This is a genomic window from Streptomyces sp. SID13031, from assembly GCF_010548305.1.
Taxonomy (GTDB): domain Bacteria; phylum Actinomycetota; class Actinomycetes; order Propionibacteriales; family Kribbellaceae; genus Kribbella.
The window spans coordinates 172,012-219,598 of record NZ_JAAGLV010000016.1; the positions used below are offsets into that span (position 1 = coordinate 172,012).

At 68.0% G+C, this 47,587-nt stretch carries 43 protein-coding genes (1 of these 43 cut by a window edge); 26 read left to right on the forward strand and 17 right to left on the reverse strand.

Annotated features, from left to right (window positions below; translation table 11 throughout):
* The 4 genes in view from G3I17_RS28975 to G3I17_RS28990 are tightly spaced (at most 38 nt apart) and all read right to left on the reverse strand, a layout consistent with a single transcriptional unit that may run on beyond the window.
* On the reverse strand, nt 1-1,607 hold the 5' portion of the coding sequence (locus G3I17_RS28975; protein ID WP_164600774.1) for a glycosyltransferase. The gene continues 715 nt to the left of window position 1, outside the view; only the first 1,607 of its 2,322 coding nucleotides appear in the window; it begins with the start codon at nt 1,605-1,607; its stop codon lies off the left edge, out of view.
* A 38-nt stretch (nt 1,608-1,645) separates the two neighbouring features.
* Nucleotides 1,646-2,410, reverse strand: a complete 765-nt coding sequence (locus tag G3I17_RS28980) for an N-acetyltransferase (protein ID WP_164600775.1) — start codon at nt 2,408-2,410, stop codon at nt 1,646-1,648.
* Entirely contained in the window at nt 2,407-3,561 is a 1,155-nt protein-coding gene (rffA, locus tag G3I17_RS28985) for a dTDP-4-amino-4,6-dideoxygalactose transaminase (RefSeq protein WP_164600776.1), read from the reverse strand. Before rffA ends, G3I17_RS28980 begins: the two co-directional genes overlap by 4 nt.
* A gap of 11 nt (nt 3,562-3,572) precedes the next feature.
* On the reverse strand, nt 3,573-4,568 hold the full coding sequence (locus tag G3I17_RS28990; protein ID WP_164600777.1) for a glycosyltransferase family 2 protein: 996 nt from the start codon (nt 4,566-4,568) through the stop codon (nt 3,573-3,575).
* 54 nt (nt 4,569-4,622) lie between these two features.
* On the opposite strand from G3I17_RS28990, the gene G3I17_RS28995 reads away from it, so the two are divergent.
* Nucleotides 4,623-7,079, forward strand: coding sequence for a hypothetical protein (locus G3I17_RS28995; protein ID WP_164600778.1), 2,457 nt, complete (start codon nt 4,623-4,625; stop codon nt 7,077-7,079).
* Nucleotides 7,080-7,128: 49 nt separating this feature from the next.
* Nucleotides 7,129-9,333, forward strand: coding sequence for a hypothetical protein (locus G3I17_RS29000; protein ID WP_203590903.1), 2,205 nt, complete (start codon nt 7,129-7,131; stop codon nt 9,331-9,333).
* Here the strand turns inward: G3I17_RS29000 and G3I17_RS29005 are convergent.
* Entirely contained in the window at nt 9,318-10,352 is a 1,035-nt protein-coding gene (locus G3I17_RS29005) for a hypothetical protein (protein WP_203590904.1), read from the reverse strand. The two genes, G3I17_RS29000 and G3I17_RS29005, sit on opposite strands and share 16 nt — an antisense overlap.
* Before the next feature lie 65 nt (nt 10,353-10,417).
* On the opposite strand from G3I17_RS29005, the gene G3I17_RS29010 reads away from it, so the two are divergent.
* The 10 genes from G3I17_RS29010 to G3I17_RS29055 all read left to right on the forward strand — a co-directional run bounded on the left by G3I17_RS29010 (nt 10,418) and on the right by G3I17_RS29055 (nt 19,088).
* A complete protein-coding gene (locus G3I17_RS29010; protein WP_164600779.1) occupies nt 10,418-10,645 on the forward strand; it encodes an AbrB/MazE/SpoVT family DNA-binding domain-containing protein in 228 nt (75 codons plus the stop codon).
* Nucleotides 10,635-11,075, forward strand: a complete 441-nt coding sequence (locus tag G3I17_RS29015; protein ID WP_203590905.1) for a type II toxin-antitoxin system VapC family toxin — start codon at nt 10,635-10,637, stop codon at nt 11,073-11,075. Before G3I17_RS29010 ends, G3I17_RS29015 begins: the two co-directional genes overlap by 11 nt.
* A 73-nt stretch (nt 11,076-11,148) precedes the next feature.
* Nucleotides 11,149-12,132, forward strand: coding sequence for a UDP-N-acetylglucosamine 4,6-dehydratase (inverting) (gene pseB, locus G3I17_RS29020; RefSeq protein WP_164600780.1), 984 nt, complete (start codon nt 11,149-11,151; stop codon nt 12,130-12,132).
* A 5-nt stretch (nt 12,133-12,137) separates the two neighbouring features.
* The gene (locus G3I17_RS29025) at nt 12,138-13,262 is read left to right on the forward strand and encodes a DegT/DnrJ/EryC1/StrS family aminotransferase (RefSeq protein WP_239063019.1); all 1,125 of its coding nucleotides are present in this window, start codon (nt 12,138-12,140) and stop codon (nt 13,260-13,262) included.
* The gene (locus tag G3I17_RS29030; protein WP_203590906.1) at nt 13,259-14,644 is read left to right on the forward strand and encodes a hypothetical protein; all 1,386 of its coding nucleotides are present in this window, start codon (nt 13,259-13,261) and stop codon (nt 14,642-14,644) included. Before G3I17_RS29025 ends, G3I17_RS29030 begins: the two co-directional genes overlap by 4 nt.
* Nucleotides 14,644-15,474 carry a hypothetical protein gene (locus tag G3I17_RS29035; RefSeq protein ID WP_164600782.1) on the forward strand — a complete coding sequence of 277 codons (831 nt, stop codon included), beginning with the start codon at nt 14,644-14,646 and terminating at the stop codon, nt 15,472-15,474. Before G3I17_RS29030 ends, G3I17_RS29035 begins: the two co-directional genes overlap by 1 nt.
* Nucleotides 15,471-16,214 (forward strand): glycosyltransferase family protein, encoded by a 744-nt coding sequence (locus G3I17_RS29040; protein ID WP_203590907.1) that lies wholly within the window; start codon nt 15,471-15,473, stop codon nt 16,212-16,214. The genes G3I17_RS29035 and G3I17_RS29040 overlap by 4 nt, the downstream gene beginning before the upstream one ends.
* A 38-nt stretch (nt 16,215-16,252) precedes the next feature.
* Nucleotides 16,253-17,026, forward strand: coding sequence for a class I SAM-dependent methyltransferase (locus G3I17_RS29045; protein WP_164600784.1), 774 nt, complete (start codon nt 16,253-16,255; stop codon nt 17,024-17,026).
* Nucleotides 17,027-17,109: 83 nt separating this feature from the next.
* Complete coding sequence (locus G3I17_RS29050; protein WP_164600785.1) at nt 17,110-17,451, forward strand: DUF485 domain-containing protein; 342 nt, start codon at nt 17,110-17,112, stop codon at nt 17,449-17,451.
* On the forward strand, nt 17,448-19,088 hold the full coding sequence (locus tag G3I17_RS29055) for a cation acetate symporter (protein ID WP_164600786.1): 1,641 nt from the start codon (nt 17,448-17,450) through the stop codon (nt 19,086-19,088). Before G3I17_RS29050 ends, G3I17_RS29055 begins: the two co-directional genes overlap by 4 nt.
* A 342-nt stretch (nt 19,089-19,430) precedes the next feature.
* On the opposite strand, the gene G3I17_RS29060 is transcribed toward G3I17_RS29055, so the two are convergent.
* Nucleotides 19,431-20,072 (reverse strand): helix-turn-helix domain-containing protein, encoded by a 642-nt coding sequence (locus G3I17_RS29060; RefSeq protein WP_164600787.1) that lies wholly within the window; start codon nt 20,070-20,072, stop codon nt 19,431-19,433.
* A gap of 55 nt (nt 20,073-20,127) precedes the next feature.
* On the opposite strand from G3I17_RS29060, the gene G3I17_RS29065 reads away from it, so the two are divergent.
* Nucleotides 20,128-20,568 carry a pyridoxamine 5'-phosphate oxidase family protein gene (locus G3I17_RS29065; protein ID WP_164600788.1) on the forward strand — a complete coding sequence of 147 codons (441 nt, stop codon included), beginning with the start codon at nt 20,128-20,130 and terminating at the stop codon, nt 20,566-20,568.
* Nucleotides 20,569-20,736: 168 nt separating this feature from the next.
* Nucleotides 20,737-24,342: a discoidin domain-containing protein gene (locus tag G3I17_RS29070; protein WP_164600789.1), complete on the forward strand. Its 3,606-nt coding sequence runs from the start codon at nt 20,737-20,739 to the stop codon at nt 24,340-24,342.
* A gap of 1,101 nt (nt 24,343-25,443) precedes the next feature.
* On the opposite strand, the gene G3I17_RS29075 is transcribed toward G3I17_RS29070, so the two are convergent.
* Complete coding sequence (locus G3I17_RS29075; protein ID WP_164600790.1) at nt 25,444-26,454, reverse strand: winged helix-turn-helix domain-containing protein; 1,011 nt, start codon at nt 26,452-26,454, stop codon at nt 25,444-25,446.
* A 97-nt stretch (nt 26,455-26,551) separates the two neighbouring features.
* On the opposite strand from G3I17_RS29075, the gene G3I17_RS29080 reads away from it, so the two are divergent.
* Complete coding sequence (locus G3I17_RS29080) at nt 26,552-27,493, forward strand: superoxide dismutase (RefSeq protein ID WP_164600791.1); 942 nt, start codon at nt 26,552-26,554, stop codon at nt 27,491-27,493.
* Here G3I17_RS29080 and G3I17_RS29085 read toward each other — a convergent pair whose 3' ends face one another.
* Nucleotides 27,494-27,946: a MarR family transcriptional regulator gene (locus tag G3I17_RS29085; RefSeq protein WP_164600792.1), complete on the reverse strand. Its 453-nt coding sequence runs from the start codon at nt 27,944-27,946 to the stop codon at nt 27,494-27,496.
* 102 nt (nt 27,947-28,048) lie between these two features.
* Between G3I17_RS29085 and G3I17_RS29090 the strand changes: the two genes are divergently transcribed.
* The 5 genes from G3I17_RS29090 to G3I17_RS29110 all read left to right on the forward strand — a co-directional run bounded on the left by G3I17_RS29090 (nt 28,049) and on the right by G3I17_RS29110 (nt 34,550).
* Complete coding sequence (locus G3I17_RS29090; RefSeq protein ID WP_343238448.1) at nt 28,049-28,498, forward strand: MarR family transcriptional regulator; 450 nt, start codon at nt 28,049-28,051, stop codon at nt 28,496-28,498.
* A 215-nt stretch (nt 28,499-28,713) separates the two neighbouring features.
* Nucleotides 28,714-30,648 carry an acetate--CoA ligase gene (gene acs, locus G3I17_RS29095; RefSeq protein ID WP_164600834.1) on the forward strand — a complete coding sequence of 645 codons (1,935 nt, stop codon included), beginning with the start codon at nt 28,714-28,716 and terminating at the stop codon, nt 30,646-30,648.
* A 226-nt stretch (nt 30,649-30,874) separates the two neighbouring features.
* On the forward strand, nt 30,875-31,093 hold the full coding sequence (locus tag G3I17_RS29100) for a hypothetical protein (RefSeq protein WP_164600793.1): 219 nt from the start codon (nt 30,875-30,877) through the stop codon (nt 31,091-31,093).
* Between the two features lie 214 nt (nt 31,094-31,307).
* Nucleotides 31,308-32,006 (forward strand): hypothetical protein, encoded by a 699-nt coding sequence (locus G3I17_RS29105; protein WP_164600794.1) that lies wholly within the window; start codon nt 31,308-31,310, stop codon nt 32,004-32,006.
* A gap of 399 nt (nt 32,007-32,405) precedes the next feature.
* Nucleotides 32,406-34,550, forward strand: a complete 2,145-nt coding sequence (locus G3I17_RS29110; protein ID WP_164600795.1) for a DUF222 domain-containing protein — start codon at nt 32,406-32,408, stop codon at nt 34,548-34,550.
* Nucleotides 34,551-34,758: 208 nt separating this feature from the next.
* On the opposite strand, the gene G3I17_RS29115 is transcribed toward G3I17_RS29110, so the two are convergent.
* Nucleotides 34,759-35,007 (reverse strand): hypothetical protein, encoded by a 249-nt coding sequence (locus G3I17_RS29115; RefSeq protein WP_164600796.1) that lies wholly within the window; start codon nt 35,005-35,007, stop codon nt 34,759-34,761.
* 9 nt (nt 35,008-35,016) lie between these two features.
* On the opposite strand from G3I17_RS29115, the gene G3I17_RS29120 reads away from it, so the two are divergent.
* Nucleotides 35,017-35,457, forward strand: a complete 441-nt coding sequence (locus G3I17_RS29120) for a hypothetical protein (RefSeq protein ID WP_164600797.1) — start codon at nt 35,017-35,019, stop codon at nt 35,455-35,457.
* Nucleotides 35,458-35,510: 53 nt separating this feature from the next.
* Nucleotides 35,511-36,185, forward strand: a complete 675-nt coding sequence (locus G3I17_RS29125; protein WP_164600798.1) for an SIS domain-containing protein — start codon at nt 35,511-35,513, stop codon at nt 36,183-36,185.
* A 21-nt stretch (nt 36,186-36,206) separates the two neighbouring features.
* Here G3I17_RS29125 and G3I17_RS29130 read toward each other — a convergent pair whose 3' ends face one another.
* Nucleotides 36,207-36,965, reverse strand: a complete 759-nt coding sequence (locus tag G3I17_RS29130) for a GntR family transcriptional regulator (protein WP_164600799.1) — start codon at nt 36,963-36,965, stop codon at nt 36,207-36,209.
* A gap of 345 nt (nt 36,966-37,310) precedes the next feature.
* Here G3I17_RS29130 and nhaA point away from each other — a divergent pair, with 345 nt between their 5' ends.
* The 3 genes from nhaA to G3I17_RS29145 all read left to right on the forward strand — a co-directional run bounded on the left by nhaA (nt 37,311) and on the right by G3I17_RS29145 (nt 39,943).
* Nucleotides 37,311-38,516, forward strand: a complete 1,206-nt coding sequence (nhaA, locus tag G3I17_RS29135) for a Na+/H+ antiporter NhaA (RefSeq protein ID WP_164600800.1) — start codon at nt 37,311-37,313, stop codon at nt 38,514-38,516.
* A gap of 72 nt (nt 38,517-38,588) precedes the next feature.
* The gene (locus tag G3I17_RS29140) at nt 38,589-38,987 is read left to right on the forward strand and encodes a phage holin family protein (RefSeq protein ID WP_203590908.1); all 399 of its coding nucleotides are present in this window, start codon (nt 38,589-38,591) and stop codon (nt 38,985-38,987) included.
* Between the two features lie 113 nt (nt 38,988-39,100).
* On the forward strand, nt 39,101-39,943 hold the full coding sequence (locus G3I17_RS29145) for an alpha/beta hydrolase (RefSeq protein WP_343238449.1): 843 nt from the start codon (nt 39,101-39,103) through the stop codon (nt 39,941-39,943).
* On the opposite strand, the gene G3I17_RS29150 is transcribed toward G3I17_RS29145, so the two are convergent.
* The 7 genes from G3I17_RS29150 to G3I17_RS29180 form a co-directional block, all read right to left on the reverse strand.
* Nucleotides 39,884-40,633, reverse strand: a complete 750-nt coding sequence (locus G3I17_RS29150) for a hypothetical protein (protein ID WP_164600802.1) — start codon at nt 40,631-40,633, stop codon at nt 39,884-39,886. The genes G3I17_RS29145 and G3I17_RS29150 overlap by 60 nt on opposite strands.
* Nucleotide 40,634: 1 nt before the next feature.
* Nucleotides 40,635-41,150, reverse strand: coding sequence for a SigE family RNA polymerase sigma factor (locus G3I17_RS29155; protein WP_164600803.1), 516 nt, complete (start codon nt 41,148-41,150; stop codon nt 40,635-40,637).
* A gap of 52 nt (nt 41,151-41,202) precedes the next feature.
* On the reverse strand, nt 41,203-42,375 hold the full coding sequence (locus G3I17_RS29160) for a MarP family serine protease (RefSeq protein ID WP_164600804.1): 1,173 nt from the start codon (nt 42,373-42,375) through the stop codon (nt 41,203-41,205).
* Nucleotides 42,372-43,145: a CoA pyrophosphatase gene (locus G3I17_RS29165; protein ID WP_164600805.1), complete on the reverse strand. Its 774-nt coding sequence runs from the start codon at nt 43,143-43,145 to the stop codon at nt 42,372-42,374. Before G3I17_RS29165 ends, G3I17_RS29160 begins: the two co-directional genes overlap by 4 nt.
* The gene (locus G3I17_RS41170; protein WP_203590909.1) at nt 43,142-43,756 is read right to left on the reverse strand and encodes a TlpA disulfide reductase family protein; all 615 of its coding nucleotides are present in this window, start codon (nt 43,754-43,756) and stop codon (nt 43,142-43,144) included. The genes G3I17_RS29165 and G3I17_RS41170 overlap by 4 nt, the downstream gene beginning before the upstream one ends.
* Nucleotides 43,753-44,424 carry an endonuclease III gene (gene nth / locus G3I17_RS29175; RefSeq protein WP_343238450.1) on the reverse strand — a complete coding sequence of 224 codons (672 nt, stop codon included), beginning with the start codon at nt 44,422-44,424 and terminating at the stop codon, nt 43,753-43,755. The genes G3I17_RS41170 and nth overlap by 4 nt, the downstream gene beginning before the upstream one ends.
* A gap of 142 nt (nt 44,425-44,566) precedes the next feature.
* A complete protein-coding gene (locus G3I17_RS29180; protein WP_164600807.1) occupies nt 44,567-46,576 on the reverse strand; it encodes a hypothetical protein in 2,010 nt (669 codons plus the stop codon).
* Between the two features lie 182 nt (nt 46,577-46,758).
* Between G3I17_RS29180 and G3I17_RS29185 the strand changes: the two genes are divergently transcribed.
* Complete coding sequence (locus tag G3I17_RS29185; protein ID WP_164600808.1) at nt 46,759-47,436, forward strand: Crp/Fnr family transcriptional regulator; 678 nt, start codon at nt 46,759-46,761, stop codon at nt 47,434-47,436.
* The last annotated feature ends 151 nt before the right edge of the window (nt 47,437-47,587 follow it).

A 47,587-nucleotide genomic window follows, 5' to 3' on the forward strand; every position in this document is an offset into this window, starting at 1 on the left:
GGCACACGACCCCGCAGTACGAGCGCGTCCTCGTATTGCTCGACCGACGTCAACCGGCAAGGGTCGACCATCCGCCGCAGTACGAACGCTCCATCGGCACCGGGCCCGGGCTGCACCCAGCTGCTCGGGCAGATCCAGTTGCCAGGCGGCCAACCGGGGCTGCCCGCCTTCTGCCCACGCAGCTTGCCTTCCCGCCGGGCCTTTCCAGACTTCATCCGTACTGCGAAATGCGCCGGCGCTCCCGTCGCGGCCAGCTTCGCCATCAGCGGCTTGTCGAGGTTCACCTCGAACCCCACGTGAGCCGGGTCGCCATGGGAGTCGGTCGCGTCGTACCGGCGTACGGCGAGCGGTGTCTCGGCGCCATCGACGACCAGCGCGATCCGCAGCGCCGACGAAGCGTCCGTCGCGAGGTGGCGGATCTCGGCGGTGCCCTTGATCGACAACCCACCGTCTCGCCAGGCGACGTCCTGGACGGTGGTCGCGAGCGTCAACTCCCGCGTCGGCAACTGATAGAGCGACCGCGGGATCGCCGTATTCGCCTCAGCGACGCCCGGATAGTTGTGCTCGAACTGCCTGCGCCGACCCGGCTTCGACAGAGCCCGAGCGCCACCCCGAAGGCCGCCGTTGTTCCGGAAGTGCGACAGCCGCCGGAGCAGCTCGACATCGCCGGCTCGCAGCGCAGCGTGCTGCAGCCGGTCGTAGCCGTGCGCACGGGCGAGCACCGAGCGGTCCAGCCGCTTCAGGAATCCCGAGGCGAGCAGCACCAACTCCTGCTCCTCCGACTCCGGAACGGCGCCGAAAGCCATCATCAACGTCAACATGTCGATCTGGGTGAAGTGCGAGTGCACCCGCCGCCGGATCTCGCCCAGACCCGGCTCGCCGGAGTCGATCAGGTCCAGCACCAGCTCAGCCGACGTGACCCGGTCGGCCAGGTTGCCGAACTGGAACTTCTGCTGGGTGATCGACTCACCCGACTCGCGCTCGCGCCAGTAATAGACCGGTGCGGCGAGGGCGTCGACGGTGACCGCGTCCAGATGCGCCTGCAGGGTGACCGGGTAGTCCTCGTAGCGGATCGCCGGGAACTCGTAGCCGTGCTCGTCCCAGAAGGAGCGCCGGTAGACCTTGTTCCAGACCATCCGGTCGAGGATCAGGTCTGGCGTCTCGATCACGTGCGTCGCGATCCGGTCCTTGGCGAACGGCAGCCGGTGGATCCAGGACGGCCGGACGCCGGCGCTGTTGTTGAACCGCCGCGCGTTGCCGCCGGCCAGGCAGGAGCCGGTCTCGTCGAGCGTCCGGACCAGCCGCTCGAACCCGTGCCGGCTGACCAGGTCGTCACTGTCGACGAAGGTCAGGTAGTCGCCCTGGGCTTCCCGTACGCCGGTGTTGCGGGCCGGCCCGAGCCCCTGGTTGTGCTGGTCGACGATCCGGAACCGGGAGTCGCGGCCGCAGAAGTCCTTCGCGATCGCCGCGCTGCCGTCCGGCGACCCGTCGTCGACGAGGATCGCCTCGAAATCGGCGTAGGTCTGCCGGGCGATCGACTCGAGGCAGTCCCCGATGTACTCCCCGACGTTGTAGAACGGCACAACCACGCTCAGCCGCGGCGTCACAACTGCTTCTATCTCCTCGGCTCAGTCAATCCGGTTCGTCATGCTAGCAGTAACCGGTCGGCTACTAAGTGCACTGTCAGCAGGGTGTGGACAGGCTCGAATCCATATCTGGCCCAGGCTCGCTGGACACCGGTGTTATGCCCCTGCGTGGAGATCACCAACCGCCGGGTCGTGCTCGAATCCTCGACCGCGGCCAGCAGATGCCCGTACCGCCCACGCCCCTGCTCAGCCGGTACTACGCCAGCAAGCTGGACCTCCGTCCACGAGCGTTCCTGGTCGATGGTCGCCAGCGCGAGCACCCGGCGATCGGGCCCGCGTAGTACGACGGCCCCGGTGTCGGCCACACTGCGTCGCGCCCACTCCTGGTATCCCGCCAGCGCCTCCGAGCGCTTGAACAGTGGGTTGGCGCAGTAGTGGTTCCCGTAGTCGCCGAAGATGTCGCCGACCAGGTCGTCCACGAGGTCGTCGTCGAGCGTCTTCTCCAGGCTCGCGTGAAACCCGGCCAGTGGCGCAGGGCGGCGGCCCTTGCCGACTGGGAGCGACCAGTAGACGAGGCTGTCGGCCAGTAGCGCCGTCCGCGAGCCAGTGGCGAGTGACGCGAACCAGGTCACCTCTCGCGCGGGGTAGCGCAGTACGACGACGTCGGCGGATGACTTGCCGACGGCGGCGAGCACCTCCTCCAGCGGCGTACCGGCTGAGGCCGACACCGAGATGCGGTCGACCGAGACACCGAAGCGCTTCGCGTCGTACTCCCCTGGCCTACTGGTCAGCTCGCCGGCCTCCAGGGCGTCGTACCAGCTCATGCTGCAACCAGGGAGTAGGACTGCACGCCTTCGATCACGCGAGCTTGTTCAGCCGAAGTGAGCTCGCTGAACAGCGGCAGCCGGACGAGTCTGCCGCTGACCTGCTCGGTGACCTCGCACCCACCGGGTCCGACGCGGCCGTAGCGTTCACCGGCCGGCGACGAGTGCAGCGGAAGGTAGTGGAACGGTGCACTGATGTTGAGCTCGCGCAGGTGCTCGATCAGGCCCTGCTGGTCCTCATACGAGGGCATCACCAGGTAGTACAGGTGCGCTGGGTGCACACACTCCGCCGGCACGGTCGGTACGCCGACCCCGCGCGATGCGGCCCACACCGCGAGCTCCTCGTGGTACCGCTGCCAGATCGCGTGCCGTGGCGCCTGGATCCGGTCGAACTGCTCCAACTGGGCCGTCAGGAAGGCGGCGAGCGGGTCGGCCGGGAGATAGCTGGACCCGACGTCGACCCAGCGGTACTTGTCCACCTGACCGCGGAAGAACTGACTCCGGTTGGTGCCCTTCTCCCGGATCACCTCGGCCCGCGCGACCAGGTCGGCGTCGTTGAGCACCAGCGCGCCACCCTCGCCACAGTGCACGTTCTTGGTCCCGTGGAACGACTGCGTCGCCATCAGCCCGAAGGAGCCGAGCGGGCGACCCCGGTACGTCCCACCGAGCCCGTGCGCGTTGTCCTCGATCACTGCCAGCCCGTACTTCGCCGCGACGGCCAGCACCTCGTCCATCGCAGCCGCGACCCCGGCGTAGTGCACGACCACGATCGCCTTGGTCCGCTCGGTGACAGCGGCTTCCAATTGGGTCTCGTCCAGGTTCAGCGTGTCCGGCCGGATGTCCACGAAGACGGGCACCGCGCCGCGCAGTACAAAGGCGTTGGCCGTCGAGACGAAGGTGAACGACGGCATGATCACCTCGTCGCCCGGCGCGAGGTCGAGCAGCAACGCGGTCATCTCCAGCGCATGCGTGCACGAGGTGGTCAGCAGGGACGCAATCCCGCCGGTGAGCTTGGTGACCAGCTCGGTCGCCCGGGCGGTGAAAGGGCCGTCGCCGGTGACCTCGGCGGAGGTGAACGACCGGCTCACATAGACCAGCTCATCACCCGCCAGGTGTGCCTTGACGAACGGGATCGGCGACAGCTCCGGCATGGACGAGGAGCTTACCGCTGGTCTGTTTCCTGGGCTTCGATCGCCTCGGCGTAACTGTGGTGGCCGGGGTCTTCGAGGCTGTCGTAGCCGACGAGGAACTGCGGCCGGCGCTGGCTCGACTGGAACAAGCGAGCGACGTACTCCCCAAGCAGACCGAGGCAGAGCAGCTGGATCGCGCCGATCACACCCACCGCGAGCACCGTCGACGTCCAGCCCGGAATGCTCCGGCCTGCGAGCTTGATGATCAGCGCGGCGACCACCACCCCCGACGACAGCAGTCCACCGAGCAACCCGAGCCAGGTGGCCAGCCTGAGCGGTGCCGCCGAGAACGCGGTCACGCTGTCGAAGGCCAGCCGGAACATCTTCGACCAGTTGTACTTCGTCACGCCGGCCGCCCGCTCCGCTCGCACATAGGCGACCTCGGCACTCGGGAAGCCCAGCCACGGGATCACCAGGCGGAACACCCGGCCGTCCTCGGGCAACCCGTTCACCGCGTCGACCACCCGCCGCGAGACGAGCCGGAAGTCGCCGGCGTCGAACGGGATCTCCTTGCCGACCAGGCGGCACATCAGCCGGTAGTACATCCGAGCTGTCGTCCGCTTCGGCCATGAGTCGCTCGAGCGGTCGGACCGTACGCCGTAGACGACGTCGACATCCTTGTCGCGAGCAGTGGCCAGCAGGTCAGCGATGACCTCGGGTGGATCCTGCAGGTCGGCGTCGATGGTGACGAGATACTCCCCGCGCCCCCTACGGAAGCCGGCCGACAAGGCGGCCTGGTGCCCGGAGTTGCGGAGCAACCGGACCAGCCGGAGCTGCGGCCAGTCGGCCGTCGCGTCGGTGACCAGCGCGGCCGTCTTGTCCCGGCTGCCGTCATCGACGACGAGGACCTCGTAGGCGATCCCCAGTCCGTCCAGTAGCGGATGCATCCGCTCGAAGAAGATCGGCAGCACCTCTTCCTCGTCGTACATCGGCACGACGACGGACAACACAGGCTGGCTGGTTGGCATGCGGACCTCCTTGCGGGGAGATTACTCGGCGCGCGACGCGGCTAGGCTGCGCTGGTGTCAATCGTGACGGGCGATGCGCCTGGCAGCCTCGCGGATCGTCGGCGCGAGGCAGCCCAGCGGCGCGAGACCGCCCGTCAGCTCGAACGAGCGCGCGAGATCGAGGAGAGCCGGCTCCGGGAAGCCGTCCGGCTGCGGGCCTCGCGGAAGCTGCGGTCCGTCATCCGGCCGCCGCAAGCACCGGCGCGACAGGCTCCGGAAACGCTGACCGCACGCCTGGTGAAGGCCGGTGCCGGCGTCGCGCTGGCCGGGCTGGCGATCTGGTTGATGGCCGGGCACGCGTCCGGGGACAGCATCGTGGCGCTGCTCCGCTTCTGGGTCTTCGGGCTCACGCTGCCGGGCTTCGTGCTGTGGCGGCTGGCCAGCCCGTTCCGGCACAACCTGATCGAGGACGTCGCGGCCGGATCTCTGGTCGGCGTCTCCCTTTTACTCTTGGTCTACCTGGCCGTCTCACCGCTAGGCCTACAGCAATGGGCCTGGCTCTGGGCAGCGCCTGTACTGCTGGTCGCTGTGTCCGTACCGGCCTGGCGTCGGCGGGTGACGAGCAAGGTCGAGCGTCCCGTGCATCCGCTGACCGCCTGGCTCATCGTCCTGGCTTGTGCGCTCCCGCTGTACGGCACTGGGCGCTACCGGAACCTCCTGCCTGCGCCGTACACGGATGCCCGTTCCAACTCGCCCGACATGGCGTTCCACCAGGCACTGTCGGCCAGTGCGAAGTACGACTTCCCCCTGCAGGCGCCGTACGTCAACGGCGAGCAGATGGACTACCACTACTTCTGGCACCAGTTCACTGCCGCCACGTCCTGGGCGACCGGGGTGGACCTCACCGACCTCGTCTACACGATCGGCTGGGTACCACTGCTGATCGCGGGGACCGTCCTCATCTTCGTGCTCACCGACCGGCTGGCTCCGAGCTCGCGCTGGGCCGGCCCGCTCGCGATAGCGGTCGCATCCATCGGCGGCACGGTCAGCGCTTATCCACAGGCTTCACTGCTGTCCGAGGGCCTGCTGAACTACGTCTGGGGCAGCCCGACGCAGAACCTCGGCGGCGCGCTGATCGTGCTGCTGGCGATCATGGGGATCGATCTCCTGCGTGACCGCAGCGCGCCCTCCTCGTGGTTGCTGTTCGTCGTGATCGCCGCGGCCGGGTCCGGCTCCAAGGCGACCGTGCTGCCGCTGGTGATCTGCGGGCTCGCGCTGGTCGTCTTCGTCCGGCTCTGCTACGGCCGGCTGTCCGGGGTGGCGCTGCTCATCTCGGCTGTGCTGGGCGGCATCTTCGCGGCCTCGATCGTGGTGGTCTTCGGCATGCACTCGTCCGGGCTCGCGGTGAAGCCCTGGGTGACGTTCGCCAAGATCGGCATCTACCCGTTCATCGCCGACCCGCTGCCGTCGGGGCAGTTCGACCACAGCGCGATGTGGATCAGCGGTATCACCGCTTGTCTCGGCCTGGTCCTCGGCTCGGCCGGGCTCATCATCCTCAGCGGTACCGCGGCCCGCTGGTTCCACGACCCGGGAATGATCTTCCTGGTCGGCATCTCGATCGCGGGCTTCTGCGCGATGATCCTGACCGACCAGCCGGGGACCAGCCAGCTGTACTTCCACCGCACCGCGGTACCGGTGATCGCGGCGCTGTCGGCGGCCGGCGTCTGGATGCTGGTCTTCTGGTTCGCCGACAAACGCTCCGAGCTGATCGTGCTCGCCTCCGTCCTCGGTGGGATCGGCGCGACCGCGGCCGCCCGGGCGATCGTGAGGTCAGGTGCTCAACCGTTCCGGCGGCCCGACGGCTCGCTGCACGGGCTGATCGGTCCGTGGGTGTGGACGATCGGGTTGTTGCTCCTGGTCGCGGCGGTGGTCACGGTCCTATGGAAACTCGGCGGCCACCGGCGCGGGCGGCCGACCCGGATCACGCTCGCCTCTTTCGTACTCGCCGGGATGGGTGCCGGGTTGTTCCTGCCGATGCAGGCCATGGCGGAGTACAAGCCGGCCGTACTCGCGCCGCAGACGGACAAGCAGCTGCTCGGGCCGACGAAGAGCCAGGCCGACGCGGCGATCTGGCTGCGCGACCACGCGGCGCCAGGTGAGCTGATCGCGACCAACGCGCACTGCGCGATGAAGAACACGATGGGCTGCGACGCCCGGCATTTCTGGATCTCGGCGCTGTCCGAGCGGCACGTGCTGATCGAGGGCTGGGCCTACACGAACACCTTGAACGACCTCGTCGCCGGCACCGGGATGGGCCCGAACTCACTGCCGTTCTGGGACCAGCCGAGGCTGGCCGAGAACGACATCGTCTTCCTCGCGCCGACCCGGGACAACCTGCGGGTGCTGCGGGAGAAGTACGGCGTCCGCTGGCTCTACGCCGACCCGACTCAGACGATCGTCTCAAGCACTCTGAACAGTCTTGCCACGCTGCGCTTCCGGGCTCCCGACGCCCTTGTCTACGAACTCCCCTGAGTGACGTTCCGCCTACGCATTGGAACCGTTGCGGCATTAGGGTGACCGCATGCACTCCAGGGCTCGGCGGCGCGGGCCGAAGGAAACCGGCTCCGGCACTCTGGCCGGGCGGATGGCGGCGCTGCCGGTGCTGATGCTGGTCCTGGTCCTGCTGATCTCCCGGGCACCGGTGTTCGACGTGGCGAAGTTCGGCCTGTTCCTGCTGGCCGGCGTGACTTTGCCGGGGCTGGTGCTGTGGCGGCTGATCGGCGCGTACCGGCGCAACCTGGTGGAGGATTTCGCGGCCGGCTTCGCGGTCGGGACGGCCGCCCAGCTGATCGTGTACCTCGCCAGTGCCTCCGTCGGGCTGCAGCGCTGGTCGTGGGGCTGGGCGCCGATCGTGCTCATCCTCGGCATGCTGGATCACGACGTGCGCAACCGGGTCTGGCGCCGGGTCGAGGCTCCGCTCGCGCCATGGACCGCCTGGCTGCTGTCGCTGTCGACTTCGCTCGTACTCTTCGCGATCTACCGCAAGGGCCCGGAGCGGTACGCACCGGCGTACACGGATCCCCTGGTCAGCGATCCGGGGATGGCGTTCCACCAGGCGCTCGCGGCCAGCGCGAAGGCCGACGTACCGATCGTGCCGCTGTGGCTCGGTGGCGAGCCGATGAGGTTCCACACGTTTTTCCACCAGGTCACCGCGGCGACGTCGTGGGCGACGGGGGTAGACCTCACCCAGCTGACCTACACGCTGGTGTGGCTGCCGTTCGCGCTCGCGGGGTGTGCGCTGGTCTTCGCGGTGACGCAACGCTTCGTGGAGCCAAGCGCTTTTTGGGTGGGGCCGCTCGCCGTGTTGGTGGCGGGGCTCGGTGGCGCGTTGGAGCCGCTGCACGATCTGTCTGTCGGCGGGGTCTCGATGGCGGCCGGGGCCTATCTGAGCCCGACGCAGAACATGGGCCTGATGTTCGCGCTCGTACTGACCGCGGTGGCGATCGACGTACTACGGAAGCAGTCGCCGCGAAGCCGTTGGTTGCTGCTGCTCCTGGTGGCGCTGGCCGCGGCCGGCGCCAAGGCGACCGTGCTGCCGATGGCCGTTTGCGGCTTCCTGCTGGTCTTCCTGTTTCGCCGGTCGACGCGGAACGCCTTCTTCGGCGTACTGATCGCACTGGGGTTGTTCGTCGGGTCGGCGATCGTCGTCTTCGGTGGCGAGTCGTCGGGGCTGCAGGTGAAGTTCGGCGACCTGTTCACGGAACTGCCGCCGTACCAGTCCATCCGGGCGGCGGTTGGGACGGATCAGCGGGCCGAGCTGATCAGCGCGGTGGCGATCCTCGTGGCCTGGGGGCTCGCCGTCGCGGGGGTGCTGTTCCTGCGGCGGTTCTGGCGGGATCCGGGTGGGATCTTCGTGGCCGGGGTCGCGATCGGCGGGTTCGCGGCTGCGCTACTGACCAACCAGCCGTTGTCGTTCTACCGGATGGCGTTCCCGTTCCTGGCGGTGCTGTCGTGTGTGGGGTTGGCTCGGCTGGCCGAGCGGCTGGACGACCGCCGGAGCGCAGTACTCGTCGCTGTGGCCGCTGGGCTCGGGTTGGTCGGCTGTGGCTTGGCGCGTTGGGGTGCCGCGGATCTGCAGGGTGTGAAGGAGCCGTTGATCTGGACCGTCGCGGCGATGCTCGCCGTGGGGCTGCTGGTCGCAGTGGGCTGGAAGGTCGGCCGCGGTGGCCGGATGCCGACGGCGTTCTTCGCCGCTCTCGTTGCTGCCTGCATGGTCGGTGCGGCCACGCTGCCGTTGATCGGATTGGTGTCCGGGCAGGCGAGCGATGTCGTGTACGGGCGGCCTGGCCGAGATGGGCCGACCGAGGCTGAGGCGGATGCAGCTCGGTGGTTGAAGGAGAACGCCCCCGGCGACGACTTGATCGCTACCAACGCACATTGCATCGCCATGCAGGGCGACACGTGCGACAGCCGGCACTTCTGGATCGCTGCACTGTCCGAGCGGCAGGTGCTGATCGAGGGGTGGGTACGGACGAACAGGTCCAGCCGGATCTCGGCCACCACCGGCACCGACCCGAGCACGGTCCCGTACTGGAACAAGGATCAGCTCGCCGCGAACGACGCCACCTTCACCTCGCCGTCGGAGGCCGTGATCGACCGGCTGCGCAAGCTGGGAGTGCGGTGGCTGTACGCCGACAACCGCGCGGGCGAGGTGTCGCCGCAGCTCAAGCAGTTCGTCCGACTGAGGCACGCGACCCTCGACGCCACGATCTACGAGATCAGATGAATGAGTGCATCCGCGACACGTGCTCTTCCCTGACCGTCTACTAACTTCCATCCGGCTTGGGCGAGCTGCGCCCGCTCCTGCGCGTCGGTGAGCAGCTTCCGTAGCACTGCGACCGCAGCCGTCGGATCCGACTTCAACTCGGCGAGTGTGCCGACCCCTGCCGCTGCACCGGTGGCCACTGCACGCTCATAGCCCATCTCCTGGTTGTCGACCACGCACACCAGGCCAGCCGTGGCCCCCAGGCAGAGCAGCTCCCAGGTCGACGTACCGGAAGCGCTAACGACCAGGTCCGACTCCACTACCGCCTTGGCCAGCTCTGACGTCGGCCCGATCACGTGCACCCGCTGCTGTGCTTCAAGCGGTACAGCGGCGATCGCTGCAGCCAACTCCTCGCCAGGCGCAACCACTGTCGCCTCGAACGGCACACCGGTCGCGGCCAGCGCCTGTACGACGTACGGGCCGGCTCCGTAGGCGTCAGTGCCGCCGAAGAACGCGAAGACCGTCGGCACCCCGGCTGGACGCAGTACCGGCGGCTCCGAAGGCCGCAGCGCGAGCACCTCTTCCCGCAGCAACACGTAGTCGAGCCCAGCCAGTCTCACAGCCCCCTCGGGCAGTACCGGCCGGTCGAACTCGGCCCCAAGATTCTGATCCACCAGCAGATCGGCATCGCCCCCGCGCAGATCGCCGTCCACGATCGCCAACGTAGGCACCCCGGACCGCCGTACCGCGCTGAACACCTCGCCCGGCAGGTCATACGAATCGAACACCACCGCATCAAGACGCAGCCGCTCCACCAGCTCCACATGCTCAGCCGGCGTCCACACAGCCGCCTCGACCGCAATCCCCCTGGACCGGATCTGCTCATCAGCCCACGGCACACTCGGGCTGTCGCAGACGAACACCACCTCCACTCCCCGCCCCCGCAACTCCTCCGCGAACGCCAAACTCCGCATCACGTGCCCGATCCCACGGCGCACGCCGACATCACACCTGACCCCGACCCGCCACACCCGATCCACGCCAAGACGGTATCCGGTCCGGAGTACGATGTAATACGTAGGGCACGTAATACGGAGGAGGAAACATGCGAATGAACAGCAAAGGCCAGGTCACCATCCCCGCCGCGCTGCGCGCCAAGCATCACCTCCACGAGGGCGACGAGCTCGAGGTGATCGAGGACGGCACCGCACTGCGGATCGTTCGGGCCCACGGCAGCGAGACGCACGGCCAGCGGCTGGTCCGCGAGATGCGCGGCAGAGCGACGTCCGGCAAAAGCACCGAGGAACTGATGGAGTTGCTGCGTGGCGAATGACCGCCTGCTGCAATCCGTCCGACAGGTGTCGACCATGGTCGACACCTGTGTGCTGCTGGACATCCTCACCGACGACGCGGAGTGGGCCGACTGGTCCGCCACCGCGGTCGCGGGGGCCAGAGACGTCGGCGATCTGGTGATCAACCCGATCATCTACGCGGAGGTCTGCGCCGGCTTCGACCGGATCGAGGACGTCGACACGGCGCTGCCGGCGGCCGACTTCCGCCGCGAGGCGCTGCCTTATCCAGCGGGCTTCCTGGCCGCCCGGGCATTCGTCACCTATCGCAGCCGAGGCGGCGCGAAGAGCTCACCACTGCCCGACTTCTACATCGGCGCCCACGCGGCCGTGAACCGGCACCGGCTGATCACCCGCGACACAGCCCGCTTCCAGACCTATTTCCCGACCATCGAACTGGTGACGCCCGGCTAGGTGGGGGAAGCTAAGGTACGGAGTTGCGCGGTGTGATCGCGCGGTTCGGAAATGTGGCTCAGAAGGGTCTGACGTGTCCATCCTCACCGGCTCCGACATTCTCGTCACCGGAGGTACCGGGTCCTTCGGCCGGGCGTTCATCCGGCACGCGCTCGAGCAGCTCGATCCGCGCCGGGTGATCGTGTTCAGCCGCGACGAGCTGAAGCAGTGGGAGGTCCGGGCCGCGTTCGGCGACGACCCCCGGCTGCGGTTCTTCCTCGGCGACGTGCGGGACCGGGCCCGGCTGATGCGGGCCATGCACCGGGTCGACTACGTCGTGCACGCGGCCGCGCTGAAGCAGGTCGACAGCGGTGAGTACAACCCGTGGGAGTTCGTCCAGACGAACGTGATCGGCTCGCAGAACGTGATCGAGGCGGCGATCGACTCGGGCGTGAAGCGCGTCGTCGCGCTGTCCACCGACAAGGCGTCCAGCCCGATCAACCTGTACGGCGCGACCAAGCTGACGGCGGACAAGCTGTTCATCAACGGCAACCACTACGCGGCGGCGTACGAGACCCGGTTCAGCGTGGTCCGGTACGGCAACGTGATGGGCAGCCGCGGCTCGATCATCCCGAAGTTCCGCGCGTTGCACGAGGCCGGCCAGTCGCTGCCGATCACCGACCTGCGCTGCACCCGGTTCCTGATCACGCTGCCGGAGGCGGTCCAGTTCGTCGTCGACTCGTTCGAGCTGATGACCGGCGGCGAGCTGTACGTACCGCGGATCCCGTCGATGAAGGTGACCGACCTGGCCGAGGCGATCGCCCCCGGCGCGACCATGCACGACGTCGGCCTGCGCCCGGGCGAGAAGCTGCACGAGGAGATGATCAGCCCGGAGGAAGGCCGCCGCGCGCTGACGCTCGGCAACCGCTTCGTCCTGCAGCCCGACCTGGCCAGCTGGGGCTATCTCGCGCCGGCCGCCGGGATCCCGGTCACCGACGGCTTCCACTACGCCTCGAACACCAACGACCAGTGGTACTCCATCGACGAGATCCGCAAGATCCTGCTCGAGGAAGCTTGAGTGTGATGCTCCCGTACGGCCGCCAGTCGATCTCAGCTGAGGACATCGAAGCCGTCACCGCCGTACTACGCGGTGACTGGCTCACCACCGGCCCGGCCGTGACCGCCTTCGAGACCGCGATCTCCGAGCTCACCGGCGGCCACCGCGCGATCAGCTGTACCTCCGGCACCGCCGCCCTGCACATGGCGTACGCCGGTCTCGGCGTCGGCCCCGGCGACGAGGTGGTGACGACGCCGATGACGTTCGTCGCGACCGCGTCGTCCGCCGCGATCCTCGGCGCCAAGATCGTCTTCGCCGACGTCGAGGAGGACACCGCGCTGATCGACCCGGCCGCCGTCGACGCGCTCACCACGGATCGCACCAAGGTGATCGCCGCGGTCGACTACGCCGGCCACCCAGCGGACTACGACGCTCTCCAGCCCATCGCGGATCGAGTCGGGGCGAAGACCCTCGACGACGCGGCCCACTCGGTCGGTGGATTCGCTCAGGGCCGGCCGGTCGGCGATCTGGCCGACGTGACCACGCTGTCGTTCTTCCCGACCAAGAACCTGACCACCGGCGAAGGCGGCGCCGTCGTCGCCAAGGATCCGGCGGTCGCCCAGCGGGTGCACGAGTTCCACTTCATCGGCCTGGTCCGCGATCCGGCGCGGTTCACCATCACCGACGAGGGCCCTTGGCACCAGGAGGTGCACGAGTTCGGCGTCAACTACCGCCTGACCGACCTGGCCTGCGCGCTCGGCCTGTCCCAGTTGCGCCGGCTCGCGGCCTTCAAGCAGCGCCGGGCCGACCTCACCGCGAAGTACAACGAAGCCCTCGGTGCAGTTGACGGTCTCCGTACGCCGGTGCAGCGCGCCGGTGTCGATCCCGCCTGGCACCTCTACCCCGTCCGGGTGCTCGGCGATCGCCGCCGCGAGGTGTTCGAGGGGATGCGCGCTGCCGGGATCGGCGTCCAGGTGAACTACATTCCTGTCTACTGGCACCCCGTCTTCGCCGAACAGGGGTACCAGCGTGGCCTGTGCCCCAACGCGGAGCAGTTCTACCGCGAGGAGCTCTCGCTGCCGATGTTCCCCGACCTGACCGACGCCGACGTCGACCGGGTGATCGAGACGCTGACGAAACTGGTGCGGTGACTACTAGCCTGCTGATGGTTGGGGCAGAGATGCTCAACTGGTCCGACCTGCGTCCCAGTGATGGACGCCCGGCGACCGGCGGCCCGGCGACGGCGGCGCTGCTGGACGCCACGCTGCGGCCGACCGACAAGGTGCTCGTCGCGGGCCCGCACTCCCTGCAACTACTCGACCTGATCGCCACCAAGGTCACCACGGTCGACGTACTGGTCCGCTCTGCACCCGACGCCGAGCAGATCGCCCGCGTCGTCAGCGGCCGCGTCTACTGCGGCGCCCTCGACCGCTTCACCGGCACCGACCTGTACGACGTGGTCGTGGCGCTCGACGGATTGCCGCGACTGGTCGGCCCCGACACCCCCTCGATGAGCTGGACCGATGCTCTCGCATTGCTCAAGGCGCGGATGGCTCCCCGGGGGCGACTGCTGCTCGCCGCCGAGAACGCCTTCGGTATCGAGCGGCTGATCCAGCCCGACGTCACCGCCGCGGTCCCCCGCAACGCGGATTGGCCGAGTGTTGTCGACGGCGCCCTCGCGGCACCGATCGGTTTGGCCGCCATCCGAACCGCGCTCGGCGCTCTGGCCGCCGGTACCACCCTCTACTGCGCCTATCCCGACCTGGTCTCCGCCGATCTCGCTCTGCTCGACCCGACCGGCCCGCTGACCGCCGCCGCGATCGCCAGGTCTGTTGCCGCGCGCTACAGCGGACCGACCTTGATGGACCCCTATCGCCTGATCCAGGACGCCGTCGCCGCCGGACTCGGTCGCGAGCTGGCGCCGGTCTGGTACTTCGTTGTCGGCGACAAGACCCCTGAAACCCTCCCAGGCAAGGCGATTCCGACCGGCAACGGCGTGCTGCTGGAAGAACAGTTGCTGGCGGCACTGAAGCTCGACGACCAGGCAGCACTCCGGCGTGCGGTTCCTGCGTATGTCACCTGGGTGCATTCTCTGGATCCGGAGTCGGCAGCGATCGCCTCGCCGGACAACGTGATCGCGGATGGTACAAAATACCGGCTGTTCGGTAGTGGCGTGGTGGTTTCCGGTGGCGCCGTGGAGCACCTGGCACGCTTCGTCCGGCGGGCGCAGGAAGCGGGCTCTCGGCAACCATGGTCGGGTGACACTCAAGCCTTGACCGCACGGCTCGCCTCGATGGCGGGCCTCGAAGTCGAGGGCGAGCTGACCGTTGCCCTCGACAACCTCAGGCCACAGGGTCAGGCCGAACAGCTCGCCACCATCGCGCGGCTGTCCCAAGAGCTCGCCGACGCAGGAGAGCAGGCGACCTGGTTCGAGAGCCAGCTGGACGGGATCCGGCGGTCCCGGCCGTACCGGATCGGTCATGCGGTGCTCAACCCGGCTCGCGTCATCGTGAAGCGGCTCCGGCGGCTCTGATGCACCACGCCAACCACTTCTACGGCCACGCGCACGTGATGGCCGCGTACGCCGGGCTGCGCGGCTCGCCCCGGATCTGGGGCTATCTCCAGCACGGCTGGAACATCCTCGACGGGTTCGCGTACAACACCGCCTTCGTCGCCGGGATGCCCAAGTTCGTCTGGTCGGACAGCGTCCGGCGGCGCGGCTTCTCGATGGGGCTTCGCAACCAGTCGGTGATCGGCGCGCCCTGGCTCTACCTGTTGCGCGTGCACCCCGAGCTGGCGACGCCCGCCGAAGATGCTCAGGGCACCATCTTCTACCCGTTCCACGGCTGGGAAGGCCAGCACGTCCTGGGCGACCACGGCCGGATCGTTGCCTCGATCAACGAGCACGAGCAGGGCCCGGTGACGGTCTGCCTGTACTGGAACGAGTACGAGAACCCGGCCATCCGGCAGGTCTACGAGCAGGCCGGCTTCCGCGTCATCACGCACGGCTACCGCGGCCTGCACTGGCGCAAGACCGACAAGGACTTCCTGCTCAAGCAGCTCAAGGAGATCCGCAGACACCGCCGGGTCGCCTCCAACCGGCTCAGCTCCGCGGTTCTGTACGGCGCGTCGCTCGGCCTGCAGCCCGGCGTCTACGGAGACCCTATGCTGCTGGAGGACGAGCACCCTTCGTTCGGCGGTCAGGCGCGGATCAAGCGACTGTGGCCCGAGCTGGACCAGCCGTACGTACCGCTCGAGCTGGCCCGCGAGTTCACCGACACCGAGCTCGGGGTCGAGAACCTCGCCCACCCGGCGGAGATCCGGGAAATGTTCCAATGGACGACCAAGAAGGCATTTCAGTGACCTACACGGGGAAAATCGGCATCATCACGCAGGCTCGCGCGACGAGCACCCGGCTACCGGCCAAGGTGCTGCTCACCGCCGCCGGCCGGAGCTACCTCGAGCACCACGTCGAGCGGCTGGCGGCGACCGGGCTGCCGGTGATCGTCGCGACCACCACCAACGTGGACGACGACCCGATCGTGATCCTCACCGAGAAGCTCGGCCTGCCGGTCTTCCGGGGCAGCGAGGAGGACGTCCTGTCCCGATTCGCCGGCGCCGCCACGCAGTACGGGCTGGACGGGGTCGTCCGGGTCACCTCGGACTGCCCGCTGATCGACGCGGAGGTCGTTGCCACCGGCGTCGACCGCTGGCGCGCGGAGGGCGACGAGAGCCTGTACCTGTCGAACTGCCTGGAGCGGACCTATCCCCGCGGGATGGACTACGAGGTGTTCTCGACCGCGCGGCTGCTGGAGGCCGACGCGAAAGCGACTCTCCAGGCCGATCGCGAGCACGTCACGTCGTACCTGCACCAGAACCGGCCCGGGGATATCCGGCTGCAGAACGTGGCCTGGAGCGGCGGCAACGGCTCGCAGTACCGGCTGTGCCTGGACACCGAGGACGACCGGCAGCTGCTCACCGCGCTGTACGAGGAGCACGACGCGGGCACCCTCCACTGCGCGGATCTGGTCCGCATTCTGACCGAACATCCCGAACTTACCGCGCTCAACGCGCACATCGAGCAGAAGAAGCTCGGCGAGTAACACCCCGCAAGGCGGTCGCTACGGCATGATTTGCGGTGATGACCACCGATGACTCAGAACGCGCGTACGCCTTCGGCGCCGTCGCGGCCGCGTACGACGCGGGCCGTCCGACGTTCCCTGCCGCCGCGCTGACCTGGATCCTCGGTCCCGGGCGGCTGCAGATCCTCGATCTGGGGGCCGGTACCGGCAAGCTCGCCCAGGTCGCCGCCGCGCTCGGGCACGACGTCGTCGCGGTCGATCCGTCCGAGGAGATGCTGACCGTCTGCCGCAAACTGGCCGGCGTGGACACGATGGTCGGCGCCGCCGAGTCGATCCCGCTGGCACACGCCTCGGTCGACGCGGTGATCGTCGGGCAGGCCTTCCACTGGTTCGACCACGCCCGCGCCCTGCCCGAGATCGCCCGGGTGCTGCGCCCGCACGGCGTGCTCGGGCTGCTCTGGAACAACTACGACACGGTGGTGCCGTGGGTCCGCCGGCTGCACCGGGCGATGATCGGCGAGGACTTCCTGGCCGGCAACGACGAGTTCGACCCGATGCCGACGCTGCTCCAGTCCGACCTGTTCTCGATGGTCGAGACGGCGCGGTTCCGGCACTGGCACGACCTCGACCGGACCGGCCTCAAGCAGCTCGCCCAGTCGCACTCGCGGGTCGCCGTACTGACCGAGTCGCGGCGGGAGTCGGTGCTGGAGCAGGTCGACGCCATCTACGACGGCACGGCCCGGCCGCCGGAGCCGCTGCGGATGCCGTATTTCACCAACTGCTACCGGACCCGCCCCAGCGATCTGGCCAACTACCGCCGCACGATGGCCTGAAAAACGATTTTGTTGCTTTCGGTCACAAAAGCCCAACCAACCGCTAACGTGCCCTTGTTCGCGTTCCGGACTGAGGGGTGCAGATGACTGAGGAAACTGGGCACGAGCGGGAAGCTCGTGCGTATGAGGCCGTGTACGAGGCGAAGGACTTCCAGCGGCTGAAACGGCGGTACAAGAACTTCGTCGTGCCGTGGACGGTCGCGTTCATGGTTTGGTACCTGGCCTATGTCGCCTGTAACAACTGGGCGCGTGACTTCATGAGTCACAAGGTGATCGGGCACATCAACGTGGCGCTGATCTTCGGCCTGCTCCAGTTCGTCTCGACCTTCGCCATCGCCGCGATCTACGGCCGGTTCGCGAACCGCAAGCTGGACCCGCTGGCCAGCGGGCTGAACGCCAAGTACAAGAGGGAGCGCCGCCGGTGAACACTCTGCTCATCCCGCTCGCCGACGCCGAGCCCGGCAACCAGGGGCTCACCATCTCGCTGTTCACCGCGGTCGTTGCCGTGACGCTCTACATCACCTGGTGGGCGTCCCGGCAGAACAAGACGACCGCCGACTACTACGCCGGCGGCCGCTCCTTCAGCGGCGCGCAGAACGGCCTCGCCGTCGCCGGTGACTACATGTCCGCCGCGTCCTTCCTCGGTATCTCGGGGCAGATCGCGTTGTACGGGTACGACGGCTTCCTGTACTCGATCGGCTTCCTGGTCGCCTGGCTGGTCGCGCTGCTGCTCGTCGCAGAACTGCTCCGCAACTCGGGCCGGTTCACGATGGCCGACCAGCTCGCCTTCCGGATGAAGCAGCGCCCGGTCCGTACCGCGGCCGCGTCCTCCACCATCGTGGTGTCGATCTTCTACCTGCTCGCCCAGATGGTCGGCGCGGGCTCGCTCGTCGGGCTGCTGCTCGGCGTGAAGAGCGAGGGTCTGAAGGCCGGCGTGATCGTTCTCGTCGGCGCGCTGATGATCATCTACGTGACCATCGGCGGCATGCGCGGCACCACCTGGGTGCAGATCGTCAAGGCGGTGCTGCTGATGACCGGCACGCTGCTGATCACCTTCCTGGTACTGCTGAAGTTCGACTTCAACCCGTCGAAGCTGCTCGGCGCGGCCGCGGCCAACTCGGGCAAGGGCGAGGCGTTCCTGCAGCCCGGACTGCTCTACGGCAAGGACCTGACCGGGCAGATCGACTTCCTGTCCCTCGGGCTCGCGCTGGTCCTCGGTACTGCGGGCCTGCCGCACATCCTGATCCGCTTCTACACCGTGCCGGACTCCCGCTCGGCGCGGAAGTCGGTGCAGTGGGCGATCGGCCTGATCGGCGCCTTCTACCTGATGACGCTGGCGCTCGGCTTCGGCGCGGCAGCACTGCTCGATACCGGCAAGGACAGCGCGGTCGCGGCCTCGAAGGGCAACACCGCGTCGGTACTGCTCGCAGAGGTGGTCGGCGGTGGTGCCGATTCGCTCGGCGGCGCGATCCTGCTGGCGTTGATCGCGGCGGTGGCCTTCGCGACGATCCTCGCGGTAGTGGCCGGCCTGACGCTGACCTCGGCCTCGTCGTTCGCGCACGACCTGTACGTGAACGTCATCGCCAAGGGCAAGGTGACCGAGAAGAACGAGATCCGGGTCGCCCGCTTCGCCGCCGTCGGCATCGGCGCGGTCGCGATCGGTCTGGCGATCCCGGCCCAGAAGCTGAACATCGCCTTCCTGGTGGCCCTGGCCTTCGCAGTCGCTGCCTCGGCCAACCTCCCGGCGCTGCTCTTCAACCTCTTCTGGCGCCGCTTCAACACCTCAGGCGCAGTTTGGAGCATCTACGGCGGCCTGATCTCCGCCGTGGTCCTGGTGATCTTCTCCCCAGTCGTCTCCGGCAAGCCCACCTCGATGATCACCGGCTCCGACTTCCACTGGTTCCCACTGTCGAACCCCGGCATCGTCTCCATCCCCCTGGGCTTCCTCCTGGGCGTCATCGGCACCTTCATCGGCCGCGACAAGACCAGCGCCGACCGCTACAACGAACTCTCAGTCCGAGCCCTCACCGGCGCGGGCGCAGAGGGACCGGGCAAGCACTAGCGTCCCGCAGTACTACGCGCGCCCGCGGCACCCTGGTGCTGCGGGCGCGCTGGCGTGTATGCCCCACCCTTACTCGCATCGGGTGGCGGTGCGTTGCTCCCGCCCGAACCGCTGCGGGGAGCGCAAACGGATGTCGACTCCTGTGGCGGCGAGCCGTCCATCCGGCGACTTTGTGCACCCAATGAGCGTCGGGGCCAGTCGGGTTTGCCCAGCCGGTGCACAAAGTTGGCGGCCCGCCTGCCTTCCGACGCAGCACGAGTCGGCATGCATCGGCGCTCCACTCCTAGTGGTTCGGGTCGGGTCGGGTCAACGCTCCAGCACGCGACGCGAGTACGGGTGGGGCTAGGCGGGCGGGCCGATGGGGAAGGCCGCGGCGAAGTGGTCCAGGTCTTTGGCTGTGCCGGAGGTTTTCATCAGGCCGGATTTGAGGGCCGCTGCTCCGTTGATGGCGCCAGTGAGGAGGGGGGCGATGGGGGCGTAGGCCTCCAGGATCACCGCGCCTTCGAGGGGGCCGAGACCTACCGTCAGGTTGTCGGCGTCGATCAGGGCGTGGATGACGATGTCGCCGAAATGGAGTTCGTACTTCGCCTTCCGGGCACCGCGGTGGAAGGTGGAGCGCAGTGCCATCACCAGGATGTCGGGGGTGATGATCTCGTCGGGGCGGAGGTCGCCGAGGGAGCGGGCACCCCAGCGACCCAGGGCCAGGACGACATCTTCCAGGTCGGCGCCATACCCAGTCAGTTCGTAGACGATCGCGCCTGACGGGCGCGGCTGGACCGTACGGACCACCAGGCCCGCGGCTTCCAGCTCCTTCAGCCGGGTGGCGAGGACGTTGGTGGGGATCTTCGGTAGGCCGGCGCGCAGGTCCGTGTAGCGCTTCGGGCCGACCAGTAGGTCGCGCACGATCAGCAGCGCCCAGCGCTCGCCGACGAGCTCCAGCGCGCGGGCGACCCCGCAGTACTGGCCGTAGGTCTTCGTCGTCATATTCCCCACCTTACTCCCCTTGACAAAGCTTACTTGTTTTTATGAAGCTTGATGCATGGCAAAGATGAGCAAGCAGCAGCGAGAAGAGTTCCTGGCCGACACCCATGTGGGCGTCCTGAGCGTGGCGGGCGAGCCCGGCAGTGCACCGACCAGCGTCCCGACGTTCTACGCGTACGAGCCTGGCGGCGAGCTGACCATGTTCACCGGCACCCAGCGCCGCACCCCGAAGCGGATCGACCGGATCAAGGCGGCCGGCGTAGTGACCCTCGTGGTCCAGCGCGAGCAGATGCCCCCGGCGTACGTGACCGTCGAGGCCGAGCTCGTCTCCACCACCAAACCAACCCACGAGCAGATGCTGACGATCGCCCGCCGCTACATGCCCGAGGAACACGCCCAGGGCTACGTCCAGACCGAACTCGGCGACCCGGAGAACCTCGTCACCCTCTTCACCTTCCGCCCCACCCGCTGGCTCAGCTCGGACACCTCGACCGATTGAGCCGTCATGAACCGTTGACGCTCGCGTAGCGCTGCCGTAACAATAAGCCAGCGCTGTGCAAGAAATCAGCAAACTTACGTAACTTCCGTAGGCATCGTGCAATTTTCTTGGCAGCCGTAGTCCCTTGCGCCCTCACTCCCCCCGCCCATCGGAGAGGCCCCGGATGCCATGAGAACCACACGTGGAAAGTGGCGGCTGCTGGCCGCCATGGTCGTCGGCAGTCTGTTGCTGTCGGCCGGCCCGATGATCGCCGCGGCCGGCCCCCACAGCCGCGGCGCGACCGCAGCGGCCGCAGTACTGGCCGGTCCCAACCTCGCGGCCGGCAAGTCCGCGAGCTCGAGCAGCAACACCCAGAACTACGCCGCCGCCAACGTCACCGACGGCAACCAGGGCTCGTACTGGGAGAGCGCGAACAACGCGTTCCCGCAGTGGGTCCGGGTCGACCTCGGGTCGTCGGTCAGCACCAACCAGGTCGTGCTCAAGCTGCCGACCGGTTGGGGTTCGCGCAACCAGACGCTCGCCGTCCAGGGCAGTACCGACGGCCAGAACTTCAACGACCTGTCCGCCTCCGCGTCGCGCGCCTTCAACGCGCCGGGCAACACCGTCACGATCGACTACGGCAATTCGACCGTGCGGTACGTCCGGATCCTGGTCACCGCGAACACCGGCTGGCCCGCAGGGCAGGTCTCCGAACTCGAGGTCTACGGCCCGGCGACCGGTGACACCCAGGCTCCTACCGCCCCGGGAAGCCTGGCCTACACCGAGCCCGCCGCCGGCCAGATCCGGCTCACCTGGACCGCCTCGACGGACAACGTCGGCGTCACCGGGTACGACCTGTACGCCAACGGCGCGCTGCGCACCAGCGTGGCCGGCAATGTGCTGACCTACACCGACAACCAGCCGGCCAGCGCCTCGGTCAGCTACTTCGTTCGCGCGAAAGATGCCGTCGGCAACCAGTCGCCGAACAGCAACACCGTCACCCGCGGCGGCAGCAACGGGCCCGGTACCAACCTCGCGCTCGGCAAGCCGATCAACGCGTCCGGTTTCGTGCACACCTTCGTCGCCACGAACGCGAACGACGACAACGTGCAGACCTACTGGGAGGGCAACGCCAACCCGGCGACCCTGACCACCCTGCTCGGGTCGAACGCGGACGTCAGCTCGATCGTGATCCGGCTCAACCCGGACAGCGCCTGGGGCAACCGCAGCCAGACGTTCTCGATCCTCGGACGCGAGCAGAGTGCGGCCGGCTTCACCACCATCGTGGCCTCCGCGACGTACAACTTCAGCCCGTCGTCCGGTAACACCGTGACGATCCCGGTCAGCTCGCGCGTCGCCGACGTCCGGCTGAACTTCACCGCCAACAGCGGTGCCCCGGCCGGCCAGGTCGCCGAGTTCCAGGTGATGGGCGTACCCGCCCCGAACCCGGACCTGACCGTCTCCAACGTCACCTGGACCCCGACCGCACCGGTCGAGACCGACGTCATCACGGTGTCCGCCCGGGTGAACAACACCGGCACGGCGGCCTCCACGGCGACCGACGTCAACTTCTACCTCGGTACGACCAAGGTCGGTACTGCGGCCGTCGGCGCGATCGCCGCCGGTGCGTCCGCGACGGTCACGGCAGCGATCGGCGCACGGGACGCCGGCAGCTACCCGCTCAGCGCCAAGGTCGACGAGGCGAACACCGTCATCGAGCAGAACGACGCCAACAACACCGGTAACAGCGCGAGCCCGCTGGTCGTCACCCCGGTCGCGAGCTCGGACCTGATCGCCTCCGCGGTGAGCTGGAGCCCGGGCAACCCGGCCGCCGGCAACACCGTGGCGTTCTCGGTCGCGATCAAGAACCAGGGCACCATCGCTTCGGCGGCAGGCGCTCACGGCATCACTTTGACGCTGCTGAGCGGCAGTACCGTCGTACAGACGTTCACCGGCTCGTACTCCGGTGCGATTGCCGCCGGAGCCACCACGGCGCCGATCAACCTCGGCAGCTGGACAGCGGCCAACGGCCGGTACTCCGTCCGCGTGGTGCTCGCCGACGACGCGAACGAGCTGCCCGTCAAGCGGACCAACAACACCAGCGAGCGGCCGTTCTTCGTAGGCCGCGGCGCGAACATGCCGTACGACCACCTGGAGGCCGAGGACGCCTCGGTCGGTGGCGGCGCGATCGTGGTCGGCCCGAACCGCGCCATCGGCGACCTCGCCGGTGAGGCATCCGGCCGCAAGGCGGTCACGCTGAACTCGAACGGCTCCTTCGTCGAGTTCACCACCAAGGCGAGCACGAACACGCTCGTCACCCGGTTCTCCATCCCGGACTCGGCCGGTGGTGGCGGGATCGACTCGACCATCAACGTCTATGTCAACGGCACCTTCCACAAGGCGTTGCCGCTGACCTCGAAGTACGCGTGGCTGTACGGCGCGGAGGCCGGCCCGGGCAACTCGCCGGGTGCGGGTCCGGCGCGGCACATCTACGACGAGGCGAACATCCTGCTGGACGGGACCTTCCCGGCCGGTACCAAGATCAAGCTGCAGAAGGATCCGGCGAACACCACCAACTACGCGATCGACTTCATCGACACCGAGCAGGCCACGCCGATCGCCAACCCGGGCGCGGGATACGTCGTACCGGCCGGCTTCAGCCAGCAGGACGTGCAGAACGCGCTCAACACGGCGCAGCAGAGCTCAACCCTGCAAGGCGTTTACCTGCCTGCCGGTAACTACCAGACGTCGGGCAAGTTCAACGTCAACAGCCGCGCGATCAAGGTCGTCGGCGCCGGACCGTGGTTCACGCGGTTCATCGCACCGACCACCCAGACCAACACCGACGTCGGCTTCGACGCCGCATCGTCGGCGAACGGGTCGACCTTCAGCGGGTTCTCGTACTTCGGCAACTACAACACCCGCAACGACGGTCCCGGCAAGGTGTTCAACTTCAACGGCACGTCGAACATGACGATCGACAACATCTGGATCGAGCACCAGATGTGCCTGTACTGGGGTGCGAACACGGACAACTCCACGATCAAGAACACCCGGATCCGGGACACCTTCGCCGACGGCATCAACATGACCAACGGCTCGGCCGGCAACCTGGTCAGCAACAACGACGCCCGCAGTACCGGTGACGACAGCTTCGCGCTCTTCAACGCCGTCGACGGCGGCGGGGGCGAAGTCCGGGACAACGTCTTCGAGAACCTCTCGGCGACGCTGACCTGGCGGGCGGCCGGCTTCGCGGTCTACGGCGGCACCAACAACGTGTTCCGCAACCTGTACGTCGCGGACATGCTGGTGTACTCCGGGATCACGATCAGCTCGCTCGACTTCGGCATCCCGATGAACGGCTTCGGCGCCACCCCGCCGACGCGCTGGGAGAACATCTCGGTGGTCAGATCCGGCGGCCACTTCTGGGGAGCCCAGACCTTCCCCGGCATCTGGATCTTCTCGGCCTCGAAGGTCTTCCAGGGTATCCGTCTCACCGACGTCGACATCGTCGATCCCACCTACAGCGGGATCATGTTCCAGACGAACTACGTCGGCTCGCAGCCGCAGTTCCCGGTCGCCGACACGATCCTGACCAACGTCTCGATCTCCGGCGCCCGTAAGTCCGGCGACGCCTTCGACGCCAAGTCCGGCTTCGGCATCTGGGCCAACGAACTCCCAGAACCGGGCCAGGGCCCCGCCGTAGGCACGGCCACCTTCAACAACCTGACCCTCTCCAACAACGCGGTAGACATCCGCAACACCACCACCACCTTCACCATCGTCCGCAACTAACCCGCACTAGGTAAGGCCGACCGCCGGGAGTCCGACCCTCCCGGCGGTTCGGCGCGGGTGGATCCGGCGTGCTGACGGAAGGGGAACTCTGGATCCGGGGTGCTGCCGCCAAGGGACTCTGGATTCGGGGTGCTGCCGCCAAGGGGACTCTGGATCGCGTCGCCGGGCTGCGAAATGGTCCTAGTCGCGGCGACGCGCGTCAAGAGCGCCTCCGGCGTCCCTTCGGGATCGAACAAGTTCGACTCTTGACACCCACCACCACGACCAGGCAAAGACGCAGCTATCCCGGAGCCGCTGCAAAGACTGACCACAATGGATGGATCACCACCATCCCAAGGCCAGCCACCATCCGGGCACCATAGGCACCCGAGATTCCACCCGGCGAGGCACCATCCGGGCACCCCTGACGCCCCCGCCGCACCGCGCCCGGGCGGCGTGCGGGCGGGCCCGGCGACCCCGATTCCTCAGCCACTAGCGCGTTATCCGACCACTAGCGCCCTACAAGACGCTAGCGGTACAACAACCCGCCAGCCGACCCCCACCAACACGAACCCAGCCCCCAAAACCGCCCAAAACAGCACCATCACCGACAGACACACCTGTCGCGTTTGGCCGAGGGGGCCGACCGGGACCGCCACGCACGCATAACTCGCCGCGAGCGCCCCGACACACCGAGGTAAGCGTTTGCCTACCGAGTTAGGTATGCACAGCAGCCCGTCGCCCCCAGCAAACCCGCGGCGGTGGAAACAAACTTGCACCTGGCGACCAAAAGTTTCCCGCTCAACCCCCACCTCACCCCGACCCCGCAACCCGGCCGACTTCACCACCACTTCCCCGCGACTCGGCCGGCCTGACCCAAGATGGCCCCCGGCTCACACCTCTCCGCGGGATCCACATAGCTGCGTCCTTCCCTGGTCGAGACGATGAGGGTCAAGAGTCGAACTTGTTCGATCCCGACGGGACGCGAAGGCGCTCTTGACGCTCATCGTCTCGACTAGGACACTCCCGCAGCGGAGACCGCGAACCACACCCACCTCGGGACAGCACCACGAATCCACATCAGCCTCACGCGACCGATCATGGACCCGCACCAGCCTCGCATCATCGACCGCGGATCGACGCCCGCCCCACCTCCCGAGTCGACCCGGTAGTCAGTAGGTGGTGGGCGCTCGGAGTCAGGGAGTGGTGGGCCGCGCCGGCGGTTCTGTGGGTGGTGATGAGGCCGGCGTTGCGTAGTACTTGGGCGTGTTCGCTGGCGGAGGCTAGGGAGATGCCGGTGCGGCGGGCTAGTTGGGTGGTGCTGGCGCTGGTGGTCAAGGCGCGGAGTACGGCGGCTCGGGTGCGGCCCAGGAGGTCGGCTAGGGCGTCTCCGTCGATCTCGTCGGTGAAGGGGAGGTCGGCGGTCGGGTAGATGAGCATTGGGCGGCGGTGGGGGACGTCCAGGACCAGGGTTTCCGCGGTGAGGGACGACGGGTAGAGCTGCAGGCCGCGGCCGGCCAGGTGGATGTCGTAGGCGGGGCCAGGGCTCAGGCCGTGGGTGGTGAGGAGAGGTGCGTCCCACTCGATGTCTGGGTGGAGGCTGGCCAGCAAGCCCTCGACTCCGGACTGGAGAAGGGCACGGGAGCGCAGCGCCAGGTCTGCGCCGTAGCGACGTTCCAGCTCGACCCCGGAAGGCACGAGTACGTCCTGGTGGAAGTCGCGAACCGCGTTGCCGAGCGCCCGCCGCGATTCGGCGGCGCCGGCCAGCAGGCCTCGCATGAACAGATCGACCTCGGGCGGCAGGTACGGCCCGAGCTCATCCCTGACCACCTCAGCAGGGGTGTCCATCAGTACGGCCAGGCTCGACTCGAGCCCAGCAGCCGGTACCTCGGGGGTGAGGAAGTCGGGGACCCGCCCGGTCGGGCTGATCAGCTTGAAGAGCGGTCGCATCGACGGGCGGACCAGGGGTGCCGCTGCCCGCCGCCACCGACGTCCGGCCGGCGTGACCGACAGCCCACCGACCGCCAGCCCACCGAGCGCCCGGGCAGCCAGCGCCGCCTCCCAGAGCGGCTGGGGCTCGGCCGGAAACGTCACCCGGGCCAGGTCAGCCGGGCTGAAGTGGATCCGCAACATCCTCCGATTGTGCCCGCCGACACCCTCGTAGGGATACGCCTTCGGCGCTGGCCGAAACCGGTCGAGCCACCCCCACCTGCCGACCACTCTGGAGAGCATGATCCGCAGACGCACCGCCACCACCATCCTGCTGGCCGCTCCGCTCATCGCCACGACCGTCCAGCCCACGGCCCAGGCCCGGCAGGAGCACCGCCCCCGCCCGGGCTCGTACCTCGTCTCGACCATCCCTGGCGACACTCCGGAGGGTATCGAGCTGACCCGCGACGGCACGATCTACGTCACCAGCGTCGGCACCGGCGCTGTCTACCGAGGCACTGTCCGCGATCCCAAGCTCAGACCTTTCCTGCCGGCCGGCAGCGACGGCCGCACCACCGCGACCGGCATCCACGTCGACCACTGGGGACGCGTACTGGTCGCCGGCGCCGCCACTTCCAACCTCTACATGTACGACGCCTGCGGCCAACTGCTCGCCATCCGCCCGGCCGCGGAGGGCTCGTTCCTCAACGACTTCGCCTTCACCACGGACGCCGTCTACGTCACCGACTCCGCGCACAACCAGCTCTGGCGCGCCTCTCTCACCGAGGATGGGATCGGCCGCCTGAGGCCCTGGCTGACCCGCGACAAGATCCAGCCGACCCCGTACTTCCTCAACGGCATCGTCACCGACGGCCGCGCCCTGCTGGTCGGCGAGCAGGGCCAGGACGTCACCTACCGCGTCGATCTACGCACGAAAGCCGTCACCACCCTGGCGGTCAGCGGCGCCAACGGCATCCTCTCCGGCGACGGCTATCTCCTCGAAGGGCACCACCTGTACGCCGTCCACAACGCGGGCGGCGGCAAGTACGTCGCCAGGCTCGCCCTGCTCGACCGCGACTGGACGAAGGCGAAGGTGGTCGCGGATTCGATGCCCGCAGCAACCAATTCCACTCCGACCACGATCGCCCGCGACGGCGAGCGCCTGCTCTGGGTGAACAGCCAGCTCGACGCCGCGCCCGGCACCCCGCCGTACACGGTGTCCGTCGTCCCGGGACTCAGGTAGTCAGAGGTCGTCCGCCATCTGTGACAGCACGGCGCCCGCGGCGAGCACCAGCGCCCGATCGTCGTCGGACAGCCGGTCGAGCAGCTTGGTGAGGTCGTCGACCGCGTGCCGGCCGGCCGCCTCGACCATCTCGTCACCCAGCGGCGTGAGCACGACGGCGGTCGCACGTCCATCGAGTACGTCGGACTGACGGCGAGCCAGCCCCGCTGCCTCGAGGGTCGCGACCGTGGTCGTCGCGGTCGGTTGCGAACACGGCACCCGCGTCGCGATCTCGCCGATCCGGATCGGCTGCTCGTCGCCGATCAGCATCAGCGCGATGAACTGGGTCGGGTGCAGCGTGCTGCTCGCACTGGTCCGGCGCAGATGGCGCACGATCCGGTGCATACCGACGAGCAACCGCAGGCTGTCCTGCTCGATCGCGACCACTGTCCCCCCAAGCCCCGGATGCGCCATCGTGACACACGATCGGGCCTTCCCGGCCGGTCTCGCCGACCGATTGCAGCAAGCTGCAGTGCGTACTGCTCGTTGGTGAACCCAACGGAATAGACTCCGGTTGTGACGACCGGTGACGACGCAGGGCCGAGCGAGCTGGCGGGCATGCCCAGCTGGTTGCTCACGCAGAGTGCGTTGCAGGCGCAGCGGATCATCGCCGAGACGTTCGCCGCCGGAAACGCGCGCGGGTACCACTACCGGCTGCTCGCGACGCTGGCGGAGTACGGGCCGGCCAGTCAGGCGACGCTCGGGCGGCGAACCGGGATCGACCGAAGTGACGTGGTGGCCGCGCTCAACGAACTGGCCGACCACGGGTACGTCGTACGGTCGCCTGATCCCGCCGACGGCAGGCGCAACATCATCACGCTGACCGCCGCCGGCGAGCAGCAGTGCGAGCGGCTCAGAACCCTCGTCCTGGCCGCTCAGGACGAGCTGTTCGCCCCGCTCGCCCCCTCGGAGCGGGACCAGCTCGCCGCCATGCTGGCCAAGGTCCTCAACCACCACCAGGGCTGAATTCCTCGGGTGTCAGCGTGTGACGCCGTTCACGATTGCGCCCGTTCGGCGCAGATCGAGGGCGGCTGGGCGAGGCACCAGTACCGCGGGTGGTCCGGCGTTGGTAGAAAGGGGACGGGAACGCCGCGTGCGTTCCGCAGTCTTGCAGCTCTCAACAAGGAGTCCGCGACGTGACCAGTTCCGAGTCCAACCCGCCCGATGCGCTGTCGAACCTGATGCACGAGGAGCGCCGGTTCGAGCCACCCGCCGAGCTTGCGGCGAACGCGAACGTCAAGGCGGACGCCTATGCGGCGGCCGACGCCGATTTCGAGGGCTTCTGGGCCGAGCAGGCCAAGCGGATCAGCTGGGCGGTCGAGCCCACCGAGACGCTGGACTGGAGCAACGCGCCGTTCGCCAAGTGGTATGCCGACGGCAAGCTCAACGCGGCGTACAACTGCGTCGACCGGCACGTCGAGAACGGCCTCGGCGACCGGGTCGCCTACTACTTCGAGGGCGAGCCCGGCGACACCCGCGAGATCACCTACGCCCAGCTCAAGGACGAGGTCAGCAAGGCGGCCAACGCGCTGCTCGAGCTGAACGTCCAGGCCGGTGACATCGTCGCCATCTACATGCCGATGATTCCCGAGACCGTGGTCGCGATGCTCGCCTGCGCCCGGATCGGCGCCCCGCACACGGTCATCTTCGGCGGTTTCTCCGCGGAAGCGCTCAAGGACCGGATCCTGGACTGCGATGCCCGCGTCGTGATCACCTCCGACGGCGGTTACCGTCGCGGCGCCCCGGCGGCGCTGAAGCCGGCCGTCGACGCCGCGCTGGTCGACTGCCCGGACGTTCGCAACGTCCTGGTCGTCAACCGGACCGGCCAGGAGACCGCAATGGTCGAGAACCGCGACCTGTGGTGGGACGACTTCGTCGGCAAGCAGTCGACCGAGCACACGCCTGAGGCGTTCGACGCCGAGCACCCGCTGTACGTCATGTACACGTCCGGCAGCACGGGCAAGCCGAAGGGCATCCTGCACACAACCGGCGGCTACCTGGTGGGCACGGCGTACACGCAGTGGGCAGTGTTCGACCTCAAGGCCGACACCGACGTCTACTGGACCGCCGCCGACATCGGCTGGGTCACCGGCCACAGCTACATCGTCTACGGCGCGCTGGCGAACGCCACCACCTCCGTGATCTACGAAGGCACCCCGGACACCCCGCACCAGGGCCGCTGGTGGGAGATCATCCAGAAGTACAAGGTCTCCATCCTGTACTGCGCGCCGACGGCGATCCGCACCTTCATGAAGTGGGGCAAGCAGATCCCGGAGAAGTTCGACCTCTCCACCCTGCGAGTGCTGGGGTCGGTGGGCGAGCCGATCAACCCTGAGGCCTACATCTGGTATCGGGAGAACATCGGCGGCAACAAGACGCCGGTCGTCGACACCTGGTGGCAAACCGAGACCGGCATGCACATGATCTCCCCCCTGCCCGGCGTGACCGCGGGCAAGCCGGGTGCCGCGATGAAGGCGATCCCGGGCGTGAGCGTCGACGTGGTCGACGACGCGGGCAAGTCGGTACCGAACGGCTCCGGCGGTTACCTGATCATCGACAAGCCGTGGCCGGCGATGCTGCGGACGCTGTGGGGCGACGACGAGCGCTTCAAGGAGACGTACTGGTCGCGCTGGCCGGGCGTGTACTTCGCGGGTGACGGCGCCAAGAAGGACGAGGACGGCGACATCTGGCTGCTCGGCCGGGTGGACGACGTGATGAACGTGTCCGGCCACCGGTTGTCGACCACCGAGATCGAGTCGGCCCTGGTGTCGCATCCGAAGGTCGCCGAGGCGGCCGTCGTCGGCGCCTCCGACCCGACTACGGGCCAAGCGATCGCGGCCTTCGTGATCCTGCGCACGGAGGCCGGGGACGGCGGGCCGGACGTGGTCCAGGAGCTCCGCAACCACGTCGCCAAGGAGATCGGGCCGATCGCCAAGCCTCGCCAGATCATGGTGGTGGCCGAGCTGCCGAAGACCCGCTCCGGCAAGATCATGCGCCGGCTGCTCCGCGACGTCGCCGAGAACCGCGAGGTCGGCGACGTCACCACGCTGGCCGACAGCACGGTGATGGCCCTGATCAAGACCAACCTGGAGTCCGGCAAGTCCGACGAGGACTGACCGCCAGCACGTCAACAGCCTGTACGCCGCTGGCCGGCGTACAGGCTGTTTTTGTCAGCTGGTCGTCAGCAGCCGCGAGGGCATTGGAGCGACGCGATCAACGTCACCCGGATGACCTTGCCCCGGCCGTTCTGCGTCACACCGCAACTCCGGACAGTGAAAGGTACGGTTCCGGCCAGGCGAAACCCGGTTGCCCGTAGCGATGCCGCACTGCTGAAATGGCGCCGTGCCGGCACCCAATGGATTCGACTACGCGCAACGGCCCGACGGAACGGTCCGCATCACCCATCACGGCAAGCCCGCCACCGTACTGCGCGGCGCCCGCGCCGCCGAGTTCCTCGCCGAGGTCGACGACGACCCCCAAGAGGTGATGGCCCGCTGGACCGGCAACTACAAGCGCGGCAACGAACGCCTGGGCAAGAACCACCCCCGCAACCGCACCTGACCAGGCTGGCGCGCGATTGCAGTGTGATGTCTCAGCACATCGGTGACGGTTCTGCCTCAGGACATCGGTGACGTTGGATGTGTCAGGACATCGGTGACGGTTTCAGGGGTCTTGGCGTAGTCCACGGGGTGGCCGTTGCCGACGTAGGTCACTCCGGGCGCAGTCGCGTCGGCCGCTGGCGCTGGTATCGCTATGTGGTCCAGACTCAGCACTCATGACAGTGCATCAGCCGCCCGAGGAGCCAAAAACCGAGCTCATCGACAAGCTGCTTGCAGGAGCTCTGAGCTCGCTCCCCGTAGCTGGTGGGGCGGCAGGGGCCTGGTACGAATACCTCATGGAGGGCCCGTACAACCGGCGCCTGGCGGAGTGGAGAGCGCGTATCACCGACGTGGTGAACCAGCTCGCGCTGAAGGTTGAACGCCTTCTGGACAACGAGATGTTCCTCGACGCCTTCATCCAATCCACTCGGATCGCCCAGACGACACATCAGCAGGAGAAGCTCGAAGCGCTGAGGAATGCTCTGGAGAACTCGGTCGCGCCGGATGCACCCGATGTAGACGAGCAAGCTCGGTTCTTCAGGCTCGTTGATCAGTTCTCAGCGCGCCACATTCTTTTGCTCCGCTGGGCGCAAGACCACCCCGGCGGGCGGGGCGGCTCTGTTCACGACGAGCAACGCCCGAACGCGGCCGGCATTTGGGGGTATCCTCTCCCCGTTCTAGACGGCCACGACGATCTGCGCACGCTTCTCATGGATGACCTAGTGAGCACCAATCTTGTCGGTGCTCTAGCAGGCTTCCCACGAGCGATCGATCTCGACGACAAGTACTTCGTCGGCCAGGTAACACCCCTGGGCAGCAGGTTCCTGAAATTCATCTCGGGAACCGACGAGCAAGATTCCCGCGATATCGGCTAGCACAGCGAATTCGGTCCTGCGGTGAGGATTCGGTCGGTAAGTCGCCGCGGGGAACGTCAGCTGGCGAGCAGACCCGACACCTCAATCGGCGGAGCGACACGACCAGCCCTTGACCATGCGAACGTTCCGACCACTCCCGCGACATAGCCCAGTCACTTAGCCCGTTCCTAGCCGCGAGCGCCCCGTGTCCATCTATCGACGGGCTCGTTCTTCGGCACCGAGACAGTCGACCCAGCCAGTGCCTCACCGGCACCACCGACTCACCGAAGTGTCACCACCAACAACCCCGAAACTGTCACCGAAGTCCTGAGGCAGAACCGTCACCGATGTCCTGCGACATCACAGGCGCGCGATTGCAGCGATTTGCCTTCATTCGAACGACTGTTCTAGTATTGGGCTATGGATATCGGGGTGGTCGATCGCGAGTACGGCGGGGAGTCGTTCGCCGCCGAGGTCGATGCACGGTTCGATTCCGGGGCTGTCTGTGCGCCGGAGGATCCGGAGAGTCTTGGCGGTCCGCGGTTGATCGACGAGGTGGATGTCTACGGGGGCTTTCCACCGCTGTCGGCGATTGATGCGCTTGAGTGGGAGTTGTGGGCAGGCGTCGAGCAGGACGAGGCCGAGCGGACGTTGCTCGAGGCGGCGGCGCCTGCTTGGGTGTTCTTGCCGCCTGGCCCTGAGTTGGCTGCTGCCTTGGCGCAGGTCCGCCCGCAGACGTTGTCTCCGATGGCGTTGATCGAGTTGATGAAGGCGACCGCGCGGTTGACGGCGTGGACTGAGTCGATCCGGATGTCGGCGATGGCGTCGTTCTATCGTCAGCGCAAGGCTCAGGCGGTTGAGCTGCCGCGTCCGAGCGAGATCGATTCGAGTGGCCGTCCGGTGGATCCGGAGCGTTCCTGGGCCGCGGAGATTGCGTGTGCGTTGAAGTTGTCCGCGCAGACTGTCAGCGGCCATATCGATACTGCGTTGCGGTTGACCGGTGTCTTGGCCGCTACTCATTCGGCGTTGCGTTGCGGCGCGATCAGTTTGTCGAAGGCGATCGCGATCTCCGACGCGACCCGCGCTCTGGATGACGCGTCGACCCGGGCGGTCGAGGCCGCGGTGTTGCAGCGGGCACCGTCGCAGTCTCACGCCAATCTCCGGAAGTCGCTTCGTGGCCAGGTTGCCAAATACAACGCGAAGAACGAGGCCGACCGTCATCGCGAAGCCAAGGCAACCCGCGAGGTCCGCATCGTCCCGCTCGCCGACGGTATGGCCGGCCTGTGGATCGTCAACACCGCCGACAAGATCCAGGAGATCTGGATCGTCATCCAGGCCATGGCCAACCTCGCCAAACGCCACACCCCCAGCCCCACCCCCACTCCCGAGGCTCCCAGCCCGAACACCCCGACCGGCCACACCCGGCCCGAGTCAGGTGCGAGCACCGAGCATGCGCCCAGTCACAGCCCGACGGCCGACAGCAACAGGAGCCGTCGCCAGCCTACCGGTGACAGCCCGACCACAGGGAACGCGACCATCAACAGCGGAGTCGCCGGCCCCGAGACCAGTGGCCGGACAGCAGACGACGACCAGCACGGCGATGCCTGGACCGACACCAACGCGAAGGTCGACACCGCCACCCCCGCTACGGCCGATGACAAAGCGACCACCACCGGCCAGACCGGCGACAACCCCGCCGTCGGTCAGGCCGTCAACGTGGGTTCGGTCGGAAAGCCGGTCGATGGGTCGGTCGGAAAGCCGGTCGGAAAGCCGGTCGATGGGTCGGTCGGAAAGCCGGTCGACGGGTCGGTCGGAAAGCCGGTTGTGGAAGGCGTGACCGTTGACGGTGTGGGCACCGACAGTGCCCCCGTCGGTGCGACCGACGAGGCTCAGCCGCCGCCGGGTGAGCGTCTGCGAGCAGATCACCGGACCGCGGATCAGCGACGGGCCGATGTCGTCACGGACCTGTTCGACTTCATGTTGTGGAACGGACTCGACTGGCTCGGACGACGACTACCCGACCAGCACCGACGCCGACCACACATCGAAGTCCTCGTACCGATCACCACGCTGCTCGGCATGAACGACGAGCCCTGCGAGCTGACCGGATACGGGCCGATTCCTGCCGAAATGGCCCGAACCATCGCCACCGACAGCACCTGGCGACGCATCCTGACCGACCCGACCAACGGAACCGTCCTCGAAGCATCCACCACCCGACACGACCCAGGAATGCTCGTCTCGGAGACCCTGCTAGCAGCACACCCCACCTGCGACTGGCCGAACTGCAACAGGGCCGCCCGCGAATGCGACCGCGACCACGGCATCCCGTTCACCCAGACCGGACTCACCAGACTGACCGACCTGCGCAACTACTGCGAACTACACCACGTCATCAAAGACACCCCCGCCTGGGGCTGGGCCGCCACCAACAACCCAGACGGCTCCACCACCATCACCACCCCCACCGGCCACCGCTACACCACCCCACCCGCAACACCCGGCCCCATCCACAAACCCTCACCAACCTCCACCCCCAACCCCGACGACCCGCCACCCTTCTGACCCCTCACCTTCCTGCACCTGGCGCGCCCGTCGAAAGCCACCAGGGTGAGACGTCCGGAGCCGGTCGAACGCGCCGGCTCACATCGTCAGCAACCGTGGCAACTGGTTCGGCTCGACCCACACGATCACTGTCTCGGTTGACACCACGCGGCCCGGCCGGGGCCACCAACGATGAAGGACCCGCCGTCCCCTCGCTTCGGTTCTGAGGTCAGTACCGGATGATGCCCTGGCTGCTGGTCTTGTTGCCGTTCCAGTCGCCGCTCAGGGGTTCCCAGTACGGATCGCCGTAGCGGATCGAGCGGGTGGTGCCGTCGGCGAGGCGGAGGGCGAAGGTGCCCGTGGAAGGCGTGTAGAGGCCGACCTCGTCGGTGCCGTCGCCGTTCCAGTCGTCGGCGATCGGCCGGCGACCAGTTCCTGACAGTCCAGGAACACCAGGACGACCACAAAGCCGTGACATGATCGCCGCGTGACCGCCCTGATCGCCATCATCCACGCCGGCCTGGCCGCCGCCTGGGTCGGCGGAATGGCCTACTCCCTGTTCGTCGTCCAGCCGAAGCTGAAGAAGTACTTCGGCCCCCGCGAAGACGATCGCGAACACCTCACCGCAGTAATTGCCTCAGGCAACCGCTACAAGGTCCTCGCCCTGATCGCGGTGATCGCCTGCACCGGGCTGGCGCTCCTCCTGCTCGACCACCACCACTGGTGGATCCACGCCCTCAAAGCCCTGCTGCTACTCGCGGCCACCACCATCTTCTGGTACGTCTCCTGGCACCACTGGCCCCGCCGGATCTTCGCCACCACAGCCGAACGCCCAGCCCTCCAACGCCAGCTGATCACCCTCGCCACCATCATGCTTGCCCTCGCGGGCACCGCCTTCGCCCTCGGCGTCGCGTCGGTTCAGCTCTGAAATTGGTCTACTCGGGTTCTCCGTTGGACCGGAGCTAAGGCTAGGTTCTGGGTATGGGTGGAGCCGAGGAGTTTTTGGGGAAAGCGCTGGAGTTGGCGGCTGGGGCTGCGGGGACGCAGCTCAGCGCAGTACGGGTTGCTGCTGGGCTGGTGGCGGATGCTGTGGGCGAGGGCAACACCTTTTGGGTGTTCGGGACCGGGCATAGCCATGTGATCGCCGAGGAGCTGTATGGGCGGGCCGGTGGGCTGGCGAATGTGCGGGCGGTGCTGGAGCCGGGGTTGATGTTGCATGAGGGGTTGCTGAAGAGTTCGTTGCTGGAGCGGCTCGGTGGTTTGGCCGAGGTGTTGCTGCAGGTCAACGCGGTCTCGGCCGGCGATGTCGTTCTCGTCGTCTCGAACTCGGGGCGCAATGCGGTACCGGTGGAGTTCGCCGCGGGTGCGCGGGAGGCGGGCGCGAAGGTCATCGCGTTGACGTCGCTGGCGCACAGTACGGCGGTGGAGTCGCGGGCGCCGAGCGGGCTGCGGTTGTTCGAGCTCGCGGATGTCGTGATCGACAACTGCGGGGTGCCCGGCGATGCGTTGATCGAGGTCGACGGCAGCCCGGAGCGGACCGGCTCGACCTCGACGATCGTGGGTGCGCTGCTCGCGCAAGCGCTCGTCGTCGAGATCGTCACCCTGCTCGCCGAGCGCGGCCACACTCCGGACGTACTACGCAGCCTGAACGCCTGACCCGTACTACGTCGGCCTGGCTCAGGTGGCTCGGTACGCGACGGTGATGTCGTAGCGGTCGGAGCGGTAGACGGAGCGGCCGAACTCGATCACTTCGCCCGAGGCCGTGCGGGGGGCCGAGGTGATGATCAGGCATGGGATGCTGGAGTCGATCCCCAGGATCTCGGAGTCGGCCGGGTCCGGCGGGGCCGCCACGATCGAGGCCGAGACCATCCCGAGGGTGACGCCCCAGCGGGTCGAGAGGGAGTCGTAGAGCGAGACCTCGCCGAGGTCCAGCTCGTCCAGGCCCGGGTAGCGGCGCAGGGACAGCGCGGTCCGCTCGATCGCCATCGGGTCGCCGTCGGCGGTCCGCAGCCGGACCAGGTGCAGTACCGAAGTACCGACTGGCTCCTCCAGCTCGGAGGCCAGTTGCTCGTCCGCAGTACCGACGCGGTGCTCCAGTACCTTCGCACCCGGCGTGATGCCACGGGCGCGCATGTCCTGGCTGAAGGACGAGGTGAGCATCCGCGCGGGTCGCGGCTCGGCGACGAACGTGCCACCGCCCGGCCGGCGCGCCGCGAGGCCTTCGGCTACGACGCGGTCCACCTCCTGGCGCACTGTCATCCGGGCGACGCCGAAACGCTCTGCCAGAACGCGCTCGGAGGGCAGCACGGTTCCGACACTGAGACTGCGGGTGAGGGTCTGGAGAATCTCGCGGATCTGGTCACCCTTCGGCCGGTCGGTGCGCAACTGTGTCGGCAGTTCCGCGAGGTCACCGGGGTTGTTCCTTGGGCGGGCCATGACGTCAGTATCCCTGGGAATGTGCCCGGCAAACCGGTTGCCGGGGAACGCGAGCCACGTCGTGCTCCTGAAAGTTTCCAACTAGACCACTAACTACTGCCGACAGTACTGTCCGGCCCCCCAGGCCGCCAGCAATCATCCTCCCAGGAAGTGGCTAACTTTCGCAGTAGGAGAGCCCACAGATTGTGACGACCGGTACGCCGAGGCCGGCCCGGACCCGTTAGAATCAGGTGAGAGCGGGGAACTCCTCGCGCTCGGTGTGCCGGGAAGTCTGGTCGGCGATTGGTCCGATCACGCCCGACCACTCGAGTCATTCCGCTCGAGTCATTCCTAAGGGGGCCGCCGGTGCGGCTGCTGCAGAAACGACGAGCCTTTCCCCGGATCCTGGGATCCGAACGCGCCTTCCTGGCCGACACGCTGCGGGCCGAGACGACCGGTGGCCTGGTGCTCGTCGGGGCCGCGGTGATCGCGCTGATCTGGGCGAACTCGCCCTGGCAGGACGGCTACCACCACCTGCGCGACGCCCAGCTCGGTCCGTTGACCGTCGAGCAGTGGGCGACCGACGGCGCGCTGACGTTGTTCTTCTACCTGGCCGGTGTCGAGCTGAAACGCGAGCTCGTGGTCGGCACGCTGTCGAAGCTCAGCGAGGCCGTCGTGCCGGTGGTCGCGGCGTTCTGCGGGATGGCGGCACCGGCCCTGATCTACGCAGGCATCAACCTGACCGTTGCCGATGGCAAGCCGCACGGCTGGGCGGTGCCGACGGCAACGGATATCGCGTTCGCCCTCGCGGTGCTCGCGATCGTCGGGCGGTCGTTGCCCAGCGCGCTCAGAGCGTTCCTGCTCACCTTGGCGGTCGTCGACGACTTCGGCGCGATCCTGGTGATCGCCGCCTTCTTCTCGCACGGGATCAACCTGCTCTACCTGCTGGCCGCTGTCGTCCTGATCGCGGCGTTCTACTTCCTGCAACGCCGGCGAGTCCGTACTCCGCTGGCGTACGTGCCGGTCGTCCTGGGCGCGTGGTGGTTCATGCACGAGTCGGGCATCCACGCCACGATCGCGGGCGTCGCGCTCGGCCTGGTCACGCGGGTGCTGCCTGACGCGGACGAGGACAGGTCGCCCGCCGAGCGGCTGGAGCACCGCCTACGTCCGTGGTCCGCCGGGGTCGCCGTACCGGTGTTCGCGCTGTTCGCCGCGGGGGTCACGCTCGGCGGGGATACGTTGCACGCGATGCTGACCGATCCGGTCGCTATCGGCGTGGTCGCCGGGTTGATGGCCGGCAAGGTCATCGGCGTCTTCGGCGGGTCGTGGCTGACGGCCCGCTTCACCCGGGCCGAGCTGAACTCCGACCTGGCCTGGCGAGACGTCGGCGCGGTCTCGGTGCTGGCCGGGATCGGTTTCACCGTCGCGCTGCTGATCGCCCAGCTCGCCTTCGGCGACGACCTCGCCCAGATCGAGCGCGCCAAGGCCGCGGTACTGGTCGCGTCGGTGCTGTCCGCGCTGATCGCGGCCGTACTGCTGTTCCGCCGCAACCGCGCGTATGCCGAGGAATGAGCTGCGGGTACAAGCTAGTGTCGGGGGCAGTGTCACGAGACCGCAGGCCCGTGTGAAAGGAGCGCCATGTCGATGGGGCAGACCGAGGATGAGCCCACTGTCGGGCAACTCGTCGCCAATGCCAGCAAGGATCTGTCCAGCCTGGTGCGCAGTGAGCTGGAGCTGGCCAAGTCGGAGCTGAAGTCGACCGCGATCAAGGCCGGCACCGGCGCGGGCCTGTTCGGCGCCGCCGGCTTCCTGGCGCTGCTCGCGGTCATCCTGCTGTCCATCGCCGCGGCGTACGGCGTGAACGCGCTCGGCCTGCATCCGGCGCTCGCGTTCCTGATCGTTGCCGTGGTCTACCTGTTGATCGCGGCCGCGCTGATCCTGGTCGGCAAGAACCTGATCGGCAAGGCGAAGGGCCCGCAGCGCGCGATCGAGACCTCGAAGGAGTCCGTCGAGGCGCTCAAGGCGATCGGCAAGGGCGACTGAGCCCGGCCGGGGTTTCTGACTTACTCGTCGATGGGCCGTGGTCGCATTCGCTGGTCGCGGCCAATGGGGCGAGGTTCCACGTCGCCGAGTGCGGCGCGGCGGACGATCCCCTGGTGCTGTTCCTGCACGGTTTCCCCGAGTTCTGGTGGGCTTGGCGGCATCAGCTGCCGGTGGTCGCCGCAGCGGGGTACCGGGCGGTGGCGATGGACCTGCGCGGCTACGGCGCCAGCGACAAGACCCCGCGTGGCTACGACCCCTTCACGGTCTCCGCGGATATCTCGGGCGTCATCCGGTCGCTGGGGGCGACTGACGCGGTCGTCGTCGGGCACGGCTGGGGTGGGTTCGTCGCATGGTCAGCCGCAGTACTAGCGCCCAAGCAGGTACGAGCGCTGGCGGCCGTGTCGGCTCCACACCCACTGCAGCTGATGCGATCCGGGCAACCGCGGTCTGTGGCTCAGGTGGGCTGGTTCCAGCTGCCGATCCTGCCGGAGCGGCGGCTGCTCGCCCATGACGGCATCCACATCGAGCAGCTCCTCCGCGCTTGGTCTGCCCCGGGCGGCACCTTCCCTGACGCTGAGGCGTCGCGCCGGTACCGGGCCGCCCTGCAGGTTTGGCCGGCGCCGCACTGTGCGTTGGAGTACCACCGCTGGTTCGTCCGCTCGCGCCTACGCGCCGACGGCCGGCGGTACTCCGCCCACATGCGCACCCCGGTCGCAGTACCGGTCCTGCAGGTCCACGGCGCCCTGGACGGCGCGATCAACCCGGCCAGCTCGACCACACCCGCGGGGCTGGTCGATGGCCGGCTACAACACGAAGTACTGACCACCGCCGGCCACTTCCCCCACGAGGAGACGCCGGAGTTGTTCAACCAGCTACTGCTCGACTGGCTGAAGTCGCTAGGCGACAGCGACCGGCCCGACGGTCCCGGCGACGGTCCAACCCGGTCCCGTTCTTGACTCCGTGCCTGCGCCACCCTCCTGGGCGATGATGGTGGGCGTCAGCCGGTAGGTCAGCCATTGCGCGTCCAGGCAGCCTCTCCACATGCTCATCCCGATCGTGGCCGACGATCCGTTCTCGGCCATCACGATCGGGCCGAGCGTGACGTACGGCGTGCCGTCGGCCTGAGTGCAGACGTCTGGACCAGCCGGCGCCCCTTTCACCCAGCTGATCGGCACTCCCGCGAACTTCGCGATCCCGGCCTGCTGCTGCTTGCTGAGCGGCGTGCCAGCGCCTGCGCCGCCGATCGGGGAACTCGCCTTCTCGTACGACGCGTCGAGCACCTTCACGACCGGCCAGCCACCGGCCGGGCGCTCCCATTTCGTCAGCTCGGCGATGGCCAGGCCGGTCAGCTTGGTATTCAACTCTGCCGGCGCAGGCAGGCCGGCGAACACCTTCGACGGTGCGTTCGACGGGCGCGACGACGTCGAACCCTTGGCCGACTCGGAGGGCGACGAGCCGGGGCCGGTTCCGGCGATCGAGATTCCGCCACCGAGGACCGCGAGGACGGCGGCGGCAGCCAGCAGCGCGGGCGCCTTGCGGCGTACCGCCCGTGACGTTGCCTCAGGCAACTGCTCTAGCAGATCTTCCTTCTCCGTAAAGGTTTCGCGGAGGAGTTGGCCGACCTCTTCGTCCGTCAGTTTGGGCATTTCAGTGGTCCTTGTCAGAGGTCGGGAGGTTCGCGCGCAGGTTCGCCAGGCCGCGGGACGCGTTGGAGCGGACGGTGACCTGGGAGCAGCCGAGGATGGCGGCGATCTCGTCGTCCGGCAGGTCTTCGTAGAACCGCAGAACCAGTACTGCGCGCTGCTGGCGCGGCAGGCCCGCGAGGAGACGCCAAGCCGCGTCCCGTTGTGCATGGCGAGTGCCGATGTCGTCACCGGTGGGGGCCTCCGGCAGGTCGGCCAGTGGCACCTCTTGGTTCTTGAGCAGCCGACGCCAGCTCAGGAACTCGTTGACGACCATCTTGCTCAGGTACGCGTCCGGCTGGTCGAGCGCGCCGATCCGGTCCCACCGGCGGTGCGCTCGCGCCAGGACCGTCTGGACGAGATCCTCAGCGCCGTGCACTCCACCGGTCAGCATGAGCGCGAGCCGCAGCAAGCGCCGCTCGCTCGACGTCACCAGCTCGTCGAACGAGAGTCGCTCGGTGTCCCCGCCCGTAATCGTCACACCCTTCCAACGCCGCGGCTGCCCCGATCTGTTGCACCGGGATGCAGCGGAATCAGGTGCAGCTGTGTGTGGATACTTCCTGGGTCGCCTTGGCGCCGGCTGCGGCGTCCTCCGCGACCTGCTCGGCGGTCAGCACGTAGCCGGTCCGGTTGTCCTCGACGGAGGCGGCGAAGACCACGCCGTACACGGTGCCCTTCGACGAGAGCAGTGGGCCGCCTGAGTTGCCGGGGCGGACCTGCGCATAGATGGAGAAGGCCCGGCGGGTCACCGTCTTGTCGCCGTAGATATCCGGGCCGCGCAGCCGCTCCTCGGAACGGATCCGGGCCGGCTCGGAGTCGAACGGCCCGTTCTCGGGGTAGCCGAGTACGACCGCGGGCGCGTCGGCCTTGCCGTCGGTGTCGAACGCCAGCGGCTTCGCGGTGAGCTCAGGCACATACAGCACGGCGATGTCCACGCTCGAGTCGAAGAGCACCACCTTGGCGTCGTACGAGTGGCCGTTGACCTCCACCTTCGGCGAGCTCACGCCGGCCACCACATGGGCGTTCGTCATCACACGCTGGGGGGCGTAGACGAAGCCACTGCCCTCGAGACCGCGTGAGCAGTTCGCGACACCGGTCACCTTGGCGATCCGGGTATACGCCAGGCGCACCGTGGGGTTGCGCGCGATCGCGCCGTCCGGCGGCTGCGTATCGCGGATCCGCTCCGGTACGAACGGGTCGAGGAAGCGCGGGAACAGATCGGTGTTCACCACGTCGTTGAACGCCTGCAGCGCGCGATCGGCACCACCCGGCAGCGCCTCGTCGACCTTGGCGAGCACCTGCGAACCACGCACGGCCGACGTCACGCTGGGGATCCGGGCGCCGCTGACGGCGACACCGAGCACCCACGAGACGACCAGCACGGACGCGGCAGCCAGTGCTGCGCCGCCGAGCGCGTCGACGGCCTTGACCGGTTTCCAGGAGATCTTGTTGCGCAGCTTGGAGCCGAGCAGGGCTCCCACGGTCCGCCCGATCGAGGCCAGCAACACGACCAGTACGAGCGCCGCGAAGGACACCTCGACGCTGGGCGAGAAGTTGTCCAGCACCCGCGGTACGCCGTACACGCCGACCGCGGCTCCTGCCAGCAGCCCGAGCGTGGCGCAGGCGCCGAGCACGAACCCCTCGATGTAGCCCGAGATCGCCACCAGCGCCGTCACCACCAGCAGCGCGATATCGAGACCGCTCACTCCACACCCTCCGGACGCCCCAGGTCGTGCTCGATGGCTGTCAGCCGTCGAACATCCTCCGGCCGCCGCCCCACACTCCGCCAGGCCGCCTCGACCAGTCGGTCGGGCAACGGTACGACGTTGCCGGGGTCCCAGTCGCGTGCCCAGCCGCCGAGCTTCAGTAACTTGTCGAGCAGACCGGCGGTGAAACCCCAGATGTAGAGGTCACCCACGGTGAACGCCGGGCCGGTGAAACCCGACGGATGCAAGCAGCTGATCCGGTTGGCGGGGTCGGTCAGCGCCGCGATCGAGACTCGGTGGACCGAGGCCACCTCGGCCGGATCGACCACCGCGACCGGCGACGGCTCCCGCCACCAGCCGAGCACCGGCGACACGGCGAAGTTGCTCACCGGCACCCAGAGTGACGGCCAGACGGCGAAAACCTCGACCCCGCCCGGATCGAGGCCGGTCTCCTCCTCCGCTTCGCGGAGCGCAGTACGGATCAGTCCTTCGACGCCGGTGCCGTCCTCGGGGTCGACGCGGCCGCCGGGGAAGGCCATCTGACCGGCGTGGCTACGCAGCGTCCAGGAACGCTCGGTCAGCAAGACGTCCGGGCCGTCAGCATGGTTGCCATCGGCAAGAAGAATCAGGACCGCGGAACCGCGCACGTCCGTATCGTCCTCGGGCGGCAGGAACCGGGACAGCTCTTGCGGGTCGACCTCTTTCGATGCCGTCCGCAACTGCTGCAGGAACTCGGGCAGCTCCACGTCGTACGTCGTGCTGGTCCTCACAGGCTGACCCCCAGCTTGTCCTTCACGAGCTGATCCAGCTCCTGCTGCGACGTGATCGGCTTGCGGTGGTAATAGACCGCCCCGGACTTGTCGACGAATGCCGTCACCGGCGGACCGGCGATCCTGAACGGCTGCTGGAGTTGCTTGTCGCGGTCGACCAGATGCGGGTAGTCCCACTTGTGGTCGACCGCGAACTTCACCGCGAGATCCGGACGGGTGTCGATGTAGTCGATCCCGAGCAACTGCAGCTTGTCGCCGGCCTTGCGGTGCAGCTCGGCGAGGTACGGCGCCTCCTCGCGGCAGGGCCCGCACCACTGCGCCCAGACGTTGATCACCAGTGGGCCGCGAAGGTCGGACAAGCGGATGTCAGGCCCTTTACCCAGGCAGGGAAGGCTGATCTCCGGCAACCCCTTGGGCGCCGGCTGCCGCGACTGGACGCTCGGGCAAGCCTGCAACTGGTCAGCCCCTGCAACCGTCCCGCCCGGCTCCTTCGCAACACTTCCCGGCTTGTCATCGCCACAAGCCACCAACAACCCCAGGACGGCAACGGTCGCCAGCACAGCAACCCAGCGCCGGGCGGCCGTAGTACGAGGGCTTGGTGGGGTGATCACGCTGGGATCTTGACCAGTTTTGCGGCCAGGTCGGGGTCAGTGGGGCCGGTGCCGTAGGAGGGGCACCACTGCGCGATCGGGCAGGCGCCACACGCCGGCTTCTTGGCGTGGCAGCGGCGGCGGCCGTGGAAGATCAGCCGGTGCGACAGCATCGTCCAGTCCTTCTTCGGGAACAGCTCGCCGATGATGTGCTCGACCTTGACCGGGTCCTCCTCGGTGGTCCAGCCGAAGCGGCGGACCAGCCGGCCGAAGTGCGTGTCGACGGTGATACCGGGGACCCCGAAGGCGTTGCCCAGTACTACGTTCGCCGTCTTGCGGCCGGTGCCCGGGAGCTTGACCAGCTCCTCCAGCTTGCCGGGCACAACGCCGTCGTAGTCGTCGACGAGCACCTGGCCGAGCTTGAGCAGACTGTTCGTCTTGGCCCGGAAGAAGCCGGTCGGCTTGAGGATCGTCTCCATCTCTTCCCGATCGGCCTCGGCATACGCCGTCGCGTCCGGGTACTTCGCGAACAGTGTCGGGGTCACCTTGTTGACCGTCACGTCGGTGGTCTGCGCCGACAGAATGGTCGCGACGAGCAGCTCCAGCGGGGTGGTGAAGTCGAGCTCGCAGTGCGCGTCCGGGTAGGTGTCCGTGAGCACCTTGTGCATCTTGCGAGCCCGCCGGACCAGTTGGGTCGGGGTCTCGTCGGTGAAAACGGGCGCCTTCCGCGGCAGCTTCAGCGGCACCAGGAGGGATTCAAGCGAGGCTGGAGCCTCGACACGCTGCGTCGGCATGCAGGCCAGCTTACGTCCGGGCTCCGACAGGTCGCGTTCAGCTTGCTGCCTGGGCCGTGGGCAGGGGGATGGTGATGGTGAGGTGGCGGCCCGCTGGGCGTGGGAGGTCGCGGCCCTTGAGATGGTCGGCCAGGTCGTCGACCATGTCGACGGTCATGGCGAGGTCGGTGATCGCCGTGCCTTCCGGCTGCAGCTCCCTCTCCGCCTCATCCGGCGGGTCGTCTCCGAAGTAGCGAGCCGCGTCCGTGTAGACAGTCCAGCAGGCCACCGCGATCTCGGCTCGATCTGGCGCGACCAGGGTGACCCAGAGGTCGCAATACATGGCGTAGTCGGAATCGGCCATTCGTGCTTTTGTACGCCGTTCCTCGCCGGTGGAGCAGGTCGGCAGCAGCTCACGGATCGCAGTGACCGCAGACTTGGTCAGCAACTGCCTGACGGTGACCTCACGTTCGCCGATACGGGTCAACGGTGGCCGCGGTATCCACTGCTCGGCCGACTCGTCGCCGGCCCTGAACCGAGCCGTCGCCAACGCGATGGCGGTACCGATGCGGCCTTTCTCGACCAGCAGGTCGATGATTCTGGCCGTTCCGTTCTCACCGGTGTACCAGTCGCTCTTCGATTCGTGCTCGGCCAACGCGGCAGCCACCGCGTCAGCATCGCCGTCGCTGCCGTCAGCGTTCGCCAGGACGGTTGCCCACCACATCAGGCCGGCTGTAGGGACGTCGAGGGTTTCGAGTTCGTCCAGGTGCCCGAGGCTGCCGAGGGTCTGGACCAGCGAGTTTTGGTAGACCCAGTCGCCCCCTGCAGCTCTGGTCCTGAGCTCGTCCAACTCGCCGTCCGCTGCCAGGATCGCGGCGAGCTGCTTGGCCGACGCGCGGTCACCGGCGTCGGCGCGGGTCCGGAGTTCGTCAAGGCGGCCGTGCTCGGCGCGCAACCGGGCGGCCTTTCGCGGGGCGTCCCGGTTCTTCGAGGCATCCAGTACTGCGATGGCCTCGGTCGCCTCGCCGGTGCCGGCCAGCAGCTCGGCCAGTAGGCCTGGCGAGACCCGGTGTTCACGAAGGACGGCGATCGCGTCGTCGGTTCGGCCCTGTTCGGCGTACAGGCTGGCCAGGCGGTGCCAGTCGTAGTCGGCCTGGTCCGTCGACTTCGGACGTTCGCGGAGCGCGGCAGCGGCCTGGTCGGCGAGGCCTTGCCTGAGCAGTTGGTCGACCAGCTGCGCGTCGGCCCGCGGGTCGTTCAGGTTCCTGAGCTCTTCGAGCCTGCCTTGGCGACCGAGCAGCGGCAGCAGCAGGTCCTTGGCGCGGGTGTCACCGGCGATCATGAACGCACGCAACTCGTCCACCCGCTCTTGCTTGGCCAGCAGGTTGAGCAGGAGAAGGGTGGCGTGCTCGTCGCCGACGGCCAGCGGCCTCAACTGATCGAGGTCGCCTTGCTCGGCGAGGGCCTCGACCAGCAGGGTCCTGGCCTCGCCGCTCCCGGCGTCGGCGAGTGTGCGCAACCCGTCCAGGCGGCCCTCGGCTCGGAGCGTCTTGAGCCGGATCGAGGCGTTGGTGACTTCTCTGAGTTCGTCGGTTCGGCGGAGCTCGCGGAGCAGGGCCTCCAGTCTGGTCCGGTCGGCGGGGAGGCGGCTCAACTTCAGCAGCTCGATCGCCTCGTCGATCTGGCCGTACTCGAGGAGGTGGCTCACCTCGCCCGACATTTCGGGCCGACGGGCGCCGAGGCTGGTGGCGGAGATCGAGCTCTGGGCGAGCTGCCGGCCCCGGAGCCGCAGGAGCTCGTCCAGCTCGCGCTCCGCCTGCGGGTCGGTACTGGCGCGCAGGATGCTGATCGCCTTGTCCAAGTAGCCGTACTCCCGGAGCAGGCCCACCAGCATCCGCTCGGACCGGGGGTTGCCGCTGGAGCGCAGTACGACGCTCGCGTCGCGGATACGCCCCTGCTGGGCCAGTCCCCTGGCGCGCGCTCCGAGCGCCCTGGTCTCCTCGGCGAGCACGGCTGCGGCAGCCTCGGCGCGAGCGCGGGCGCGGCGCTTCCTCAGCCAATTGAGCATTCCTCATCTTCACCGCTCAGGGGTCGCCGAGACGGAGCTCCGGCGCGTCCTGACGGGCCTACGTGGCGGTGCACACACCCGAGGAGCTACGGTTTTGGGGCGACCGGGTGTGATCCGCCTGGCGCCGAGGGGACTCGCATGTCCCTTCGCAAGTCGCAGTTCAGGTCCGAGGAGGCCCATTCGTGGACGCCGCAGTGCTCCGACAAGCACCGCTGTTCAGCCAGCTGGACGACGAGGCAGCCACTGCGCTCACCGCGTCGATGACCGAGAGCCGGCTGCGCCGCGGCCAGGTGCTGTTCCACGAAGGCGACTCCGGCGACCGGTTGTTCGTCGTCGTCGAGGGCAAGGTCAAACTCGGCCGTACTTCCGCCGACGGCCGGGAGAACCTGCTCGCCGTGCTCGGCCCGGGCCAGATGTTCGGCGAGCTGTCCCTGTTCGACCCGGGACCGCGCCAGTCGACCGTCACCGCCGTCACCGACGCCACGCTGATGGCCCTGACCCACGACGAGCTGCTCCGCTGGCTGGCCGGCCGCCCCGAGGTGGCCCGCGGCCTGCTCCTGCAGCTCGCCTCCCGCCTGCGCAAGGTGTCCGACGTCGTGGCAGACCTGGTGTTCTCCGACGTCCCCGGCCGCGTAGCCAAAGCCCTGCTCGACCTGGCCAGCCGCTTCGGCCGTACCGCCGACGACGGCGTCCACGTCCACCACGACCTGACCCAGGAAGAGCTGGCCCAACTCGTCGGCGCCTCCCGCGAAACAGTCAACAAGGCCCTAGCCGACTTCGCCTCCCGAGGCTGGGTCCGCCTAGAACCCCGCTCAGTAGTCCTCCTAGACATAGAACGCCTCCAACGCCGAGCCCGCTGACCGGCCCCTGCACTCTGAGGGGTTAACCCCAAGGCCGGTTAGTTAGGCGGGTTGGGGCGGTGTCAAGGCGGCGGGGTGTGGATGGTGATGCTGATGGTGGCTTGGTAGGTGGTGCGGTTGGTGTTGGCTGCTTGGGTGGGGTATCTGGAGG

Bases quoted from the DNA above. Each gene is read 5' to 3' on its own strand.
- G3I17_RS29180 (WP_164600807.1), bottom strand. From the start codon at position 46,576: ATGCTCAATTGGCTGAGGAAGCGCCGCGCCCGCGCTCGCGCCGAGGCT.
- G3I17_RS29130 (WP_164600799.1), bottom strand. From the start codon at position 36,965: ATGGCCCGCCCAAGGAACAACCCCGGTGACCTCGCGGAACTGCCGACA.
- G3I17_RS29150 (WP_164600802.1), bottom strand. From the start codon at position 40,633: ATGCCCAAACTGACGGACGAAGAGGTCGGCCAACTCCTCCGCGAAACC.
- rffA (WP_164600776.1), bottom strand. From the start codon at position 3,561: ATGCCGGAGCTGTCGCCGATCCCGTTCGTCAAGGCACACCTGGCGGGT.
- G3I17_RS29065 (WP_164600788.1), top strand. From the start codon at position 20,128: ATGGCAAAGATGAGCAAGCAGCAGCGAGAAGAGTTCCTGGCCGACACC.
- G3I17_RS29025 (WP_239063019.1), top strand. From the start codon at position 12,138: ATGCTCCCGTACGGCCGCCAGTCGATCTCAGCTGAGGACATCGAAGCC.
- G3I17_RS29075 (WP_164600790.1), bottom strand. From the start codon at position 26,454: ATGTTGCGGATCCACTTCAGCCCGGCTGACCTGGCCCGGGTGACGTTT.
- G3I17_RS29085 (WP_164600792.1), bottom strand. From the start codon at position 27,946: ATGGCGCATCCGGGGCTTGGGGGGACAGTGGTCGCGATCGAGCAGGAC.
- G3I17_RS29105 (WP_164600794.1), top strand. From the start codon at position 31,308: ATGACAGTGCATCAGCCGCCCGAGGAGCCAAAAACCGAGCTCATCGAC.
- G3I17_RS29035 (WP_164600782.1), top strand. From the start codon at position 14,644: ATGCACCACGCCAACCACTTCTACGGCCACGCGCACGTGATGGCCGCG.
- G3I17_RS29070 (WP_164600789.1), top strand. From the start codon at position 20,737: ATGAGAACCACACGTGGAAAGTGGCGGCTGCTGGCCGCCATGGTCGTC.
- G3I17_RS28980 (WP_164600775.1), bottom strand. From the start codon at position 2,410: ATGAGCTGGTACGACGCCCTGGAGGCCGGCGAGCTGACCAGTAGGCCA.
- G3I17_RS29060 (WP_164600787.1), bottom strand. From the start codon at position 20,072: ATGACGACGAAGACCTACGGCCAGTACTGCGGGGTCGCCCGCGCGCTG.
- G3I17_RS29125 (WP_164600798.1), top strand. From the start codon at position 35,511: ATGGGTGGAGCCGAGGAGTTTTTGGGGAAAGCGCTGGAGTTGGCGGCT.
- G3I17_RS29140 (WP_203590908.1), top strand. From the start codon at position 38,589: ATGGGGCAGACCGAGGATGAGCCCACTGTCGGGCAACTCGTCGCCAAT.
- G3I17_RS29080 (WP_164600791.1), top strand. From the start codon at position 26,552: ATGATCCGCAGACGCACCGCCACCACCATCCTGCTGGCCGCTCCGCTC.
- G3I17_RS29115 (WP_164600796.1), bottom strand. From the start codon at position 35,007: ATGTCACGGCTTTGTGGTCGTCCTGGTGTTCCTGGACTGTCAGGAACT.
- G3I17_RS29110 (WP_164600795.1), top strand. From the start codon at position 32,406: ATGGATATCGGGGTGGTCGATCGCGAGTACGGCGGGGAGTCGTTCGCC.
- acs (WP_164600834.1), top strand. From the start codon at position 28,714: ATGCACGAGGAGCGCCGGTTCGAGCCACCCGCCGAGCTTGCGGCGAAC.
- G3I17_RS28990 (WP_164600777.1), bottom strand. From the start codon at position 4,568: ATGCCAACCAGCCAGCCTGTGTTGTCCGTCGTCGTGCCGATGTACGAC.
- G3I17_RS29000 (WP_203590903.1), top strand. From the start codon at position 7,129: ATGCACTCCAGGGCTCGGCGGCGCGGGCCGAAGGAAACCGGCTCCGGC.
- G3I17_RS29050 (WP_164600785.1), top strand. From the start codon at position 17,110: ATGACTGAGGAAACTGGGCACGAGCGGGAAGCTCGTGCGTATGAGGCC.
- G3I17_RS29010 (WP_164600779.1), top strand. From the start codon at position 10,418: ATGCGAATGAACAGCAAAGGCCAGGTCACCATCCCCGCCGCGCTGCGC.
- G3I17_RS29045 (WP_164600784.1), top strand. From the start codon at position 16,253: ATGACCACCGATGACTCAGAACGCGCGTACGCCTTCGGCGCCGTCGCG.